Below are 57,671 nucleotides of genomic sequence, written 5' to 3'. Positions count from 1 at the left end.
ATTGGGGCAATTTGCGGTTATATTGCAGATATGTTAATGAAAAACAATGGTTTTGGCTTAATTGTAAACATTATAATTGGTATTGCTGGTAGTTTTGTTGGAGATTGGCTATATGGTAAACTCGGCATACATATTGATGTTGGAAACGCAATTTTAAATCAAATTATTATTGGTGCATCTGGGGCTATTGTTATTTTATTTTTAGTTGGTGTTTTGCGAGGAGCACGTCCTAAAAGGCGATAATTTCGTTACTGTTTACCGTATAAAAGATGCTTTATAAGGCATCTTTTTGTATTTTACACAAATACCAAGGTAAATACAAAAGAATCCTACTACATTTACACCTTATTTAGAAAGAACACTTCAGTTATTTCTTAAACATTATTTATGACATTTAAATCTTTAGGGTTATCTGAACCCTTTTTAAAAGCTGTTGCTGAGAAAGGATACACAAAACCATCACCTATTCAGCAAAAAGCAATTCCACATATTTTAGAAGGAAAAGACGTTTTAGCATCTGCCCAAACAGGCACAGGAAAAACAGCAGGTTTTACTTTACCTGTTTTGCAGTATTTAATTGAAACAAAACATCCAAAATACAGACCATTACGTGCTTTGGTTTTAACTCCTACAAGAGAATTAGCTGCCCAAGTATATGATAATATTAGAGAGTATAGCAAATATGTAAACATAAAATCTACAGTAGTTTTTGGTGGTGTAAAAGCAGCTAGTCAAATTGCAACATTACGCAAAGGGGTTGATATTTTAGTAGCTACTCCTGGCAGATTATTAGATTTACATGAGCAAAAAGCAGTTTCGTTTAAACGTATAGACGTTTTAATTTTAGATGAAGCAGATAGAATGCTGGATATGGGTTTTGTGAGAGACATTAATAAAATTATTAGTTTTATGCCTGCGAAACGCCAAAACTTGATGTTTTCTGCAACATTCTCAAAAGACATTAAAAAGTTGGCCAATGGCATATTGCATAATCCTGTTGAAGTAGAAACTGCGCCACAAAATTCAACTGCTAAAAAAGTTACGCATAAGGTTTTTAAGGTTGATAAAAAAAGAAAAACAGAATTTACCATTCAACTGATTAAAGAAAACAATTGGAATCAAGTTTTAATTTTTACACGAACTAAACATGGTGCAAATCGATTGACAGAAAAATTGATAAAATCAAAAATAGCTGCAGCTGCTATTCATGGTAATAAAAGTCAAGGAGCACGAACAAAAGCCTTGAAAAACTTTAAAGACAATAGCATTCAAGTATTGGTAGCTACAGACATTGCTGCTCGTGGTTTAGACATACCTTTATTACCACATGTAGTGAATTATGAACTACCAAACGTACCTGAAGATTATGTGCATAGAATTGGACGAACTGGTAGAGCTGGTGCTGCAGGAGAAGCTATTTCTTTGGTTTGTAGTGAAGAAACCGAATATCAAAAAGAAATTGAAAAACTTCTTGATGAAAAACTTCATACCGAAATTGTAGCAGGTTTTGAGCCTCAAGATACTGCACCACCAAAAAGAGCGGCTACTCAAAGTAAGGGTTCTTTTGGAAAAAAGAAAAAAGCCGGTAATTCAAATAGAAAGAAGGATGCTGAAACAAGTTCAGCACAGAGAAGGAAACCTCATTTTAAAGGGAATAAACCAAAACCAGCTACTGGAAGAGGCAGAAGTGGCGCTCCTAAAAAGAAGCGTTTTTAGTACTTTTTTTGTTGATGATTTAATTACTACATTTGTTACTTAAATTCAAATTAACATGAAATATCAACAAATAAACTCGACTCTTTTTATAAAAAACCGCAAAAACTTTATGGCACAAATGAAGCCTAATAGTTTAGCGGTTTTTAACTCGAATGATATTTACCCAATAGGTGCAGATAGCACAATGCCTTTTGAGCAACATAGAGATATTTTTTATCTAAGTGGCGTAGACCAAGAAGAAAGTATATTACTACTTTTTCCTGATTGCCCAAATGAGGATTTACGTGAAGTTTTATTTGTAAGAGAAACCAATGCGCATATTGCAGTCTGGGAAGGTGAAAAGTTAACTAAAGAAGCCGCTTTTAAAACTTCTGGTATTAAAACGGTTTATTGGTTGCAAGATCTAGAAAAAGTATTGTTTGAAATGAGTGCTTATGCTGATACTTTTTACATCAACACAAACGAACATTATAGAGCATCCGTAGAAACAGAAACACGCGAAGATCGTTTTACAAAATGGTTGTTGGCTAAATATCCTGCACATTCTGTTGCCAAAAGCAATCCTATTTTACAGCGTTTACGTTCTGTAAAAGACCCTATTGAATTAGATTTAATGCAACAAGCCTGCAACATTACCGAAAAAGGTTTCAGACGTATATTGAATTTTGTAGAACCTGGTGTTTGGGAACATGAAATTGAAGCAGAATTGTTACATGAATTTGTACGCAACAGGTCTAAAGGTTTTGCATATACCCCTATAATTGCCTCAGGAAACAATGCCAATGTTTTGCATTATGTAGAGAATAATCAACAGTGTAAAGACGGCGATTTAATTTTGTTTGATACTGCTGCAGAATATGCGAATTATAAAAGTGATTTGAGTAGAACTATACCCGTAAATGGTAGATTTACAAAAAGACAAAAAGCAGTTTATAATGCTGTAAATCATGTTAAAAAAGAGGCTACAAAACTCTTGGCTCCTGGTACCATTTGGAAAGATTATCATGTAGAAGTTGGTAAAATAATGACATCAGAATTACTAAATCTCGGTTTGCTAGACAAAGCTGATGTGCAAAATGAAGATCCTAAGTGGCCAGCTTATAAAAAGTATTTTATGCATGGCACCAGTCATCATATTGGTTTAGATACTCACGATTATGGGCTTTTACATGAACCTATGCAAGCTAACATGGTTTTTACTGTAGAACCTGGAATTTACATTCCTGATGAAGGTTTTGGAATTCGTTTAGAAGATGATGTTGTGATTCAAGAAACTGGTGCGCCTTTTAACTTAATGCAAAATATACCTATTGAAGCTGATGAAATTGAAGAATTGATGAATCGTTAAGTAACAAAAATTATTTATAATTTTGAATGGCTTTGTGTAGTTTTCCTAAGATACGATTCCTAAAATTCTCTGGTTTTATAATTTCTATCAACTCTCCATATCCCAATATCCTTCTTTCTAATTCAAAATTAATTTGAACGAAGATGTTAAAGATTACTCCATCATCAGTATATTTTATAATTCTTTGAGAGCGATGAAATGGTTTTGTAATTACATAGGGCGCATTCTTTTTTTCGATCCAAAACTGAATCCTTTGAGGTCTTGTATTTGAAACGGTTGCCCCAATTACATCTTTATAATATACATCTCCATCAATTTCATGATCTACATATTCAATAGTATCATTTTGAGTGGTGGCTATAATTCGATCTAAAGCTAATGTATAGTACTTATTTTTGTTTAAACACAATAAAAACCATCTGTTATTAAATTCTTTTAATAATTGAGGATGCACAATCATATCACTTGCATTATGGGCTTTAAAAGATTGATATCTAATTTTTAATACCTTTTTTTGTTGAATAGCATTGTATAACGGATCTATAAATTCCAATCCTTTTAACTGTTCATTTTTATCTAAATGAATAATCGATTTATTATTTTTTTGTGATGAATATACAGAATCTTCCAAACGTTGCAGCACCCCATTCATCTCTTTAAATAATGAAAAATCTTTAAATTGACGTAATAACTGAATAGCATCATTCATCACTTTTACATCATTATCAGTTACAGGAATATTAGTGATGCTATAATTAGGTTCTGCATATTTATAAAAGCGTTTTTCATAAACTTCAATAGGTGCATTGTAGCCTAATTTATCACTTCGCATTAACTGAATATCTAACTGAATAGTACGTTTGCTAACATTGATGTCTTTTCCTTCATATTCGTACAAAGCATCAGAACAAGCTTCAATTAAATCGTCTAAAGTCCATTTTTTAAAGTTATTGCGTAAACAATAATCAATGGTTTTGTATCTGATAAGTGCGTTTTTGTTAGATGCCATTAATTTATAAATTATTAAGAATTGTCAGTTCGAGTGAAATTTGTTTTTCAGAAATTTTGTATCGAAAACTTGTTTAAATATTATAATTATTGATAAAAATAACTATTTATTTTATCTACGCAAAAACATTGCGCATTAGAACAAGATGTTTGTAGTGGAATTGTAAGAATATAGAATTCTTATTGAAGTAATCGCTCCACAAAACGAGGCGTTTGTGGAGCAACCTAATTAAAATTTGAGCTAAAAAAAAACAAAAAAATGGAACATAAAATGAAAATAACAGGAAAAGAAATTATTGCATTGGGTTTTAAATCTGCAAAATGGTTTCCAGAAGCAATTGCACATATCAACGATAATGCTTTATCTAAGGATGAAATGATTGTTTATTTAGAGCAATTTAAAGTGGAAACTATTGGTTTATTAGAAAACCCAGCTGATTTTAAAATCAATATAAAAGCAGAAAACGAGTTAGAAGAGATTAACGTGAATTCTGTTACAAAATCGATGGAAGTTTTGATGAAAACCCCAACAATTGTAGACGGTGCAATTATGCCAGATGCTTGCCCAACAGGTGCTTCTGGAACCATACCTGTTGGTGGAATTGTAGTTGCCAAAAACGCCATTCATCCAGGAATGCATTCTGCAGATATTTGTTGCTCAGTGATGTTAACCGATTTTGGTGATACCAATCCAAAAGCTGTTTTAGATGCTGCACATTCCATTACACATTTTGGTCCTGGAGGTAGAGATCGAAATACACAATTTCGTTTTCCTGCGGATTTATTAGCTGAAATTGAAGCTAACCCGTTTTTGAACAATCAAAAATGTATTTCAGCAGCAAGAAGTCATTTAGGTACACAAGGAGATGGAAATCATTTTTTGTTTGTAGGAAAATCTAAAAAAACAGGAAATACAATGTTAATTACACATCATGGTTCTAGAGGTTTTGGTGCAAATTTATACAGTAGAGGAATGAAAATTGCTGAGCAATTCAGAAAAGAATTGTCGCCTAAAACCTTAAAACAAAATGCTTGGATTCCTTTTGATACTGAAGAAGGTAAAAACTATTGGGAAGCTTTGCAAATCATTAGAAAATGGACAAAGAAAAACCACGAAGTTTTACACGATGCTACTTTACAAAAACTTGGAATTCAGCAAGAAAATAGATTCTGGAACGAACATAATTTTGTGTTTAAAGATGGCGATTTATTTTATCACGCAAAAGGTGCAACTCCTTTAGATGCTAAGTTTATGCCAGATATTACTGGCCCAAGATTGATTCCTTTAAATATGGCTGAACCTGTTTTAATTGTAGAAGGTAACACTACCGAAAACAACTTGGGTTTTGCACCTCATGGAGCAGGTAGAAACGTGAGTAGAACTCAACATAGAAAAAGTAAAACAGGTACAAATGAGGAAATTTTTGCAACCGAAACTAAAGGTTTAGATATCCGATTTTTCTCAAATGAAATTGATATTACAGAGTTGCCAACTGCCTACAAAAATGCAGCAACTGTAAGAAATCAAATGGATGAGTTTGGGTTAGGAGAAGTTATAGATGAAGTATTGCCTTTTGGTTGTATTATGGCTGGTAATTGGCAAAAAAATGCACCTTGGAGAAATAAAAGGAGACAGGATAAAAAGAAATAAAATGAAAGAAATTAAGCAGAAATCTATTGAACTTTTACTAAACATTCTGCCCAAAGATGCTTTTGAGATGATGCTCTATAAAAAAGTTGAAACTGAAGATTTACTTAAAAATGAATTACTTTTTGATTTAGTAAACATCAACTATAGATTGGATAATTATAAAGATTTGATACTAAAAACACTTGATAAGCCTAAAGATAAACGAGTTCATTTAATCTATAAAGTTAATTTATATTGCCAAAAAATCATAAAATCTGATATAGATTCTGATAAAATAAAATGGTTTGAGAAGGCTTTAGATTTATTTTGTTATGATGACGATTACGATTTAATTTGGAATTTTATTGAGTTATCAGACCGATTAGGATTTTTATACATGAAATATGAATCTCAAAAAAATATTTTGGATGATATCTGTTTTTTAAGTTCTGAATTAGTAACTACTTTAAGAGAGGCTTCAACTGTTGAAGAAAAGTATGCTGTATTAGCAAATGGAATTCCAATAAACTATAAAGTAGATAAAAAATGGTATGAATTCTGGAAATAATTTACTTTTCTTTTTCTTTTATCAAACTAAGAATTAAAGCAACAAACCCAAATGCCATAAAGCTATAAGCGCGGCTATTATCCATATCTTTAAAAGGCTCTAATGAATAAATTCCATAACCAAGCAACACAACCGAACTCGCTAAAAAAAATGCTTTAAGTTTTTTATTCATCATTTAAATTTTTACTAAAATTACAAAAAAACCACGCAAGTAGCGTGGTTTTTATAATATATAAAAGCAATTGTGATGCTTACAATTCAAAACCAATATTAACGCCTAATTTTTGAGCTATCAATTTTGTAATTCTAGATTTTACTTCTGGTATTTTTACACTTTCTAAAACCGTATTGGCAAAAGCAAACATTAGTAAACCTCTACCTTCTTTCTGCGGAATCCCACGTTGTTGCATGTAAAATAAAGCATCATCATCTAACTGACCAATAGTACAACCATGAGAACATTTTACATCATCTGCAAAAATTTCTAACTGAGGTTTTGCATTTATAGTAGCTTTATCGCTTACCAAAACATTGTTGTTTTGTTGATAAGCATTGGTTTTCTGAGCTTCTTTATTTACAATTACTTTTCCGTTAAAAACCCCTGTAGAACGCTCGTCATAAATACCTTTATAATCTTGATGCGATTCGCAATTTGGCTCAATATGATGTACTAAGGTGTGATGATCTACATGTTGTTTCCCTTCAATAATCGTAACTCCTTTTAAAATAGAATCGATATGCTCTCCATTTTGATAGAAATTTAGGTTATTTCTGGTAATATTTCCTCCAAAAGAAAAGGTATGTACAGAAGCTACACTATTTGATTTTTGATCAATGTACGTGTTATCTACTAAAGAAGCATTTAAATCATCATTCTGAATTTTATACACATCTACAGTAGCACTTTTAGCTGCAAAAATTTCTGTAACCGCATTTGTTAAAACAGCATTTGATGTTAAACTTTGATGGCGTTCTATAATTTGAACGTGTGCATTTTCTTCAACAATAATTAAGTTACGAGGTTGCACCATTGTTGCTACTTCAGAACCTGTAGTAAAATTGATAATTTGTATTGGTTTTTTAACCTCTGTATTTTTAGGTATGTGTATGTAAGCACCTTCTTTTGCAAACGCAGTATTTAAAGCGGTTAAATTATCTTGTTTGGCAACTTTATTAAAATAGGTATCAATTACTGATTTGTATTTTGGGCTACTTAAAGCAGATGACATTAAACAAACATCATAATGATCATGTGTGGTTTGCGATAAAAATGAACTATACTTTCCGTCAATAAAAACAACTTTGTAAGCGTCTATATCATGAATAAAATACTCTTTTACATCTGCTAATTCAATTGCTTTTTGTCTATCAGGAAAAATACTATAATCTTTTTTTAAGATTGTATTTAAGGAAGTGTATTTCCAAGCTTCTAACTTTTTTGTAGGGAAACCTAATTTTTCGAAATTCTCTAAAGCTTTAGATCTAATTTCGTGTACATCAGAATTCATATCTACTTCATTTTCAAAAGCGACATAAGATGATAATATTTTGTCTTTTAATTCCATTGTTTTTAGTTTTTAAAGTTGAAAGTTTTTAAAGTTTCTAAAGTTCTTTTTTCAAAAATCTTTATTACTTATCCAACTTTTAAACTTTTTTACTTTATAAACTTTTAACTATACTAATTCCTGTTTAATCCAATCATACCCTTTTGCCTCTAACTCTAAAGCTAAAGAAGCATCACCAGTTTTTACAATTTTTCCATCGTGTAAAACGTGCACAAAATCTGGTACTATATAATCTAACAAACGTTGGTAGTGGGTAATAACAATAACAGCATTGTCTTTAGATTTTAATTTATTTACGCCATTTGCAACAATACGCAAAGCATCAATATCTAAACCAGAATCTGTTTCATCTAAAATGGCTAATTTTGGCTCTAACATTGCCATTTGAAAAATTTCATTACGTTTCTTTTCTCCTCCAGAAAAACCTTCGTTTAAAGAACGTGATAAAAATTTACGATCAATTTCTAACAATTCAGATTTCTCACGAATTTTCTTCAACATATCTTTAGCTGGCATATCTTCTAAACCTTTTGCTTTTCTGGTTTCGTTGATAGCAGTTTTGATAAAGTTGGTTACAGAAACTCCAGGAATTTCTACAGGATATTGAAATGATAAAAATACGCCATTATGTGCTCTTTCTTCTGGAGCTAATTCGCTAATATCTTCGCCATCTAATTCTATAATTCCATCTGTAACTTCGTAATCTTCTTTACCAGCAATAATGTTTGCCAAAGTACTTTTACCAGCACCATTAGGTCCCATAATTGCATGAACTTCACCAGCGTTTACTTCTAAATTCAATCCTTTAATAATTGATTTATCTTCAATTGCAGCGTGTAAATTGTTAATTTTTAACATTGTTTCTAAGCTATTTGCTTTAAGCTTTTGGCTCTAAGCTGTTTAATAATTTTTCTAATTTTTGATAATCTGAAGGAGAGTGTTGTATAATAACTTGTGCATTTTTTTCTTTTGCAAAAGCTTCAAAATTCTCCATACTTTTTAATGTTTGTGTAACATCATAATTAAAAGAAGGCACTACTTTATTTTCTCTGTTTTCTTGAAAGTGATATAAATCTCCTGTTAACAAAACAGGTTTTTCTAGGCCTGCTACTTCTACATATAAGGCTTGATGCCCAATTGTATGCCCAGGTGTATATTTAATAACTACAGTTCCGTCTCCAAAAACATCATAATCTCCATTTAGTTTTTTTACTTTGGTAAGTTGCGCCATAGCAGGATTTTTTTGTGCTAACGTATCTGCTAAATTTGCATTGAATTCATTTTCTTGAATTAAAAGTGTAGCATCTTTCATGTAATTTGCGTGTCCTGTATGATCAAAATGAGAGTGAGACATAGCAAAATAATTGAAATCTTTAATCTTAAACCCAATTGATTTTAATTGATTTGCCAAAGAATCTGGTCTTTGAATTCTATAAACTCCACTTGGCTCATTATAAGGTTCAGGGATTACCAATTGTTCTGGCAAGCCTGCATCCCACATTAAATTTCCTTTTGGGTGTGAAATTACATAATAGGCATCAGTAAATTGTTTTTGCTGACCTGTGTAGGTTGTATCTTGAGAAAAAACTTCTAATTTCTTCACCAAAATAGAACCACCTACCAATTGGTACAATTTTACAGCCGGTTTTTCGGATTTTGCAGTTTCTTTCTTCTCAGATTTCTTACATCCAAGAATACTAATTGCAAGAAATAAAAATAGTAGTTTTTTCATTTGATATTTTGTTTATCTGTTTATTCGATTATCTGTTTAAACGCATTAACGTATCAACAAATAAAGAATTTTATCCTACAGAACCTTCTAAAGAAATTTCTAATAATTTTTGTGCTTCTACAGCAAATTCCATTGGAAGTTTGTTTAACACTTCTTTGCTAAAACCGTTTACAATTAAAGCAATGGCTTTTTCTGTATCAATTCCACGTTGGTTACAATAAAACAATTGATCTTCTCCAATTTTACTTGTAGTTGCTTCGTGCTCTATTTGTGCAGATTTATTTTTAGCTTCGATGTATGGAAATGTGTGCGCTCCACAGGCATTACCCATTAATAAAGAATCACATTGTGAAAAGTTACGTGCATTTTCTGCTCTAGAATTTATCTGTACTAATCCTCTATATGAGTTTTGAGATTGCCCAGCAGAAATACCTTTAGAAATAATAGTTGACTTGGTATTTTTACCCAAGTGAATCATTTTTGTACCTGTATCTGCTTGTTGAAAGTGATTAGTTACTGCTATCGAATAAAATTCACCCACAGAATTATTTCCTTTTAAAACACATGAAGGATATTTCCAAGTTACAGCAGATCCTGTTTCTACTTGTGTCCAAGAAATTTTTGCATTGGTTTCACACAATCCTCTTTTGGTTACAAAATTAAAAACCCCACCTTTTCCTTTTTCATCTCCTGGAAACCAGTTTTGTACAGTTGAGTATTTGATTTCTGCATCATCCATCGCAATTAATTCTACAACTGCTGCATGCAATTGGTTTTCATCTCTTTGTGGTGCTGTACAACCTTCTAAATACGAAACATAACTGCCTTTATCTGCAACAACTAAGGTTCTTTCAAATTGGCCAGTTCCGCCTTCATTTATTCTAAAATAAGTTGATAATTCCATTGGACATTTTACCCCTTTTGGAATGTAACAGAAAGATCCATCAGAAAAAACAGCCGAATTTAATGCAGCATAAAAATTATCTGAAGTAGGCACCACTGTTCCTAAATATTTTTTCACCAACTCTGGATGCTCTTGAATAGCTTCTGAAATTGGCATAAAAATAATCCCTTTTTCAGCTAAGGTTTTCTTAAAAGTAGTGGCTACAGAAACAGAATCCATTACAATATCTACAGCAACATTTGCTAATTTCTTTTGTTCATCTATAGAAATTCCTAATTTTTTAAAGGTTTCTAATAAATCAGGATCTACCTCATCTAAAGAATTTAGTTTTGGTTTTTTCTTAGGTGCAGAATAATAAGCAATTTCTTGAAAATTTGGTTTTGGGTATTTTACATTTGCCCATTCTGGTTCTTCCATTTTTTCCCAAACACGATATGCTTCTATACGCCATTCTGTCATCCATTCTGGCTCGTTTTTCTTTTTAGAAATTGCACGTACTACATCTTCATTTAACCCTTTCGCAAAGGTTTCACTCTCTATTTCTGTATAAAAACCATATTCGTACTCTTTGGTTTTTAATTCCTGCTCTAACTGTTCTTCTGTATATTTACTCATAAACTAGTTTATAATGTTAAAAAAGTAGAAAGTTTATAAAGTTGAATGTAGATATTTTAATAAACCACTTATCAACTTCGAAACCTCGTTAATTTTTAACTTTAAATCATTAAACTCATCTTTACTTATGTAATTTATATCAAATGCCAAATATAACTGAGAGCGAACTTCGCCTGCAGAAGCTTTAGCAATGTATAAAAATCGAATAAACTCTTTTGTTGTCTGTCTTTCAAAACCTTCTGCTATGTTGGACGATATTGAAACTGACGCTCTTCTTATTTGATCTTTTAATCCAAAATCCTTATTAAATAAATCATTTGAATTCGTAACTTTATAAATTATCACATTTAATTCTCTTGCTTTTTGCCAAGAAATAATTTCTTCAAAAGAACTAAATTTTGCCATTTACTTTTTGTTTTCAAACAACTTTAAAAACTTTTAAACTTTAAACTTTACCTACAAACTAAAACTCTCTCCACAACCACAAGTTCTATTTGCATTTGGGTTATTAAACACAAAACCTTTTCCGTTTAAGCCCCCTGAATACTCTAAAGTGGTTCCTACTAAATATAAAAAGCTCTTCTTATCTACAATAATCCTTACGTTATTTTCTTCAAAAACTTTATCGTTTTCTTGTTGTTTGTTATCAAAAGTTAAATCGTAAGATAAACCTGAACAACCACCACTTTTTACGCCAACTCTTACAAAGTCTTTAGTTGCGTCAAAGCCATCATCAGTCATTAACTCAATGACTTTTTTCTTTGCTGTGTCTGAAACTTTTATCATAATTTTAAATAGATTAAATCTAAATTGTTCGCAAATATACAATATAACTTGAACAAAGTTGTTAAACTTTCATTAACAAGAATTATGAAACCATTGGTTTTATTGATTAATTTTTGAAGTCTGGATTATTGATAAATTCTAAGTCTGTAAGGGTTAACAAAAAGGCTTTTAAGTCGGCTTTTTCTTGTGCTGATAGCCCTACTCCACCTTGATTTACCTTTTTCATAAGTGGATCTATAGTTGATGAAAATTGCAAACCTTCTGAATAATGATTGATAACTTCATCTATTGTTGTAAAACGCCCATCGTGCATGTAAGGTGCTGTAAACGTTAAATTTCTTAATGATGGTGTTTTAAATTTACCATTATCTGCAGGATCACCTGTAACTGCTCCTAAACCCAAATCTAGAAAAGTAGCATCTAAACCATTGTTGTGAAATTGATTATCGGTCCAAAGTGGATTGTTATTACTTCCATGACAATGAAAACAATCACCTTTTTCTTCATCCATAAAAATGTTAAAACCATTTTGTTCTTGTGTTGTTAATGTGGCCTTCCCTAATAAATAATTGTCGAATTTAGAATTCCCAGAAATTAAGGTTCTTTCAAATTGAGCAATGGCTTTTACCACCAAATTAGAATCAATTTTCGAAGTTCCAAATGCTTGTTGAAATAAGCTTGGATAGGTATCGTGATTGTTTAATCTAGCTTCTATTTTTTTCCAATCTGCATTCATTTCATTAGGATTTGAAACGGGTTCAAACGCCTGATTTTCGAGCGAAAGCGCTTTTCCATCCCAAAAAAACAGTTCGTCAAAATTCCAAGCTAAATTAAATAATGGCATTGAGTTTCTATGACCCAATGTGCCATTTGAACCTTCGCTAAATTGCTGGCTGTGCGAAAATGCTTCTTGCAATCTGTGGCAATGTGCACAAGACTGTGTTTGATTACCTGATAAAATTTTATCTGTAAATAATTTTTTTCCTAAAGCAACGCCTTCTACTGTTAAAGGGTTTTCTGTTGGTAGTATTGGGGCAATAAGTTTATCTGCAAATAATTGCGGTGTTTGTAAATTGTATGGAATTGGGGTATAGATATCTTCTTCTTTTGATGCACAACTAATCAAAAGAAAAAAAGAAAAAATATAATACCAAGTGTTTTTCATTTTAGAGATTTCTACATAGAGTGGAAATGACATCTATTTATTATTCAGTTACATCGCCAACAGAAAACACAGATTTACCATTGGCACTTATTAATTTTTGGGCTTCAGAATTAGGCATTAATACTGTATTGAGCTCGTTTAAATTCCAAGTATTAGGATTTTTAAACCATTCTGCAATATTCATTTTAATTTCTATAGTCGTATCGTTTTCAAAATTAAACGTCCCTAAATCAAACTCAAAAGAAGTATCTGGTAAATTTTCCCAAGGATTGGATTTTGTTCTATCTGCAGCACGAATTGCATGATAATTGAAATTAGCATCTGCATTATTTGCATCTTTATACTTCCCATCAAACTGCATATAATGATAACCACCACCCAACATGAGTGGCACTCCGAAATTTACGGAATTTAAATCTTGATAAATACCATCTAAATTATCGTTATCAGTAAAACCAAAGGTAAATTTTATAAAATTTGAACCTTGAGAAACTTCATTTACAAGAAACTCTAAACCAGAATTTTCGCCAATATTTACCAAATGATGACTGAATTTTTTAGAACCAATATTAATGCCAGAAATAACGTATCTTAATTTTTCTATACTAATAGTTTCGCCATTTTTATTAGTAAATTTAAATTGATTGAAATCGGATGAAGTTACAGGAACACCATCCCAATTATGAGTAAATTTAAACGTAAGATTTACTGGTTCTATATTAACGCAACAATCTAATTCGTCTTTACAAGCATTGAGCGTTAAAAAAAGAACCAGTACTCCAATTATTTTTTTCATTTTTTTTAATTTAAATTTATGATTAACACATCTGAAAAGCCTTTATTTTCTGGAATTTCTTTATCGTTACTCCAAGATTCACCCACAAGAATAATACCATTATTTTCAGTTTCGATAACATCATTTGCTTCATCTAATTCTGAGCCACCAATTGAGTTTTCCGATAATAAGGTTCCGTTTTCATCAATTTTTATGATCCAAACATCTTTATTACCCTCGTTTTTAGTAACATCAAAATCTGCGCTTCTGGAACTGCCCACTATATAAAAACCACCCTGTTTGCTTTTTTTTATATTTTTTGCAATTTCAAAATTAGAACCTCCATAAGTTTTTTCCCAAAGCAACTCGCCATCAGCATTTATTTTGATGAGCCATATATCTGAAGATCCTGCATTTTCGGTAACATTTACATCTGTGCTTCTGGTATTGCCAGCAATTAAAAATTCGTTATTGTTTGTTTTTTCGATAGCAAATGCTTCATCTGGTTGTGAGCCACCAAAGTTTTTTTCCCAGATTTTAGCTCCATTTTTATCAATTTTAACAACCCAAAAATCGTAGCTACCAATGTTATTAGAAATGTCTGTATCTGAGCTATCACTAGAACCAACCAAAATAAAATTGCCATTATCTGTTTCTACTAAATCGTATAAGGAATCTGTAAAAAGCCCTCCATAATATCTAGACCAAATTTTGTTACCATTTGCATCTATTTTTATCAACCAAAAATCGCCACCTGCGTGTTGAGACTTTGCATTTCCTTGTCCACCAGAAGCAGAAACATCTAAAGAGCCTCCTATAAGAAAACCATTGTCTGATGTTTTTTTTAAAGTATACGCTTGATCTGAACCTAAAAAACCAAAACTTTTTTCCCATAAAATAGCTCCTGACTCATTTAGTTTTACCGTCCAAAAATCGTAATTTCCATTATTTGTAGAAACATCACCATCTGAACTTCTGCTAAAACCTGTAATTAAAAAACCATTATCATTGGTTTGCACTAGGTCTCTTCCTCTATCATCATCAGTGCCTCCAAAGGTTTTACTCCACTCTAAAGTATGTTCTGCATCAAATTTAAGAAGCCAATAATCGAAACTTTCATTCGTTTTGTTTTTGATATCAAAATCTGTGCTTTGCGAATGTCCTAAAATTGCATAACCCTTATCATTTGTATTGATAATTTTTTGCGCAACATCATTTTTACTACCTCCAAAAGTGGTTACAAAATTTAAGGTTAATGGGTTGTTTTGGGTTGTTTTAAATACATCATTTTTTGAACATGAAACCAATAATAGCAGCAAAAGAAATGGAAATACTATTTTCAAAACAAACTTATTTTTTCTTGATGATAAATAAACCTTTTTCGATGTCACTCACCACTATTTTACCACTTTTAAAAAAGGGATACACATTCCAAGCTCCATTAAATTCTGGTTCATCATTATCTGGATATGTATCAAAAAAACCAGTTTCTAGCATTGTTCCGTTTGCAATGTTTGAAATGTCATGCATTCTAACTCCTGCTCTATAATTTGCTAAATAAAAAGTATTCTCTTTTACATATCCATTATGATCTATGGCTGTTGTGGGGCCAAAATATTCTGATAACAACTTAGGGTTATCTAAATCTAACAAATCGAAAATAAGAATTCTTGTATTACTTACATTACCATCATATTCATCTAACTCATCACCCACAATAAAATAACGTTGATCTTCTGTAAACCAACCTTGGTGTGTATAGCCTTGTTTTGTATAGCTAATATTTGATACTTTTTTAGGATTTTTTTTATCAGTTACATCTGCTATCACTACTTCATTAATTCCAAAACGTTCTCCATTGCTACCTATTAAAATTTCTTTACCTGCATAATCTAAGTCTGGACCATTATAATTTACAACTTGTGCATCATGTGAATAGCCACCTTCAAAGAAACCACCTTCTAAAACTGGTGATTTTGGATTTTGAATATTGATAAAAATTGGGCCTCCACCAGAAAGGTTTGTACCTACAGCATAAGCATAACCAGAATCTTCATTTATTACAATATTATGGGCATTACCAAAATCTGTAAACTCTGCATCAGCCGTAAAAAAACGAGGCGAATTGTTTGTGTCTCTAAGTTTTGTTAAATCTAACACTTGCATACCATGATTGTTTGCCTCACTAACAATAAAAGCATGATTGTTGTATACTTTTATATCTCGCCAAAGACTGTTAACTGTTCTTGTTTGAAGATTGCCAATATGTACAGGATTGTCTGTATCTGTAATATCTACAAAAGCAACACCGTTATTTAAACCAATTATTGCGTATTCGTTATTTGTAATTGGGTCTGTCCATCCCCAAGAATCATTACCTTCTATATTTAGCGGATTTGATGCTGAAAGATCTAAATCTTCTAAAGAAATGTGCAATAACAAATCGTAATTATCACAAGGATAAACACCTGCAAAACCATTTTCACAAGGTATTTTATTATTAGTGATGATTTCGCAAACATCACCAACACCATTGTTATTGGTATCTTCTTGATTAGGATTGGCAACATCTGGACAATTATCGATACTATTGGCTATACCATCATTATCATCATCTAAAACAGTTTCAGCTGTTTCTGATGTACATACTGAAAAAAGGATGACGAATAAAGATAAAATGGAAAGGTGTTTAAATTTCATAAAAAACGTTTTATCTGAGCAATTTACAGATTTTTTATGGTATTTACGAGTTAAAACAGAGTTCTTATATTTTTATTGTTTTACATTATCAAGTACTTATCTTTGCAAGATGTTAGCAGATAAAAATCCACAAAAAACATCATTAGCTGAACTTGGTGAGTTTGGTTTAATTAATCACATAACACAATATTTTAAAGTTGAACATTCATCTACAGTAAAAGCTGTTGGAGATGATGCTGCTGTTTTAGAAGCCTCAGAAAAACAAACCTTAATTACGACAGATTTATTGGTTGAAGGTGTGCATTTTGATTTAAGTTATATGCCATTAAAACATTTGGGTTATAAAGCTGTAATGGTAAATTTAAGTGATGTGTATGCTATGAATGGAACTGCAGAACAAATTACAGTTTCTATTGCAGTTTCAAATCGTTTTCCACTAGAAGCAATTGAAGAATTGTATGCAGGAATTCAGTTAGCTTGTGATACCTATAAAGTAGATTTAGTTGGTGGAGATACAACCTCTTCTACCAAAGGAATTTTAATTTCTGTAACCGCAATTGGAAAAGCAAATGCAGCAGATATTGTTTATAGAAATGGTGCAAAAGAAACCGATTTAATTGTGGTTTCTGGTGATTTAGGTGCTGCGTATTTAGGTTTACAAGTTTTAGAAAGAGAAAAACAAGTGTTTAAAGTTGACCCAAACAATCAGCCAGATTTAGACAATTACACCTACTTAATTGAACGTCAATTAAAACCTGAAGCACGTAAAGATATTTCTGGTTTACTAAAAGAATTGGGTGTTAAACCAACATCTATGATTGATATTTCTGATGGATTATCGTCTGAATTATTTCATATTTGTACACAAAGTAAAGTAGGTTGTAAAATTTATGAGGATAAATTGCCTTTAGATCCACAAGTAATATCAACTTGTGAAGAGTTCGAGTTAGATTCTACCATGGTTGCTTTAAGTGGTGGCGAAGATTACGAGTTGTTGTTTACGGTGCCTATTGCCGATTTTGAAAACATAAAAGGAAATCCTAATTTTTCAATTATAGGGCATATTACAGCCGAAAACCAAGGGTTACAATTGGTTACTAGAGCCAATCAAGAAATTGAATTGAAGGCTCAGGGTTGGAATTCGATGCAAGAAGATTAATTTGATATCGTTTGCTTTTCTAATATTAAATTATTTAAAATTTTTAAAGATAAATAACCACTAGCTAGCATAGTAAAAGTCCCTATTATTTTTGAATCTGTTAGTTTTTCAAATAAATAACCTACTATAAAGCCTAGGCCAATTCCTAAAATAATAAAAAGAAAAAACTTTATAATTTTTTTCTGAGCTTTTGCAATTTCTTGAGCATTACTTTTAACAAAATCTTTATTTGTATTAAGGTATTGAATGAGGTTGGTGATGAAGTTTTCAAATAAACTTTCAAATGCAATTGGTGTTATTTGGCCATTTCCATCAACAGCATAATCTATTATAAGCTTATCTTCAAATTGTTTAATGATAAGCTTTGATTTCCAATTTAAAGGATTTGTTTTCCAACCATCAAATAAAGACCATTTTTTATAGAAAGTAAACTCGTTGTTGTCAATTTTGTTTTTCTTAAAATCATATAGCTCAAAATAACGAATAAGCTTTTCTTCAAAGTTACTTTTATTTTCTAGAGCGAATTCAAATTTTTTTTGATAAAAATCCATATCTAACTTATTGAATTTTAAAGATTCAATAAAAATAATAAATTAATTGATAAACTTTAATAAAACATCAATTAAATCAAATTTATTTTCAATGGTACTCATATGACCGCCATTTAAAACCACAATTTCAGAACTGGTTTTTTTAGCTTCTTGTAAAGAAGTTTCTACATCTAAAACAGGATCTTTTTCACCAGCAATTATCAACTTTTTAAAATAGTTTTCTAACAAAACTGCATTGCTGTTTTCACGAATTCTCATACCTTCATTGGCGGCAATATAACCTTGTATAGGAGTTTGTAATGCCTCTTGCAAAGCAGCATTTATTTCTGTTTTAAATTTTAGTCTACTTTCTTCGCCAAATAAATTTACAAATGACATTCTAACCATATTGGTAAAGTTATTTTGTATCATTTTATTAGCTCTAAAACGTAGTTTTTTACGTTCTTCAGAATCCTCATTAGAAGTAGAATTTAATAAGCACAAACCCTTTATTTTAGTAGGATTATTTTTGGCAATTTGTAAACAAACATAGCCTCCTAAAGAATGGCCAACCAAAATAAATTTACGAAGTTTTAAATGTTTTAAAACAGCTTCTACAGCTTCTGCAAAAATTTCCATAGAATGTACATAACCTAAACAATCGCTTTTTCCATGACCTAATAAATCAATAGTAATAATTCTATTTCTCTTGCTAAGTTCAGGTTTTATGGTATCCCACATGGTGGAATTTTCTAAAAAACCATGAATTAAAACAACTGTGGATCCTTTTCCTTCGTCAGAAAAAGAAAGGTTTGCGTTTTTAAAAGTGATGTTTTTATTCATTAAAATTTACCATTTAAACCCCAAAAGGGTTTCAAACCCTTTTGGGGTTGAAGTCAAGTATTATATTAGTTATATCTTTAACCATTCATCAATAGATTCAGTATCAATTTTTTGTTGATGTGTATCAATTAAGTTCTGTTTATCATTAAAATAATCAATTACTTTTTTTCTTTCTATGAGTGTTTTTTTCTCTGAAATAATAGAATTATACGAACTCCATTTATAACTCGATAACTTTTCAACAAAGTTATGCTGAATTGGATTGTTATGAATATATAAAATCAAGTTTTTTAAATACTTTTCATTTTTAATTTGTTTTCTTTTAAAAGGAGCTTCAAACAAAGAACCATGTCTATTATATTTTTTATTAATAGCTTGTGCATAGGCATTAAAAAGATTAGAAAACTGTTGAGAAGGTTTCTTTGTAGCTTTGTCGGAATTAATAGAAAAGGTTTTGCAAATTTCTTCTTCATTTTTAATTTTTATCAATAAATGAAAGTGATTTTTTAAAAGACACCAAGCAAAAGTTTCTGCAATTGGATAAATATATTTTTTATATAATTTTAAAAAATGACGATAATTATCTTCCGAATAAAATAAATTTTCGCTATTTATTCCTCTGTTATAAATATGATAATATTGATCTAATTTAATGGTTTCTAATTGCCTCATTTTAGTTAACTAATTTCGAAATATTAAACCCTAAAGGGTTTCGAACCCTTTAGGGGTTGGTTTTATAAAAGTTATTTACCTGAAAATAAATTCTTTCTTCTGTTAAATATACCTAAAATATGTATATTTCAGCTTTAATTACAATGCTACATCATGAAATTTTTAAAAGAATTCTTTTTTGTTTTTTTACTATCAACAATTACTTTATCAGCTCAAATAAAAGAGAAAAAACTAGATAAATTAATACAAGAAACCTTAACAACTTTTGAGGTTCCAGGTATTTCTGTCGGAATTTTAAAAGATGGAAAAATAACATATGCCAAAGGTTTTGGTGTACGTTCTTTAACCAATAAAAAAGACATGAATCCAAATACCTTAGTAGGTGTTGCTTCTAACAGTAAGGGTTTTACGTGTTTTGCTTTGGCGATGATGGTAGATGCTGGCAAACTAAATTGGGATGATAAAGTGCGAAAACACATACCAGAATTTCAATTATATGATGCTTGGGTTACAGAACAATTTACAGTTAGAGATTTGGTAACTCATAGAAGTGGTATTGGTTTAGGAGCTGGAGATTTGATGTTTTTTCCAGAAGGAAATGATTTTACAGTAACAGATGTCATCAACAATGTAAAATACCTAAAACCAGAAAGTTCTTTTAGAAGCAAATTTGCTTACAATAATAACATGTTTATTATTGCTGGCGAAGTTTTAAAACGTGTTAGTGGTCTTTCTTGGGAAGAATTTATTGAACAAAAAATTATGAAACCTTTGGGAATGACCAGCAGTAAAGCCTCATACAACAGAGTTACAGACAAATCTAATATTATAGATGCGCACACCAGAACAGAAGGTAAGGTGGTGCAAATTCCACATGATTGGAGCGAAACTGCAAACGCAGCTGGCGGAATTGTAAGCAACGTAAAAGACATGCTAACTTGGGCTGAATTTTTAATGAATGATGCTGTAACTGCTGAAGGAAAACGTTTGTTGAGTGAAGCACAGTTTCACGAACTTTGGCAATTGCAAACTCCCTTAAAAGTTGGTAAAAACGATTGGTATAATGCCAATTTTAGAGGCTATGGTTTGGGTTGGTTTTTAATGGATGTAAAAGGTGGTTACAAACAAGTGTATCATACAGGTGGTTTGTTGGGTACTGTTACCCAATTTACAATGATTCCAGATTTAGATTTGGCAATTATTGTATTAACTAATCAAATGAATGGAAATGCATTTAATACCATTACAAACACCATAAAAGACAGTTATTTAGGTTATAAAGATAGAAATTGGTTAAAAACCTATGGTGATAGAAATGCCAATTATTTACAATATAATGATAGTATAAAGGCAAGTGTTTACAAAAAAGTAGTGTTGGCTAAAAACGATAAAACTTTACCAAAACCAAGTCAGATTGTAGGAACTTATTCGGATGCTTGGTTTGGTGATATTTCCATTTCTTTTGATGGAAATTCTTATACCATAAAAAGCAAGAGATCTACAGACATTGTAGGTAAATTGTTACCTTACAACCAAACCACTTATGTCGCAAAATGGAACAACAGAAGTTTTGATGCAGATGTTTTTGTAAACTTCACCTTTGATGAGAAAGGCAATGCCACAAATGCAACCATGAAATACATTGCACCTATTACCGATTTTAGTTTCGATTTTCATGATTTAAATCTTAAAAAAGTAAATTAATTTTGAACAAAACAAAAGAAATTTGGATTGGTGGCTTTGCACTGTTCTCGTTATTTTTTGGCGCAGGAAATTTAATTTTACCACCCAATTTAGGCGCTAAAGCTGGTGCAGATTGGTGGATTGTAGTTTTAGGTTTTATAATTACAGGAATAGCAATACCAATTTTAGCCATTTTTGCACACGCAAAATTACAAGGTACTTTATACGATTTTGGTAAAAAAGTTTCGCCACTTTTTAGCACTATTTTTTGTTTTTTAATTTATATCATAGCCTTTGCAATTCCATCTCCAAGAACAGCTGCAGTAACCCATGAAATGGCAATACAGCCATTTTTTGATTCGCCAGCAATTGTTACCAGTATTATTTACTTTGTTTTGGTGTTTTTGTTTGCTATTAATCGTTCTAAAATTATTAGTTTGATAGGTAAATTTTTAACGCCTATTATTGTTTTAATTTTACTAATCATTATAGGCATCGCAATATTTTCATCACCAGGAAATAGTACACCAAGCACATTTAAAACACCTTTTGTAGATGGTATTTTAGAAGGTTATCAAACTTTTGATGCTATTGCAGGTGTGGTTGTTGGTGCTGTAATTATAATTTCATTAAATTACAGCAATCATAACACTTTTGCAGAAAAAAGAAAACTGATTAGAAAAGCGGGTTTTATTGCAGGTACAGGTTTATTACTTATTTATGGTGGCTTAATTTTAAGTGGTACCTTATTTTCATCAACTTTTGCAGAAAATGCTTCTAGAACCGAAGTTTTAACGAGTTTAAGCACACAAACTTTAGGCAATTTAGGCACTACTTTTTTAAGTGTTTTGGTAGCTTTGGCTTGTTTTACAACTGCTGTTGGTATTGTAACTGGTACTGCAGATTACATCAAAGGCATTTGTAAAAACTCACAAAAAGCATACATTATTACAGCTGCAATTGCTTCTGTAATTGGTATTATTGTTGGGAGTTATCAAGTTGATTTTATTATTACTTTGGCAGTGCCTTCATTAATGTTTTTATACCCAATTACTATTGTATTGATTTTACTAAATATTGTACCAGATAAATTTGCATCCAAACTTGTTTTTAAAGGCGTTGTTATAGTGACCTTTATTTTTAGTATTCCAGATTTTTTAGGATTTATACCAGCTTTAGAAAGTTTTGCAGTTGATTTAAAAAATTTAATTCCTTTAGGTAAATTTAGTTTGGGTTGGGTATTGCCAGCTTTTTTGTGTTTTTTAATTGTAAATTACTTTACATTATATTATAAAGTCAAAAAAGCTTAAGTTTTCCTTAAGCTTTTTCACTTTTAAATTTAAAATATAGGGGTTTTAAACGGTAGTTACTACAAATCTATTTTTATTATTTATTTTATAAATTGATGTATGTTAAGAAATAAAAATTAATGGATTGATTTTCTGATTCTACTTAAACTTTCTGTGGTAATGCCCAAATAAGATGCAATATGATAGTTTCTAATAACCTTTACGATCTCTGGGTACGTGTTTATGAATTTCAAATACCTTTCTTTTGCTGGTAAAGACAAGTACTCTAAAATCCTTTGTTGAAAAGCAGCAAAAGCCCTTTCCATTTTTTTTCTAAAAAATATTTCTACTTTAGGCATTTTTTCACAAAGATGATTCATGCTTTCTCTAGAAAACTGATAAACAACAGCATCTTGCAAGCATTCAATGTTCATTACAGCCTTTTCTGAGCTAAAAAATGCAGTATAATCACTAATCCACCAATCTTTTATGGCAAACTGTGTGGTATGATCTTTACCTTCTAAATTTATAAAATACGATCGTAGGCACCCGTTAAAAACATAAAATTGATTTTTAGTATAAGTATTTGGTGTTAAAAGAATATCACCTTTTTTGAAATGCATTTTGGTGAATTTACTGTTGATAAAAGCAATCTCTTTTTCAGAAAAAGAAATGTCTTTAAAAATCTCAAGTACAATTTCGTTTTTTGATTCCATGTTTGTTTTAAAAAAAGAATAATGCAATTTTTTAACCATAAATATAATAAAATTATATAATTAATTATTTTTATTTAAATTATCTTTAAATTAAAGTAAAAACACTACTTGTTAATCAAATTTATTTTAAGTAATTTAAAGTTGCTTTTGTTTGGTTTTTATTGAGGTGGATAATCTTAAAACAAAACCTTAAACTTTTATTTTTGTGCTTGATTATTTAATCAAAAAAAAATGAAAAAAATTACTTTTTTACTTTTACTAGTTCCACTTTTATTAACCGCCCAAATAAACGAAAGTGACACTCTAAACGTAAAAGCTAAACTATCTTTAACTGGCTTTTGGCAAGCAGGAAATGTGGAAACGTTTATTTTTAGAGCCAAAACAGATATAAGCTTTACACCTTTAAAAAATATTGTTTTTAAAACTCAAAATTCTTATGTGTACCAAGCCTTTGGTGGAAACAAAGCTGATGAAGACTTTTTAAGTTTAAACTTTCTATACTTAAATCCACATAAAAAATTGTACCCATTAATTTTAGGGTTTATGAGTACTAATTTTAGAAGAGAAATTGATGCACGTTATCTTTTTGGTGCAGGTATTACATACCAAATTTTAAACAGCGATAAAAACTGGTTAAAAGTATCTTTAACAAGTGAATACGAAAAAACCTACTTTAACAAAACCAATTTTAACCTTGTAGAATACAATGGAAAAGAAACAATAAACACGATGCGTGGAACGATTTGGTTAAATGGAAAATATCATCTTTTAAAGAAAAAAATAATCATAACACACGAAACCTACCTACAACCTTCTTTAAGCAAAAGCAATAATTATAGGTGGCAAGCAGATGTTGGTTTAGAATTACCTGTGTGGAAACACTTAAATTTTAAGGTCAATTATTTACATACCTTTGAAAGCTTAGTGATTGAAAACCAAAAACAACAAGATAAATTTTTAACATTTGGCTTTACTTTAAAGAGTTTTTAGGTTTAATATATAGTAACAGAAAAAATTTACTTTTCTTGTCTAAAAAAAATTCCAAATAAACTGCAAACTCACCTAAAAACTGCTGTTTGATTCAGATACTTTTTTTTAATAACAAGAGAAATTAATAAACCTCATTTTATATTTCATTTCTATCCTTTTGATTATGGGGTTTTATATCGTAAGTTTATTGTTAAGAAAAAGGAAGGCAATACTCATTTCATCAAAAACTAAAGAAAAGGTTTTTTTTTTATCCAAGTCAGAGTAAACTTGTAAAAAACTATTGAAGTATAATTATTTAAAAAAAAGTGCGAACTTTAAGAAATATTGATTGCTCACAAAAATTATGTTGTAAAAAGTAAAGAACTAACCAAAAAGGTTTGGGAAGATAATGGGGTTTTTGTAGGCAGAAGTTTAGATACTTATATTTCTAAATTACGCAAAAAATTACAAGATGATGAGGCCATAAAGTTGATTAATATTCATGGAATAGGCTACAAATTAGAAATAAAGGATTAATTTTTACTTTCTAAGTATCACTTCTTTTATTCTTGTTGATGGTTTAATTTTAGATTCGTCTACAATGTAAGAGTCGAAAAATACACCTTCTAACAAAAAGTGATAATCGCCAACCATAACAACAGTTCTTCCTTCAATTTCACTTCCATGAACTTCACACTCAGGATAGGTTTCTTTAATTTCTTTAAAAGTACTTCCTACCCCAATCCCTTTTTCTGTTTTATATTTAGGTGATAGAATTGCTATAGTGTTAATAGTTTTTGGGTCATAAGGATCCATGTATACCAAAGCAATTTTTTCGTTGTTAGAATTATATAAATCGTAAACATTAAAAAAATCTTCACCATTTTCAATGGCAGCTACTTTCAATTTATTTTTATGCGTTTTATAAGAATCACCAACTTTTACTCTATCTACCTCCACCTCAGTAATTAAATATTTAGCGTCTACCTCAACACCTTGAATGTTAATATTTTCATTGCGAATTACAAGTTGTTTAAACTTTTGCTGTTTGCTTATGCAAAAAGTTAAACTTGCAATAATTAATAACAATATTAGTATTCGTTTTTTCATAATGAGAATCTTTAGGAATTTCAAAATTAAAAAAACCCAGGTTAAAAGCTCTTAAACATTAGTTAATCAGCAGTTTATTTAACACATTATTTAGTGGTACTCTTAATTTGATGTTAAAACAGACTCATTTAATTTTTAATATCTAATAACGAATTGCTAGCAATACTCTTTAAATTCTAAAATTTTTCGGGCACAAAAGTTTGGTAATCCATTGGGGGTCTTACATAAGCTTTATTGTCTGGTAATGGAGGTAAATCTATTGGTTCAATATTCATTTTTTTATATGGAATTTTACTTAAAACATGGCTAATACAGTTTAAACGAGCTTTCTTTTTATTATCAGAGTTTACTACAAACCAAGGCACTTGTTTAGTATCTGTATGTGCAAACATTTTATCTTTAGCTTTTGAATACTCTAACCATCTAGAGCGCGATTCTAAATCCATTGGGCTAAATTTCCAACGCTTTAAAGGATTGTTAATTCTGTTTTTAAAGCGTTTTTCTTGCTCTTCATCACTTACCGAAAACCAGTATTTTAAAACAACAATACCAGAACGAACTAACATTCTTTCAAATTCTGGGCAAGAACGTAAAAACTCATCATACTCATCATCAGTGCAAAACCCCATTACTTTTTCTACACCTGCTCTGTTGTACCAACTTCTATCAAACAATACAATTTCTCCAGCTGCTGGTAAATATTGCACATAACGTTGAAAATACCATTGTGTTTTTTCTCGTTCTGTGGGCACACCTAAAGCAACTACTTTACAAATTCTTGGGTTTAAAGGTTCTGTAAAACGTTTAATAGTTCCACCCTTTCCAGAAGCGTCTCTACCTTCAAAAAGAATTACTACTTTTAACTTTTGGTGTTTTACCCATTCTTGCAGATGTACTAATTCTTCGTGTAGTTTAGCTAGTTCTTTCTCGTAGTTAAAATTTTTCTGTTTTCTGTTTGTTGAGTTTGATTTTTCCATATTGCCAATTTACAAAAAATCAAAAAACAAGATTAATGCTATTTTAGTGAAGCTAATTTAGGGTCTAAAAAACCTCAAAATAAAGAGTTAGCTTTGTATGTCATTAAAATAAGTTATTTTTGTTTGAAATTTTATAAAATACTTTTTTGTTAAACTACTATTTATATCCTCATAAAAAATCTTCAGAGTGGGTTACTTTTGTACATGGTGCAGGAGGTAGTAGTTCTATATGGTTTAAGCAAGTAAGAGATTTTAAAAAACATTTTAATGTATTGATTTTAGATTTAAGAGGGCATGGAAATAGTCAACCCAAGCTAAAAGACACCTTTAAATCTAAATATACTTTTGATTCGATTACCAATGACATCGTTGAAGTTATAGAACATTTAAATATTTCGAAATCGCATTTTATTGGCATTTCATTAGGTACAATTTTAATTCGTAATCTGGCCGAAAAAAGACCAGAATTAGTGAAAAGTATGATTATGGGTGGCGCAATTATTAAACTAAATATTCGTTCTCAAATTTTAATGAGATTAGGAGTAATATTTAAATCTGTTGTGCCTTATATGCTTTTGTATAAGCTTTTTGCGTTTATTATTATGCCTAGAAAAAATCATAAAAAATCTAGATCTTTATTTGTAAACGAAGCCAAGAAACTCTATCAGAAAGAATTTATACGTTGGTTTAAATTAACATCAGAAATAAATCCGCTTTTGCGTTTTTTTAGAACAAAAGATATTAAGATTCCTACTTTGTATGTAATGGGTGCAGAAGACCACTTATTTTTACCTTCTATAAAAAACATAGTAAAACTACATAAAAAAGCATCACTTTTTGTGATCGATAAATGTGGCCATGTTGTAAATGTTGAACAGCCAGAAACATTTAACCTTCAAACGATTGATTTTATCCATTCTTTGAGAATTTCTTAATATAATTACCTTAAATATCTTCTAATTATTAGCTGTAAATCTTTACTTTTACTGTGTAAAAAAGTTTAAGATGAATCAAGTAATTACTTTCGGCGAAGTTTTAATGCGAATATCACCAATTGGAAACAAAAAATTTGTACAATCTAATGCTGCAGAGTTTTATTTTGGTGGTACAGAAGTAAACGTTGGTATTTCAATAGCCAATTTTGGAGGTAAAGTAAAGCATATCTCTTGTATTTCTAATGATTTTATTGGAGATACAGCCATATCTTATTTAAACAAATTTAGCGTTGATACTTCATCAATTGTACGTTCTCAAAGACCTTTAGGAGTGTATTTTTTAGAAGTTGGTGCAGTTATGAGACCAAGTACAATTTCTTATAATCGTTCACATTCTTCTTTTTCTGAAATTGTACCAGCTATGGTAAATTGGGAAAAAGCTTTAGAAAATGGAAAATGGTTTCATTGGACAGGAATTACACCTGCTTTGAATAAAGGAAGCCAGCAAACATTATTAGAAGCTGTTAAGTTAGCTAGAAAAAAAGGAATGACGGTTTCTGCAGACCCAACTTATAGAAGTGGTTTGTGGAATTATGGAGAAAAACCTAAAGATGTTTTGGCTGAATTAATGCAGTATTCAACGGTTTTTATAGGTGGTGTAAATGAAATTAATGAGCTTTTAGAAACTAATTATTCTTTTTCTAATGAAGATTTTATAAAGGCTAGCCAACATTTAATTAAAGAATTCCCAACCATAGAAAAAGTTTTTGATAAAATAAGAACTTCCATAAATTCTTCTTGGCATAAAATGAAGGCAAGAATGTGGAATGGCATTGAGTTTCAAGAAACCGAAGAATTAGATATTACACATATAGTGGATAGAATTGGTACTGGTGATGCTTTTGCTGCTGGTGTAATACATGGTTTACAAAATTTTGATGACTTTAAAGCGATGCAATTTGGTAATGCAGCTTGCGCTATAAAACACACCTATGCTGGAGATATAAATTACGCTAACGAACAAGATGTTATAAGTATTTTAGGTGGTAATACTACTGGAAGATTTCAGCGATAACAATTCTACATACCAATTAGTTTTAAAGTTTGCTTTGGTTGTTGCAGAATAATAAAAAAATTACTCTGATAAAAAGTGAAATCTTTTTTACTGTGTAAGATGTGAATTAAAACTATTTTATCCTTCTTTATAAAATCAGTTTTTCTTTAACATAAATTACTTACAAAACATCTGCCCTGCTTATTATTACAGCTAATTATTTTGAGAGTCTTCGTAAGGTTGCGTTTGTCTTTTATTTTTCTGTCTTATATCCATAAAAAAGAAACTTTTGCAAAAAATATTGTATTAATTTATACAATTTGAAACCCTTGTCTTTTTTAATCGTTTTTAAAAATAGAACCAACCTCTAGAATGTCTAAAGAAATTTATTTTTTAGTAAAACAAAGTAAAAAGCGCAATCAAAAAGCGCAATCAAAAAGCGCAAATGAAATTGTATGATTTGCATTGTGATGCCATGTTTGTAATTTCTTGTCGATATTTTAAAAATAAAGAAGAAGCAAAAGATATGATGCAAGAGGGTTTCTTAAAGGCTTTCTTGAATTTAGAACATTATAAAAATGGAACAAATTTTAGTGCTTGGTTAAAAAAAATCGTCATAAATACCTGTATTGATGCTATTAAGAAACGAAAGTTAGATACGGTTTCTTTAGATGATTATCCTTTAGAAATTTCAAACGATGAGGATTGGAATTTTGACACTAGAATCAGCAAATCATCAATTTTAGAAGCGATAGCAGCATTACCACAAAAATACCAATTGGTTATAAAATTGTATTTGTTAGAAGGGTATGATCATCAAGAAATATCAGAGATTTTAAAGATTCCTGTTAAAACCTCAAGAACGCAATTAAGAAGAGCAAAATTGCTTTTAAAAGACAACTTAAAAACTGAGAATTATGGAACATGATATCAGAAAATTATGGAATACAAAAGAAGATGCTAAAACAGAAATTCCTAAAAACCATAGAGCTGATTTTTTACATAAATTAGAACATCAAAATAAAAAACAAAAAGGATTTCGTGGGAATACTATACTCAAAATTGCTGCTGCTGTTGCAATAGTTTTAGTAAGTGCATTTTTCTATTTAAATGCAAATACTACAATTGAAAAGACACCACTTCAAATTCAATTAGCAGCAATTGAAAACGAGTATTTAACCAATATAGATAAGGAATGGCAAGGTTTTATTGAAGTTGCTAAAGACACTGTTTTAGTAAAAAAATATAAAATAAAAATGCGTGATTTTGATAAAGATTACCAAAAAATAACCAAAGCCTTAGAAAAATCCCCTAATAATATAAATGTGTTAGAAGCATTGATAAACAACTTACAAAGACGTTTGGAGTTGGTTAAAAATATTAAAGAACATATTAAAGAGTTGAACCAAAAAAACACCAGTAATGAAACCATATATTTATAGTATTTTATTTTTTTTAGCCACAAGTATTTCTTTTGCACAAACCAAAAAAGTGTTAATTAACAAAAGCTATACTGTTGATGAAAATACAGTCTTAAATTTAGATTTAGATAATGCAGATGTTCATATTATTACTTCTAAAGACGATAAAATACACTTTAATTATCAAATGACTTTCTATAATTACTCTAAAAGAAAAATAGATATTCTATTAGATAAATCAATAGTAAAAACAACTAAAAAGAAAAATCAAATTTTTTTAAAAGCAAAGAATTCTGCTTTTTTAGGAATTGATATAAAGTATCATTCTAATTTTGACTATAAAAATTTTGATAATCCGATCAATATCGTTTATAAAAATTATGTTCAAAATTTTTTAAAAATTTATAAAGAGAGAAAACATTTATATAAAACTAAAGATTCTTTAATAGCAGAAATTAATTTTAGTATAGGAAATGACTTTGATAATTATATAAAAAAAGATATTGATAATTACCCTCATAAGAAAGCTTCAAAAAGCGATAGAAAAATAGAGAAGAAGTTTGTAATTGAAGTACCAAAAAATGTTAGCTTAAAAATAAAAGCATTGGAATCTGATATTAAATTAGATTATGATGTTGAAACTAATTTTAAAATGGAAAGCTTTAAAGGCTTTTTTAAGTTCAAAAGATTAAATGGTAAGAATAATCAAATAAATTCTTCAAATGGTATTCTAGAAACCTATGGACTAAAAAATTCAACACTCAAGTTTAGAGACATGTCAAAAGTAAATATTGGCGTTATTTCTAATTCAAAAATGAAGCTAGAAACATCTACAATTAATGTTGGTGAAATAGGTAAAAATGTTATTGTTACAGATTTTGATAGTAAAATTCATCTTTACAATTTCAATGAAAACTTCAAAAAATTTAATTTAAAAGGAAATTACACAGAACTCAATTTGTACAAAGTAAAAGAGACTAATTTTTCTATGGATGTTTTTGGGTTGAACACCACTTTAAATATGGATGGCATAAAAACATCTTTTGGTACATCTAAAGAAAAAGATATGTTTAAAATTCTCCAGAAAAAGAGAAAGGAAAACATTCCGTTTTTAGGGAGCATTGAAGCCGAGTTAAAAAATGGAATTTTAAATATTAAATAACAAAAAAACCAACTTTTCTTAATTTTGAAAAGTTGGTTCACAAAGTTGGGGAATAATATCATTTATAAATCGAACTTAATACCTTGTGCCAAAGGCAATTCATCTGAATAATTTATGGTATTGGTTTGTCTACGCATATACACTTTCCAAGCATCAGACCCAGATTCTCGTCCACCACCGGTTTCTTTTTCACCTCCAAAAGCGCCACCAATTTCTGCACCAGAAGTTCCAATATTTACGTTGGCAATTCCACAATCAGAACCAGCGTAAGACAAGAATTTCTCTGCTTCTTTAAGCTCATTGGTCATAATTGCAGAGGATAAACCTTGCGCAACTCCATTTTGTTTTGCAATGGCATTTTCTACTTCGCCAGTATATTTCATCAAATATAAAATGGGCGCAAAAGTTTCGTGTTGCACAATTTCAAAATGATTTTCTGCTTCAATAATTGCTGGTTTTACGTAGCAACCACTTTCATAATTTTCACCTTTTAAAACACCACCATCAACCAAAACAGTTCCACCTTCTATTTTTGCTTTTTCAATAGCAGACAAGTAGGTATTTACAGCAGCTGCATCAATTAAAGGACCAACATGATTGTTTTCATCCAAAGGATTTCCAATTTTAATTTGTTGATAAGCACCCACAATGGCATCGCGTACTTTATCGTAAACAGATTCGTGTATAATTAATCTTCTAGTTGATGTACATCTTTGTCCACAAGTACCCACAGCGCCAAAAACAGCTCCAGGAACTACTACTTTTAAATCTGCAGTTGGTGTAATGATAATGGCATTATTTCCACCTAATTCTAATAATGATTTTCCAAAACGCTGTGCCACAGTTGCACCCACAATTCTACCCATTTTTGTAGAACCTGTTGCAGAAACTAAAGGAATTCTACTATCTGTAGTCATCATTTCGCCTACTTTATAATCTCCTGTAATGATGGATGAAATTCCTTCTGGCAAATTATTTGCTGCCAAAATGGTTGCGATAATATTTTGACAAGCAACAGCACACAATGGCGTTTTTTCTGAAGCTTTCCAAACACAAACATCACCACAAACCCAAGCCAAAGCAGTGTTCCAAGCCCAAACAGCCACAGGAAAATTAAAGGCAGAAATAATACCCACAACTCCTATTGGATGCCATTGCTCTCTCATTACATGACCTGGTCTTTCAGAGGGAATCGTTTGTCCATTTAACTGACGAGATAAACCTACTGCAAAATCACAGATATCTATCATTTCTTGTACTTCTCCATATCCTTCTTGCAAAGATTTACCCATTTCGTAGGAAACCAATTTTCCTAAAGGTTCTTTTAATTCTCTTAATTTATTACCAAACTGACGTACAATTTCTCCTCTTTGAGGAGCTGGTTTCTCTCTCCAACCAATAAATGCTTTTGTAGCTGTATTGATTACTTTTTCGTAATCTTCTTTCGTAGTTGATTTTACTTTACCTATTAATTTTCCATCAACAGGAGAAAAACTTTCAATTATTTCTCCATTAGAAAAGCTATTTGAACCAGTAGAAGTTCCGTTATTTATATCTTTTATACCTAATTGGTTCAAGGCTTCTTGTATTCCAAAATCTGTCATTTTGCTGTGTCGTTTTTGTTGTTTACATTCGAAGAACGAATTTACAAATAATTTCACTAACCAATAAATTTAACAATAATTATTGTTTTTGTTTAATTTTAAACATATAATATGAAGAAACTACTTTTTATAATATCATTTGTACTTATTTCTTATGGTTGTCAAAAAGAAACAGCAACATCAAAAAAAGAAACGCCTAAAAAGAGCAATGATTTTGCGATTATTATTCATGGTGGAGCAGGTACCATTTTAAAGAAAAATATGACTGATGAAAAAGAAGCAGCCTATAAAGCGAAATTGGAAGAAGCGATTAAAGTTGGTCATACCATCTTAAAAAATGGAGGAAAAAGTGGTGAGGCTGTACTTAAAACCATTCAGGTTATGGAAGAATCTCCATTATTTAATGCAGGTAAAGGTGCTGTTTTTACACATGAAGAAACCAATGAGTTAGATGCTTCTTTTATGGATGGGAAAACCCTAAATGCAGGTGCAGTTGCAGGAGTTACAAACGTAAAAAGTCCAATAGCATTGGCGATAAAAGTAATGACAGATTCAGATCATGTGATGTTATCAGGAAAAGGAGCATCCACCTTTGCCAAAGAAAAAGGGTTAGAAATTGTAGACCCAAGTTACTTTTATACAGAAAATCGTTTTAAATCATTGCAAAGAATAAAAAATAGAAATAAGACGCAATTAGATCATGATGATAAAAAAGCTGCTTTTTATGACGCCGATATTAAAAATTCAAAATTTGGAACAGTGGGTTGTGTTGCTTTAGATAAAAATGGAAATATTGCTGCAGGAACATCAACTGGAGGCATGACCAACAAACGTTGGGGAAGAATTGGAGATGCGCCTATTATTGGTTCTGGAACGTATGCCAACAATCTTACATGCGGAGTTTCATCTACAGGTTGGGGAGAATATTTTATAAGAAGTCAGGTTGCTTATGATATTTCTGCACAAATGGAATATCAACAAAAAACATTAAAAGAAGCCACTACTGACGTGATTCAAAATAAATTAACCAAACTTGGTGGAACAGGTGGTGTGATTGCTTTAGATAAAAACGGAAATATGTCTTTTGAATTCAATACAGCAGGAATGTACAGAGCTTCTATGGATGATGCAGGAAATTTAATTGTGAAAATTTACAAAGAATAAGCCAACCATTCTTCTGGTAATGGTTCTAAATTGATAGTTTTAATTTCAGATTTAAGTTTGATACTAAGACCTAACTTTGTGATTATCGGAATCGATAAATTCACGTTATTTCTCTTATTGATGATTTCTAAAACCTCTCTTATTGGTTTTTTTCCACATAACACCAAACTATTCATCATTGCATTAGATTCGATTGATAAATCATACAAATCCACATAATATTTTGGTTGATTATCTTGATAAATAAGATATTGAGAAGATTTTCTTCTCGATAATCCTGTAATTTTCTTTATTCCACTAAACGTTCTATACGTTGTCTCTATGATTTCCATCTTGCATTATTATATTAAATTCTCAACAATCATTTAAACTACACTTTAACTCAAAAAGCCTGTAAATGTAGTCATTCACTTGTTTTTTGTGTTTTGAAATTCGTCTAACTGATACAATTAATCGCTAAGTTGTTATGTATATACGTAAAAAGTAAAGAGATGGTTTTTTAAAATTGATAAATAATACCAGAATAAATACCAAGATTAAAAGGTGCAAAGCCATTTGCATTATCTGTAAAGGTGTTTAGCTGAACTTTAACCATAGGATTTACGTGAAAAGACCATTTTGCAGTAAAACTATAATTGAAATCGAAACCTAAATTTCCACTAAAATTAAGGTTGCTTAAATTAACAGCCTGTAAATTTTCAGAGAAATTACTGGTGTTTAAAACAACCTCATTCTTATTTAAAAATAAAGTGCTAAAACCAGTGACAATAGCAGTATTTATCTTTTTATTTCTCGAAAAATTATATTTAACTTCTAAAGGAATTTCTATATATCCAAAATTTTGATATAAATTCCCTGTATTCGTCACCTTAGTGTTGGCTCCAAAATCGGCGGCTAGCAGTGCGTTTTCATTGGCAACATTTGTATCGAAAGAAAAAACAGCACCATTTGAAAAATTCGTAGCAAAAGGATTGTTACTTGAAGAAGTATGTATTGTAATTTGTGTGTTTGTATACGCCATTTCTTGCAATTGAATACCCGATTGAATAGACCATCTTTCTCCTAATTTATAGGCAATTTGAACACCATAAGCATAACTGTTTTTACCAGAAGTTGAGGATGCTAAACTAGCATTAATAGGAGATGTATCTGTTAAAGAATTAGATTGAAGTACCGCAAAAACAGGTGCAAGAGACCAATTTTTAGATGATTTTTTTGCTATTGATTTTTCATTATTTTTTGTAAAATTAGTAATATCTAACCCTTGATGCTTACTTTTAAGACCTTCTAATTTTTGAGTTGATAAAATAAAATCTTGTTGAAGTGTTTTTAGGTTGATATTTGTAGCGTGATAACTAGAAAGTACAGTTGCAACATTTTTTTTAGGTTGATAAGTATTTTTCTTCTCATTTTTATTAGAAAAAATACTGTTCTTTTTTGGCTCTTCTAAGATATCTACTTTTTTAGAAATCAAAATGTGGTTTAAGCTCTTATGATTCTTTCTTAAAGTGTCAATTTTTGGTTGAACATCATTTTTTTCCTTTGGTATTGTAGTAATAATTTCATTTGAATTTGGCTTATTATTTTGGTTTACATCATCAGAAAAAGGCTTGAAAATAGACACTAAAACCAAAATTGAAGCAACAGCACCAGAAAACCACCAAAAAGGAAATATACTTCTTTTTTTCTTTTTTAGCTGAGTTTCAATATTGTTCCATACCCTTTCGTTTGGAGAAACTTCCAAACTTTTAAGCTGTTCTTGAAACAAATTATCTATTTTTTTAAAGCCCATTAATTCGATGTGTTTTTGGGGTTCATCAACTTTTCTTTTAAAATTTTTCTTGCCCTAGATAAGTTTGATTTCGAGGTTCCCTCAGAAATTTTTAACAGTGTTGCAATTTCTTTATGAGAATACTCATCTAATACATACAAATTAAACACCAAACGATATCTATCTGGCAATTGTTGAATACATTGTAGCAAAACGTTTACACTAAAATCTGAGTTTTCAAAGTCAATTTCTTCCTCCTCTGTGTCATCTGCAACTTCGTTTACAATTTGTAAAGGTGCTTTTTCACGATATTTTTGTAATGCTGTATTAATGGTAATTCGTTTTATCCAACCTTCAAAAGAACCTTTATGATTGTACTGTTTAATTTTTGCAAAAATGGCTAAAAAGCTATCTTGTAAATTGTCTTCAGCATCTTGATAATTTTTGGCGTATTTTAGAGAAACAGCAAAAAGTTTATCCGCAAATAGTTGATAAACTTTAGACTGAGCTTCTAAATTTTGCTCACAACATTTTTGTATAAGTTCTTCGAGTTTGATGGGCCTAATTTACAGGAACTACAACTTCTTCAAAAACTGCATCGCCATTTGCATCTTCTCCTTTATAAAACTTAAAAAGATAATCTTCTTGTTGCGTTGCTGTTACAATTAAATTGTAATCGTATTGTGTAGCATCATCTGCACAAGTTGCATCTAAATCTGTTATGGCTCTAAAGGCTACAATTCTGGTTGTGTCTTGGTACTCGTAATAAATATTGTCAAAATATGAACAATTATTTTTTAAAGAGTATTTTAATTTTATCGTGTCTTTTTGTCCAAAAACAAAACTAACTGGAGCTATATATTCATCAATAGCAACAAAGCTGAATTCTAAATTTGGCCGATCATTATCATCATTTAAACAAGAGTAAAAAACGAAAACACTAGCAAATAATAAGATATGTTTTTTCATAATTAGATATTTAATAGATTAAAACTGGATATTCATTTTGGCAATCGATACTTTTTGGAGGATTAACAACAGCACAATCTGATACAATACTCCATTTTATATTAAATTCTTTTTCAGCATTTGTATAAGTGGCAACTTTCTCTAAAAAATCAGTAACATCGATATTACTGTTATAAGGCAGATAACCTTGAGGACCTCCACAAGCTTTGGCTCCAAAAGCTACAAAAGACCAATCATTTGAATCTGAACAAGGTGTACTATAAGCCAAATTTGAAATTTCTTCAAACAAAGTCATTAAAGCTCTATGCTCTTTTTCTTGTTCAGATAGTTCTCGTTTCACAACAAGTTTTTGTTCTGTTAACTCCACAATCCTCCATCCATAAAAATTAGGAAAACCTTGAGTAGCAATACTAATTAAATCCTCATCTATGGTAAATGAGCCATAAACATTAAAAAAAGTAAGAGGTGGTGTTCCACAAAATCCAGAAGTTCTTTCAATTAACTCTCCATTTTGTTTAAACGTTATCCCATAATCTTCATCTGGTAGAGAATTACCTCTTATAAAAGTTGTTTTTTCTTCATCGTAAACAGGTGACACCCAATTACCCAATAATAAATTATCTGCATCTAAATGCGGTTCTTTGTTACTCTCGCAAGCAAAAAATAGAGTGATAAAAATAACGAAGTATATATTTTTAAATTTCATAATAAACTATTTTAAATAGGTAAATTTTCTGATGTTTTTTCAATTTTAGATATTATTTGAACCAGTGTAGTTTTTATAGATGATGCATCTTGAGGAGGATTTTTGATTTCACTTTCCCTCACAACAAGCTCGTATTCAAAACCTTCTTCATATTCAAAATTGATAATTGAATCATAAAAATAGGTCCAATTTTGAGCATCATTTTCTTTCACTAAAAAGCACTTTTGTGGTGCAACACCAACACAATCTGCCTTTTGAGAGGCAACAATGAGCGTTTTTTCTGCTTGATTTGAATTCTTGTCTTCACAAGAAGTTAAACATAGCGTAACGCATAGAAAGAGTAGATATTTTTTCATTTTATTGATAATGTATTTGAGTGTTCCATCCTTCTAAATTTAAATAAAGTTCCGAAAAATCTTCTTTTAAAGTTGAAATATTGAACGTAAATTCTTTTTCAAAAACAGCCAAACAAGCTTCATTATTTTCTAAAGCAAGCTTTATGTTTCGCTGTACTGGGTACGATTCTAAAATCTCATTAGCATCGATTAAAACAGCATTCCAATCTTCTATACCACAACCACTACTGCTAATTTTAATGCTTAATAAATTATTTTCTAATTTCACATCTGTAATTGAGTAATTATTTGTTACTGTTGATTGATACAACTTATTATTGATAATCACAGATTCATTTTGTAAAATAGCATCATCAATATTGTCATTACAACCTGTAAAACACAAAAAAACAATTGTAATTGTTAGTATTTTGCAAATTATTAATTTTCCCATATCACCTTAATTTTAATAGCATTAGTTTCAAAATATGGACAAGTATTTACGCCTGCAATTCCACCAAATTCACAAATAATGTTACCTTCACAATTGTAAACTGTTGTTAAATTATCAGCACAACCATTACAGATATCAATTAAAAAAACACTTTCATTATTATATTCATATAAAATAATATTCTTTTTAGTTGCAGATGCACTTTGCTCAAAACCTTCTTTTATTTCTTGTAACCAATTTAAATCTTCAAGAGGTACATCAACATTACAAACATTTGTAGGTAACGTGTTGTTTAATGAACAAGAAGTTAAAAAAAACACCGAAAAAACTATAAAAAAAATCTTCATTACTGAGTTTATATCTATAAGATACAAAAAGAATAAAAAGGTTGCGTGGAATAGTGTTATTTTTGTTGATACTTATGCAAAATGCTATTTTTAACATAAAAAACGAACAAGACTTCACAAAAATTACCCTCGAGGTTTTTAAACATCAATTTAAAAATAATAGAGTGTATCGTTCTTTTTGTGATTTGCTATACATACATCCTGCTGATGTTAAAGCGATTGAAGACATTCCGTTTTTACCCATTCAATTTTTTAAGAGTAGAAAAGTAATTTCTTCTTTACAAGAAATTGATGAAATTTTTACCAGTTCTGGAACTACAGGAAGTATTACCAGCAAACATTATGTTAGCGATATTAACTTGTACAAAAAAAGTTATTTAAAAGGATTTGCCCATTTTTATGGAAATATAGAAAATTATGTTGTGCTAGCGTTGTTGCCAAATTATCTTGAACGTAAGGGATCTTCGTTAGTTTTTATGGTTGATGATTTAATTAACAAGACAAAAAATGATGAAAGCGGATTTTATTTAAATAATTTGGATGAATTGGCCACAAAACTCATCAATTTAAATAAAAAAGAACAAAAAGTTTTATTAATAGGTGTTTCTTTTGCGTTGCTAGATTTAATTGAAAAACAAAAATTTAGACTAAACAACACCATAATAATGGAAACTGGTGGCATGAAAGGACGAAGAAAAGAACTGGTTAGAGAAGAATTGCATCAACTTTTACAAAAGGGTTTTGGCGTTACTGAAATTCATTCTGAATACGGAATGACAGAGTTGTTAAGTCAAGCTTATTCTAAAGGCAATGGAATTTTTAAAACACCACCTTGGATGAAAATTTTAACAAGAGATACTGAAGATGCCTTAAGCATTCAGCAAACAGGAAAAACAGGCGGAATTAATGTAATTGACTTAGCCAATTACAACTCATGCAGTTTTATTGCCACACAAGATTTAGGAAAAGTGCATGAAAACGATACTTTCGAAATTATTGGTCGTTTTGATAATGCTGATATCAGAGGTTGTAACTTGATGGTTTTATAATTAAGAAAGATAAAAAAATGAGCTATTTAACCTTAATGTATTTGCATTTAGCAACAGTTGTACCTAGTTTTGTTATTGGTACCCTAGTTTTGTTGATTAAAAAAGGTACGAAAATCCATGTTGTTTTAGGTAGAGTTTATATGATACTAATGCTTATTACAGCAGCTATTACTCTATTTATGCCTGCAGATGTTGGCCCAACAATTTTTAATCATTTTGGTTGGATTTATAGTTTTAGTTTTTTAACCCTCTACACAGTACCTACAGCATATTTAGCCATAAAAAAGGGAAATGTAAAAGCGCATAAACGTAAAATGATCTTACTGTATTTTGGTGCTATTATTATTGCTGGTGGGTTTACATTTACCCCTGGTAGATATTTATACAATCTCTTTTTTTCTTGATAAATTAAAAATATAAATAGCTTAAAATAAAGGTTAGGTAAATAAATATAGCCTCATCGTATATCTTTATAGTAATACATTTTACCTTTAAAAACGGTAGAATCGACGAAATTTCTAGTAATCCAAAAGCAATCAGTAGTATCTTTGAAATGTATTTAAACAACAATTATAAGTTGGGGGATTTATAAATTGTATTAGAGTAAGAGCTGATGTATCAGCTCTTACTTGTTTTATAACTTATATCAATACCTTCAGCCTTGTAAGTTTAAGAACGTTTATCGACCAAAGAAAAAACAAAACTCGATGAAACGTATACTTACCATTATAACAATTGTAATTTCAACTTCTTCTATATTGGCTCAAAATTACAATCTAAAAAAAGGATTTGTAGCAGCTGGTTATGATGTAGTTTCATATTTCCAAAACAAAGCCGAAAAAGGAGATAACAATTTTATAACCAAATTTGATGGTGTAAACTTTAAGTTTTCCTCTAAAGAAAATTTAGAGATTTTTAAAAAGAATCCAAAGAAATATATACCAGCTTATGGTGGATTTTGTGCCTATGCAATTGGTGTTAAAGGTAAAAAAGTAGACATAAACCCAAAAACTTTTGAGATTAGAGATGAAAAATTATATCTCTTTTACAATTCTTGGGGAACAAATACATTGCAGTTATGGAAAGATGAGGGTGCAGCAGTTTTACAAAAAAAAGCAGATAAAAACTGGAAAAAAATAATGCATAACTAATTGGACTTAAATAAAAAATTAAGTGATTTTTTTAATTCTATAATCTAAATAGCAAGAACTGGTTTCCAACTCTTTTTTTATTTATAGTGATTAATAATAATTCTACTATTTTTGGGAATCAACTTTACTTAAGAAACATGAAACATATTATTATCTTCATCTTTGTGTTTTTCACAACTGTCACTTTCTTAGGACAAGAAAAACCTTTTATTAATGATTATTTAGAAAGGTTAGAAAATTCTAAAAAATACACCTTATTGGTTGCAGAAAAAATGCCTGAAAATAAATACAGTTTTAAAGCTGCAGATGGTTCTTTGTCGTTTGCACAAAACTTTTTGCATATTGGTTTTGCAATGAATTGGCATAGTAAAACATTACTAAAAGGTGAAGAAACTTATTCTTGGCAACAAGACACCGTTTTTAAAGTAGCTGGCAAATCAAAAAAAGAAATGATTGCTTTAATTGATAAAACTTTTGATGAAGCCATACAATTTATATGTAATTTTGAAACGAATAATTTAGAGGATACTATAGAATATTTTGGCTTTAAAAGAACAAAAAGACAAATTTTACTATTACTTTCAGATCATATTACACATCATAGAGCACAAATGATTGTTTATTTACGATTGAATGGTATTGTGCCTCCCAGGTATGTACTTTTTCAATAATAGTTAATCCTTACTTAAAAAAATATTTCCTTTTATAGTAGTTACTTTAAACTGATGAGAAGCGTTTTTTGAGGTTCTTTGAAACCCTTTTTCTTGTAAAATACCATCTATTTTTATGTTTCCGCTTTTTGTAGTTAAATGTAAATTGGTGTTTTTGATTGATGCGTATACATTACCAGAATACAATTTTAAAATAGTATTTGCATTAATTTCATTTAGTTTTACAATTCCGTTTTCAATATAAATGGCTAAATTATTTTCAATACTTTTTGAGGCTATATCTACATTTTCACCAAAAATATATACCTTTTTATTTTTAGGAACCTTTACAACTGCATGAGCTCTTTGTAATCTTTTAGTAATAAATTTTCTAAAAATAACTTCTCGAGTTTCAGTGCCTTCAAAATCGAATTTTATGTTTACCAACTTGTCATTATTTTCTATTTTTATCAACTGTTCGTCATAACTTTCGGCATACAAAAAAACCTCAATAAAATTAGTATCTGAATTTTCTATCACCAAATTATCTAAACCCGCTGTGTAGATGTTAACTTCATTTGCAAATGTTTCAAATGTTTTGCTGATGTTCTTTTGCGAAAAAGTTATCATTGAAATCAACATAAAAAAGGATACAAACGCTACTTTCATCAATAATTATTCAAGCAGTATTTTTTGATTTAGCACACCTTTTTCAGTTGTTAAACGCACAATATAAGCTGCTTTTGGTAGGTTTTTGGTCGATATAAAATTGTTGCGTTCTAAATTACTTTTTAGTACTAGTTTCCCTAAAACAGAGAATAATTCTACCTTTATTTTTCCTTCAGGTAGATTTACAAATTGCAATTGATTATTATTTGCTACAACTTTTGTTGATGGTAAAACTGCTTCATGAGTTTGGAGTGTTTCTGATGATGTATGGATAAAAAAGCGACCTGATCCTTGCATTAACGTTGAACTTTTAAATTTATAAACTGCATCTTCTGAATCCATTAAAGTAAAAATTCCTGTTTCTTTATCCTCTAAATACACCTTATTGGTTGTATCAATATTTTTAGCATCAATACTGATTTCAACTTCTTCATTTGCAGGTACAAAAACACCAATAGGTATTACAATTGAAAAATCTTTTGGAATAGATTGAATGGACAAATTCATATCTTTTTCTTCATTCACCAATTTGGTAAAAACTTCAAAATTACTAGAAGTACCTGTGTACAATGAGCTATCATAACCGTTATCAAAACCCTCTGTAGTATTATCGATATAAAAAACATCCGTATACTTCTTTGTTTTCCCATTACTTAAAAACACTCTAATTTCTGGCCTTGTTTGTTTGTTCTTAAAAAATGTATTGCTTTGATGATTTTGCATGGCTGTAGAAAAAGAAATTACTCCTCCTGCTGGTTTTGCATGTACAAAAAAAGCTTGGCCTGGTGCAATAAACTGACTAGAAGAAGCCTGATTTAAAGCAGTATAAAAAGTGCCATTCCAAAGCCAAATGGTTAACTCACTTAGTGCATTGCTATTGTTGCCTAAAAAATCGTTTACTGCGTCTGCACCATTATTTAAAGGAATGTAAGACGTATACACATTGCCTACTAAATTAAACGCGCTATTAGTTCCATTGGTAATATTTTTAGTTGTATTTGAGGTTAATAAATTTCCTGTAAAACTTAAATTTCCAGATGAATTTCTAAGCATTGAATATCCTTTACCTGTAGTAAAGGCATGTGTTTCTCCTGCCTCCATATACTCCCAACTTTCATCATTATTATATGATGCAATTGCTCTTAAATTGGTGTTGGTTGTGCTTGCTACAATAGCATTTGCTGACACCCAATCATCATTATAATTTTCACCAATAACTGGCGCACTTACCAAATGCCAATTATCTGATACAAAACGATTATAGGTAATGTTTCCTGTAGCATCTCCTTCTACAATTAAAGTTCCAGAATTCGAAATGTTGGCATTTATGGTTAACAAACCTTCATTGGTTAAATCTTCTTCAACAGTTAAAGCACCTGAACTGGTGATTGTTAACTCAGCATTATTTTCTATAGAAAGATTGGCAAGCGTTACTGTAGCATTTATCTCTGGTTGATGGTTTGTTGCAGGAATTTTAACATCAATATTGGTAGCAGGAATTCCATTAGACCAATTTGCTGTGTTGGTCCAATCAGTATCTATAGTTCCTGTCCATGTTGTTAAATCGTTTGCTTTAAATTTACCTGTGTACAGTCCTCTACCATACGAACTTGCCAAAATGGTGTAATCTGTAGTTCGTAAGCTAAGAGATGTAACCACAACATTTGACATTCCATTATAAGAATGGTTCCAATTTGGAGCATTGTCTCTAAAATTAGTGGTATTCCAAACACCCAATTCAGTTCCTATAATTACCTCATCTGTATTTAACGGATTCATTAAAATACAACGCACATTAATATCAGGAAAATTACCTTCTTTATTTGCCCAAGTTGTACCTCCATCATCTGTAAACCAAATACTTTCTACCCCAAAATTATAGAATGTAACCATGATTTCATCTTCATTATCGCCAAATTCTATGGATGAAATATTCCCTAAAAATAAGCTTGATGAGATGTCTGTTGCAGTTTGGTTTTCTGTATTGGCATTCTCAATTTTAATTACTTTTCCTTTTCTTGTCCCGATAAAAACTTTGGATGAAGTGGTTGTAAATGGTGATACTTTTATTGCTGAAATTGATGTAGATAAGGTATCTAAAAGATTAGTTCTTTTTGGCGAATTTGTTGTAATATTTGTGAATCGTGCCAAATGATTTCCTCCATTGGTGTACAAAATATCTAAATTGTCATCAAGTGCCATTGCGTTTACAAAATTTCCTGTACTATTATCAGCAGAAATTGTTGTACGAGTTGCTGTATATGGTAAATTATAGCGATAAATATTGTTGTATAAATTTGAAATAATCATATACTCACCATCTTTATCAATATAACATTGTGTACCATCTCCTCTATTTACTTTGGTGGCTGCATTTATACCACTTGTAGCTTCATCAAAAAAGAGATTTCCATTGTCTTGAGTTCCACCTATAATATATTCTGGATCTATGGTTTGCCCAATTGCTGCATTGTAAAACTGAGTTGTATTATAGTTTTTTGTATGTTCAATAATTGCGGTATCACTTGTTGCAGCTGTGGCTAATGAATTTGCGTAAAACACTCCTCCATCACAACCTATAACAGCAATATTGCTATCTGTAGGATGAAAAGCCCAACTATGCTGATCTGAATGTACATAAGATACTGTTATACCAGGCAAACTACCTGTAGGAGAATTTTTAGAAATTTGATTCCAACTAACACCACTATCTGTGGTTCTAAATAAATTAATACCGCCAACATAAGCAATAGCATCATTGGTTGGATCTGTTTCAATGACTAAATTATACCAAGCTTGACTTCTGGTAAAATCATCTGCAGGAATACTACTTGTGGCATCATTTGGTAAGGATAATGCAGTTGGGGAAGTAGTAAACGCATCTGTAGTTTTTAAGATTGATAAAAATGGTGCAACCTCTTTATTAGATTCATTTTCTGTATATACCTCGCCCAAAACATATACTGTATTTGCATTTGTTTTAGAAACTGCAATTTCTGTTCTACGTCCATTTGTAATGGTGTGTTCTAAAGTAAATGAAGCTCCGTCTGTACTTTTATAAATTCTTCCACCACCTTTTAAATAAGCGTTTCTTGTTGTACTCAACCAAAGTGTATTATCAATTCCTAATTCAAAATCATTAGGAGAAACAGGATTTCCATCAACTTCTAAAGTAATTTGCGACCAATTTGCACCTTCATCTGAAGATTTAAAAACTCCGTAATCATCTAATCCTATAAAAGTACTTTTTGGGTTTGAACTGTAAAAACTACCACCAATAGCTGCAAAAACCTCTGAATCGTTGGTTGTAGCTGGGTTACCATCTTTATCTCTAACAACAATATCTGTAGTAAAATAAGTACCTGGTACTTTTATAATTGAAGATGTAGCAGTTGTTCCTCTTATTTGATATACATTATTCCAAGTTGCTCCACCATCCGTAGATTTCCATATTCCGTTTCCTAAAGCTTGTTGCGGATTATACAATTCTCCTGTACCTATATACATAATCTGAGAATTGTTAGGATCCACAGCCATACAGGTTACAGATAAATTGTCGTCTATACCCACTTGTGTCCAAGAAGAATGTACATCTGTAATATCATCATTTACCCAAAGACCACCACTTACACCACCTGCAAAAACACGTTTGTGTGTAGCATCATTGGGGTCGTACATTACCATACGTGTTCTACCACCCACATTATTTGGGCCTCTTTCTACCCATTGATTGTCTATAGCATCTCCAGGAGTTCTGTATTGAATGCGTTGTTTTTCTTTGAGTTCTTGTTGAACTTTATAAATATTCTCTGGATGCGTTCTACCCGTTTTTGGGTTAATTTCTAAAAAATAAAGTTCTTCGAGATATTTATTTGGAGGTATTCCTTTTTCTAAACGTTCTTTTTTAGAAAGTGATAACAATTTTTGAGGTGAAAGATTTTTTATGGCTTTTGACGGCTCTTGTTGAATTGCCCATTTATAATCATTTTTAATAAGCAGAAAACAAGCGACAAAACATAAAAGCAAAACTAGCGTACTTATCTTTTTCATAATTCAAAAATAAGATAATTCTATGATTTAAAAGCATATAAAAAGGCAATCTAAAGTACTGTTACTTTAAATTGCCTTTTTTACGAATTGCCAAACGATTGCTTCGTTATAACTTTATACGAATTATTGTTTTCTTTTTGCCTCGATACTCAAAGTTGCATGAGGTACTAATCTTAAACGTTCTTTTTGAATTAATTTACCAGTAACTCTACACACACCATAGGTTCCGTTTTCAATACGTAACAAGGCATTTTTTAGGTCTCTAATAAACTTTTCTTGACGAATGGCTAACTGCACGTTTGCCTCTTTGCTCATTACTTCTGAACCTTCATCAAAAGATTTAAATGATGATAAGGTATCATCTGTACCATTGTTTGCATCATTTTTATAAGATGCCTCTAACAAAGCCAAATCTTCTTGCGCTCTTGCTATTTTTTTATTGATGATTTCTTTAAACTCTTGTAAATCTTCTTCTGTATATTTTACTTTTACGTCTGACATAATCTTACATTTTTTCTATTAATATTCTACTTTTAATGGTGTCAAATTCAATTTCGGTACCATTTGTTAACTCATCTACAAAAACCAAGTCGTTGGTTAAAGTTTCACTCATTATGTAGTTTTTGTTATCAAGGATAGAAGTCTGTAAATCTTCGAAATTTAAAACAGTTAACCTAATTTTATCTGTAACTTCTAAACCTGAATCTTTACGTGCATTTTGAATTCTATTTACCAATTCTCTTGCAACTCCTTCTTTACGTAAATCTTCAGTAATTGTAACATCTAAAGCCACTGTTAAAGTGCCTTCGTTTGCTACAAGCCAACCTTCTATATCTTTTGATGATATCTCTACATCTGCGCGTTCTAAAGTAATATTTTTTCCATTAACTTGCAGAGAAATGTTACCATCTTTCTCTATTTTGTTAATATCTTCTTGCGTAAAGTTTTTAACCTCGGCAGCTATAAAACGCATGTCTTTGCCAAATTTTGGTCCTAATGCTTTAAAATTTGGTTTTATTTGTTTGATTAAGATATCTGAAGCGTCTTCTAACAACTGAATTTCTTTGATATTTACCTCATGTTTAATCAAATTTGAAACTGCTAAAATTTCTTCCTTTTGTTGAGCATTATCAATAGGAATCATTATTTTTTGTAAGGGCTGACGCACTTTTATCTTTTCTTTAGCTCTTAATGACAATACTAACGAAGATATGGTTTGTGCGTTTTCCATTTTACGCTCTAAACTTTTATCAACAAAACTTTCGTCAAACTTTGGAAATTGAGATAAATGAATACTTTCTGCTGTTTCTTTTTGAGTTACCGCATTTAAATCTTGATATAACCTATCCATAAAAAATGGTGCAATTGGAGCTCCTAATTTTGCAATGGTTAGCATACAAGTATATAAGGTTTGATACGCAGATATTTTATCGGTTTCGTAATCTCCTTTCCAAAAACGTCTTCTACTTAAACGCACATACCAATTACTCAAATATTCTTGAGTAAAATCTGAAATGGCTCTTGCAGCTCTTGTTGGTTCATAATCTGAATAAAATGTATCTACTTTATTGATTAATGTATGTAGTTCAGATAAAATCCACCTGTCTAATTCTGGTCTTTCATTTAAAGCGATATCAGCTTCATCATAAGAAAAACCATCAATATTAGTGTATAAAGAGAAAAATGAATAGGTGTTGTAAAGCGTTCCAAAAAACTTACGTTTTACTTCTTCTATACCTTCTAAATCAAATTTTAAATTATCCCAAGGATTTGCATTCGAAATCATATACCAACGTGTGGCATCTGCACCATATTTGCTTAAAGTGGTAAATGGATCTACTGCATTGCCCAAACGTTTAGACATTTTATGTCCGTTTTTATCTAAAACCAGTCCATTAGAAACTACATTTTTATAAGCCACAGAATCAAAAACCATGGTTGCAATTGCGTGTAAGGTATAAAACCAGCCACGAGTTTGGTCTACTCCTTCTGCAATAAAATCTGCAGGAAAAGATGCGCCTTTTCGCGCAACCTGAACTTGTTTCATGTTCTCATTACCAGATTCTGAATCAAGTTCAGAATTTTGAAAACCGTCAATCATCTCTTGGTTTTCAAAAGGATAATGCCATTGTGCATAAGGCATAGAACCAGAATCGAACCAAACATCGATTAAATCTGACTCACGTTTCATTGGTTGTCCTGTTGATGAAACTAAGATAATTTCATCCACAATATTTTTATGTAGATCAATTTTTGCATAATTTTCATCAGTATAATTTCCAACTTCAAAATCTTCGAAAATGTCTTTTGCTAAAATTCCTGCTTCAACAGCTTTTGCCATTTCTTGTTTTAATTCTTCTACAGAACCAATACAAATTTCTTCTTTACCATCTTCTGTTCTCCAGATTGGTAATGGAATTCCCCAATAGCGAGATCTTGATAAATTCCAATCGTTTGCATTTGCTAACCAATTTCCAAAACGTCCTTCTCCTGTTGATTTTGGTTTCCAATTGATGGTTTTGTTTAGCTCATGCATTCTATCTTTTACATCAGTTACTTTAATAAACCAAGAATCTAGTGGATAGTATAAAATTGGTTTGTCTGTTCGCCAACAATTTGGGTAACTGTGTTTGTATTTTTCTACTTTAAATGCTTTGTTTTCGTTTTTAAGTTTTAAACCCAATCTTTCATCAACAGATAAATATTGTTGTTGATTTTTAATTACAGATTGCATGCGCTCTTGCTGATTTTTTAACTCAGCTCCAAGCTCTTCCTCACTTAAATATTCGGCTTTTACGTGTTCGTTTGCAAAACCGTAAACTTCATCAGAAACTTCTGGTCTAAACTTACCTTGTAAATCTACTAAAGGCACTAAATTATCATTTTCGTCTTTTACTAATAAAGGCGGAATTTCTGGTGATGCTTGTTTAGAAACCAAAGCATCATCTGCTCCAAAAGTTGGTGCTGTGTGTACAATACCTGTACCATCTTCTGTGGTTACAAAATCTCCAGCAATTACTCTAAATGCATCTTGAGGATTGTCATTTGGCAAAGCAAAATCTAACAATTGCTCATATTTTATACCTACTAAAGCTGCACCAACAAATTCTTTTACAACGTAAAAAGGTATTTTTTTATCACCTTTATTATAATCTTTTAATGCTGATGAAGATTCAACTTCAAACGCATTTTTACCACCAAATTGTTTGCCAATCAAATTTTTAGCCAAAACAACTTTTACAGGTTCAAATGTATATTGATTAAAAGTATTTACTAAAACATAGTCAATTTTAGGTCCAACAGTTAAGGCTGTGTTACTTGGCAAGGTCCAAGGTGTGGTTGTCCAAGCAATGAAATGAATATCACCTTCATTCTGTAAAAAATCTGGCAATGTTTCAGTGATGGCTTTAAATTGTGCAACAACTGTTGTATCTGTTACATCTTGATAGGTTCCTGGTTGATTTAATTCATGCGAACTTAAACCTGTACCTGCTTTTGGAGAATATGGCTGAATGGTATAGCCTTTGTAAATTAATTTTTTGTTGTAAATCTGTTTTAACAACCACCAAACAGACTCCATATATTTTGGTTCGTAGGTAATGTATGGATTGTCCATATCTACCCAATAGCCCATTTTTTGAGTTAAATCATTCCAAATATCGGTATAACGCATTACTGCTTTTCTACATGCTGCATTGTAATCTTCTACAGAAATTTTAGTACCAATATCTTCTTTAGTAATTCCTAATTCTTTTTCAACACCTAATTCAATTGGTAAACCATGTGTATCCCAGCCAGCTTTACGCTTTACTTGATAGCCTTTCATGGTTTTATAACGCGGAAAAATATCTTTAATAGCTCTTGCTAAAACATGGTGTACACCAGGTAAACCATTTGCAGATGGTGGTCCTTCAAAAAACACATAAGGCTCAGCACCTTCTCTAGAAGTCACACTCTTTTCAAATATGTTGTTTTCTTGCCAATAATTTAGAATTTCTTCAGCTACTTTTGGCAGGTCAAGTCCTTTATATTCAGTAAATTTCGCTTTCATGATATCTCTTTTCTGATAAGGTTGCGAAATTAAGGAATTTCTATAAAATGAATGGGGTTAAGTATAAAAAAGGAGATGAGAAATTGATTGTTTGTAAGTTCGCTATAATTATTTAAAAAACTATAGTCTTCTTGTATACTTGTAAAAGGCTAAACTTCTGTCTTAATTATTAATTATTGTGAATTAAACAAAATAAAACCTTAACCAAATTTGTTACTTTTAAAATTAAAGATTAACTTTATTCAACTTTTCATTATCCCTCATAATCATAAAACCATGAAAAAATATTTTTTAAAAATATTGTTTCGATTCCAAAATTTTAAAAATAAGATCATCAACAAAACATCTTATTCTTTACATAAAATTGCATATTTTTTTATTTTTATTGCTTTTCAGCTTACTGCTCAACAACATCAAAACTTTATAATAGATAACTCAGCCCCATATCTTATAAATGCAAGTACAACAGGCAGAACATTTAGTGGTGGAGACACGATTTTTGTAGCATCGTCTAGAACCAAAGCGATCAAATTTCAACAACTAGTAGGAATTGCTGAAGCTCCAATTGTTGTCATAAATATAAATGGACAAGTTAAAATTAACGATCCTCAATCTTGGGGAGGTATTACTTTTGAAAACTGCCAGTATATAAAAATATCTGGTGCTGGACATCCTAATTTTAGATATGGTTTTGAACTCGGTGGCTATAATTGTGGATTGGCTTTTTCTGAATTAAGCTCTGATTGTGAGGCAGAACAAATAAAAATAGCGCATGATGGCTTTTTTGGAATTTTTGCAAAAAAAGATTTTGGTGGCAATCCGCCAGTGCCTTATCCTGTATTTAACAACTTAATTATTCATGATTGTTTTATTGAAAATGTAAGTGAAGGCATGTATATAGGCGAAACGAAATCGCCAGGAATGGAATTTAAAAATTTAAAAATTTACGATAATGTAATCCGAAACACCAAAAGGGAATCTATTCAGGTTGCCAATGCTGTTGAAAATGTTGAAATTTACAACAACACCATGATTAATGCTGGATTAGAAAACATCAACTATCAAACAAATAATTTACAAATTGGTGATAATAGTGTTGTGAATGCTTATAACAATATCATTATTCAAGCACCTTCTTTCGGAATTATTTCTCTTGGTAAAGGAGGGTCTAATTTTACTAACAATTATATTGCGAACTCTCAAGGAATGTTTATTGATAACAGAATGTTTACAGACACTCTTAAACCAATTACCATAAGCAGTAATTATTTTAGAGCAATGAATGGTCCACAAGTGGTGAGAAATATGAACGAATTGAATCCAATCTACATAAACAACAATACGTACAACACCAACATTCCTTTTTATAATAATGATTCTGGAAACTTGACTAATTTTAGTCTCGATAACAATTCCTTTTCAGGAATTCATCAAATTACCTTTAAAGATGCATTACATAACAATTATGCACTTTCTGATGATACACCTCTTGAGTTAAAAGGACTTGGTGCAGCCAGTGGCCCAGAATTTTTTGATATCTTACCAACACCACAACAAATTGTAATAGATAGTACTATGCTTACGGATCAAGTAATTGGTGGTAGTGTAGTATCGCCATTATATCTTTTTGATGAACAAGAAACAGATGTCTTATCAAACCAACATCCTGTAAGTACTTCTTGGAAACCTTTTTGGTCTTGGAACCAAGAAACTGCGCCTTATCATGTAGTTATTGATTTAGGTGAAGAATATCATATTACAGAAATCTATCTGCATGATATGCATAATACCTATGAATTTACTGTTGAATATGGTAGCGAAAATAATTGGAACGAATTGTTTGTAGATTCATGTTCTAGTTTTAACACTTGGAAAACCCATATTACTAATGTTGATACAAGATACTTAAGACTATCAATGTACGAAAATGTGTTTGCAGCTGTTAATGAAATCATACTATTTGGTTATTCAAATACAGTAACAGAGATTACTAACGAACAAGAAAACCCAATAGATCCAACAATTCAAGAAGATTCTATAAATGTACCAAATCTACTAGATCAATACGAAATTGATATTTTTGATATTTATGGAAAGAAAGTTGTATCTAACATTTCAAAATTCATTGATAAAAAATCCAATAAAGTTTTTGAAGGTTCTAAATTTAATCTCCTTAAAAAAGGCTGTTATATTGCTTTGTATAAAAATAAAATTGATGGAAGTTCTAAAACAGTAAAATTTTATAAAAAATAAAGTTGATTATTTCAGTGACTAAAAATCTCTTTCATTTTTAATTTTTTCATAAGCATCTTGTATGCTTTGAAACTTTTCTTTAGCACCTTGCAAATGCTCTTCACCCAAATCTCTTAATTTATCTGGGTGATACTTTTTTACTAGTTTTCTGTAAGCAGTTTTTATTTCATCATTAGATGCAGATTTATCGACCTCTAAAATTTTATAAGCATTACCAGAAGCATCATAAAACATTGCTTTTATAGATTCAAAATCATTTTGGTTGATGTACAAATAACCTGCAATTTTTTTGATTTCTTCAATTTCTTTTTGCGATACAAATTCATCTGCTTTAGCAATACCAAATAAAAAATGGAGCAACTGTAAGCGTGAAGCGTGAGACATGTGTTCTCTAATTTGTATACAAACTTGACGCGCAGACACCTCTTTTTTTACAACACCTTTAAATAATTTAAACGCATTATTGGCACGCTCTTTACCATACATACTTAAAAATTGAGAGCGCACAAAGTTCAATTCACGTTGGTCTACTTTTCCATCTGCTTTAATAACGATAGAAGCTAAAACCAGTAAACTCATTTCAAAATCACCAGATTGTGTATTAGATTGTCTTTGAGCAGTTCTTCTTGGCTGCTCTCTATCATAATCTATTTGTTCTTGCTTAAAATCGTCAATTTCAAATTTATCCACAAAACTACCCAAAGCAAAGCCAATAGCTGCACCTATAGGCCCTCCTAACGTAAAGCCTAAACCTGCACCTAACCATTTGGTAAAACTTCCCATAAAAATTTTATATTTAGCCTCAAAGATACACAATCGTTGAGATGTGTTAATTTTTTTAGTTTAAAAAAAATGTTATAAAAGTAATGAAACCTTTAAAAATGACAAGTATTAAAAAAATCATAGCCATTATAAAATCAACAAAACGAATTGCTTTAATTATAATTGTATTATTTTCTTAGGATGCAGAAATAAAAATGATGTTAGGCCCTTTAAACTCAAAAACCTCAATTGCATTTATTAAAATTAAATTGGCAACTGTAGGGTGTTTTTACAAAAAAGAATCATTTCATGCATGCAGTGTCATATCAGTTGCAAAAAACATTAGCGTAGTTGTTAAAATATAGAATTATTATTCTTTATAGTACTATCTAAATTGTTGTTGGTTTGTTATTTAAATTTTATTCTAATTTAATTAAATTTGCACCATTAAAAATCTAAATCATTAGAATTATGTATCCAGAAGAATTAGTAAAACCAATGCGTGACCAATTAATTGACGCTGGTTTCGAAGCATTATATACGAGTGAAGATGTAGAAAAAGCAATGGCAAAAGAAGGGACTACTTTAGTAATGGTAAATTCTGTTTGTGGTTGTGCAGCAGGTACTGCAAGACCAGGAGCAATTGCCTCTTTAGGTGCAGATAAGGTACCTACAAATTTAACTACAGTTTTTGCTGGTGTAGAGAAAGAATCTACCCAAAAAGCAAGAGAATTTATGATTCCTTTTCCACCATCATCGCCTGCAATTGCGTTATTTAAAGATGGTAACTTAGTACATATGTTAGAGCGCCATCATATTGAAGGTAGATCTGCACAAATGATTGCACAAAATTTGGCTGAGGCTTACGAAGAGCATTGTTAGACCCATCCTAAATCCTTTCCAGAGGAAAGGACTTTGAGCAGCATTGTGATTAACTCTCACTTAAAGTTTATAAAAAACTATTAAAATCCACATTTTTTGTGGATTTTGTATTTTTAAAAAAATATTATATTATGGCATCACAATTTTCATCATATACAAAAGAAGAATTGATTAAAAAGCTTAAAAAACAGAAAAGCTATGTAATTATACAAGTTTTTTTGCTATTGTTGATGGTGGTTTTAGCCGTTTTTGCAACCCTAGAAAAAGGCATATCATTCCTTACCTTTTTACCGCTGTTTTTTGCGCCAATGTTGTTTGTGATGCTTTTTGAAATAAAGAAAATTAAAGAAGAATTAGCCTCTAGAGCATAGCATGAATCAAGAAAAAATAATACAAAACACCATAAACTTTGTAAAAGAAACCCTTAAAAATGCAAAAGGTGGCCACGATTGGTTTCATGTAGAACGTGTGTTTAAAAATGCTATTCAAATATCAAAAGAAGAAAAAGTAGATATTTTTGTAGTTTCTTTAGCGGCTTTACTTCACGATATAGCTGATTCAAAATTTTATAATGGTGATGAAAAAATAGGACCCAGAAAAGCAAAACACTTTTTAATAGATCAAAAAGTGCCTAAAAAGATAGGTAAACATGTTGTGAAGATTATTAAAAACATGTCTTTTAAAAATACTTTAGATAAAAATAGAAAACATTTTACATCAAAAGAATTAGAGGTTGTACAAGATGCAGACAGATTAGATGCTATTGGAGCAATAGGTATTGCTCGTTGTTTTAATTATGGCGGATTTAAAAATAGGGATTTATACAACCCTGAAATTTTGCCAAATTTAACGATGACTAAAGAGGAATATAAAAATTCTGAAGCACCAACACTTAATCATTTTTATGAAAAACTGTTGCTTTTAAAAGACAAAATGAATACTGTTTCAGGAAAAAAAATTGCTGAAAACAGACATCAATTTATGGAAGGATTTTTAGAGCAGTTTTATGACGAATGGAATGGAAAGCTATAAACTAGCTTTCTCTTGCCACCTCTAGAGCTGTTATTTTGTACTCTAAAACTGATAATTCTTCCCCGAATTCTACAATTTGTTCTACGGTTAAATCTTTACTAGAGTTTACAAAATCTTTAATTTGTCTACTCTTAAAACTATAGTAATCTATAGCTTTATCAATTTTTGTTTTTACCATTACACTCATAACTATTGTATTAAATTTTTTAATTCGCTTCTATAAATCGAAGCACTTTTACCTGTAAACTCTTTAAATAACTTATTAAAATGAGAAAAATTGTTGAAACCACATTCAAAACTGATGTCTGCGATACTCATATTACTCTCAGCTAATAGTTTTGTTGCATGTACAACCCTGTATTCATTTACTAATTTAGTAAATGTTTTACCTGTAGTTTTCTTAAAATACCTACAAAACGCAGGTACAGTCATACTTGCCAATTCAGAAATTTCATCTAAACTTATATGATCTTTAAAATTTTCGTTAATATGTTTATAAATTACCTCAATCTTATTACTATCTTGATGTACGCTTTCAAAAGCAAAACCATTTGCGTTTAACAATGTATAATCATCAGTAGTAGCCAAATCATTTAAAATTTCTACAAATGATGTTATTCTATGCACCCCTTGTAACTCAATTAACTTTTCAATTTTGGCTCCTATTCTTTGTTTAATTTCTATATTAAATCGAATTCCTTTTTTAGCGCGTTCAAAAAGTGCATCAATAGCAGCCATTTCTGGAACTTTAAAAAAGTCTTTTCCTAAAAAATCTGGTAAAAACTGTATTAAGGTTTCAGAACCATTATTTGTTAAACGATCTAAATAGCCAATATGTGGCAAATTTGAACCTATCAATACTAGTTGACTATTATTAAAGTAACTAATATGATTACCTATATGTCTTTTACCTTTACCTTTATTAACATATACGAGTTCTATTTCTGGATGAAAATGCCAGAATGGTTTGTTCGTTTTTAAAAACTCTACGTGCTTCTTTAATAAAAAAGAACTGCCAAAATCTGGAGTGATTTTTTCGAGAGTTGGTTTTTTCTGTATCATACTGCAAAAATACAACATCTCTAAATGAGTATGTGTATAGAATTATCAATTTTAAATACTATATTAACTTACATATAGCTTAACATTGTTAAAAATGTTAATTTTGCATATAAAATAACTAATTCTGTTGTTTTTATAATCCTATTTCATAGTTAAATTTGTAGTATCATGTTGTTGTGGTATTTTAATATAATACTATTCGTTAAGTTAAGTCTTAACAACTTTAAAAGTAAAAGTATTGTTTATAGTTAATTATCAGATTTATTGGAGATCTGGAAAAGCGAGCCCATTGGGCTCGCTTTTTTTGTATTACATAAAACAATGAACTATATAGAATTATTACTAATGTGTTCTATTTTACCTTTATTGTTTTTTACACCTACAATAACAGTTAATAATGCATATAAATAGACCAATTTTGTTGTTTTTCAGAAAAAACTTCCACTATACTTTTGTAGTGTAAATGATAAAAAATTTATCTTATGAAAACATTTAAAAAAAGAGTAGTATTAGTTGTAGTTTTAATGTTGGGAACATTAGTAAACTACGCAAACAACAAAGAGGTAAATAATAATTTAAATGCAAAAAAAGTAAAAGTAGTATTTAAAGGAACTAAAAAAGGACACCAATTAACAATTAAAGATAATTATGGTTATGTTCTTTATTCTGAAGATATTCAAAGAGAAGGTGATCTTAGAAAGGTTTTCGATTTCTCTAAATTAAGTGATGGTAATTACACTTTAGAACTAGAAAAAGATTATCAAATTGTAGTAAAACCATTAAAAATTGATGGCAACAAAATAACTTTTGATGAAAATTCTAAAAAAGTAATTTTTAAACCTGTTGTTAGAAATGAAGACAATAAATTACTAATCTCAAAAATAACTTTTGACCAAAATCCTTTAAAAGTTGATTTGTATTATAATGATGAGATTATTTACTCTGAAACTTTAAAAGGTGATCAACTAGTAAACCGAGTTTACAAATTAGATAAAGAGTTTAAAGGTGATTACAAAGTTGTAATTCGTAATAACGGAAGAAGGTTTAGTAACGAATTCGAAATTTAATAGTATTGTTTTTAGTTAATTAGCAGATATGTACATCTGTAAAAACGAGCCTTAATTGGCTCGTTTTTTTTATATAACATTATTTACCAAGTGTATAGAATTAGTATTAATGTATACTATTTTAACCTTTAAATAATTTTAAAATATAATTAAAGTTAATAAAACACATAATGTTACCAATTCTGTTGTTTTCAAAACTAAACTTCCACTGTACATTTGTAGTGTAAATCATAAAAAATTTATATTATGAAAACATTTAAAAAAAGATTAGTATTAGTTGTAGTTTTAATGTTGGGAACATTAGTAAACTACGCAAACAACAAAGAAGTAAGTAATAATTTAAATGCAAAAAAAGTAAAAGTAGTATTTAAAGGAACTAAAAAAGGACACCAATTAACAATTAAAGATAATCATGGTTATGTGCTTTATTCTGAAGATATTCGAAAAGAAGGTGATCTTAGAAAAGTTTTCGATTTCTCTAAATTAAGTGATGGTAATTACACTTTAGAACTAGAAAAAGATTATCAAATTGTTGTAAAACCATTAAAAATTGATGGCAACAAAATAACTTTTGATGAAAATTCTAAAAAAGTAATTTTTAAACCTGTTGT

59 protein-coding genes and 1 pseudogene (1 of these 60 only partly in view) are annotated in these 57,671 nt (G+C 30.3%); 26 read left to right on the top strand and 34 right to left on the bottom strand.

What is annotated here, in order from left to right:
• From ACTG3V_RS00645 to ACTG3V_RS00635, 3 genes are all read left to right on the top strand, one after another.
• A protein-coding gene (locus tag ACTG3V_RS00645) for a GlsB/YeaQ/YmgE family stress response membrane protein (protein ID WP_439130183.1) crosses the window boundary here: on the top strand, positions 1 to 243 show its 3' portion. Its footprint begins 24 nt before the window's first position; only the last 243 of its 267 coding nucleotides appear in the window; the start codon falls outside the window, past its left edge; the stop codon is at positions 241 to 243.
• A 144-nt stretch (positions 244 to 387) separates the two neighbouring features.
• Positions 388 to 1,716 carry a DEAD/DEAH box helicase gene (locus ACTG3V_RS00640; protein ID WP_439130182.1) on the top strand — a complete coding sequence of 443 codons (1,329 nt, stop codon included), beginning with the start codon at positions 388 to 390 and terminating at the stop codon, positions 1,714 to 1,716.
• 55 nt (positions 1,717 to 1,771) lie between these two features.
• Positions 1,772 to 3,064, top strand: coding sequence for an aminopeptidase P family protein (locus tag ACTG3V_RS00635; protein ID WP_439130181.1), 1,293 nt, complete (start codon positions 1,772 to 1,774; stop codon positions 3,062 to 3,064).
• A 10-nt stretch (positions 3,065 to 3,074) separates the two neighbouring features.
• On the opposite strand, the gene ACTG3V_RS00630 is transcribed toward ACTG3V_RS00635, so the two are convergent.
• The gene (locus tag ACTG3V_RS00630; protein WP_439130180.1) at positions 3,075 to 4,073 is read right to left on the bottom strand and encodes a helix-turn-helix transcriptional regulator; all 999 of its coding nucleotides are present in this window, start codon (positions 4,071 to 4,073) and stop codon (positions 3,075 to 3,077) included.
• A 270-nt stretch (positions 4,074 to 4,343) separates the two neighbouring features.
• Between ACTG3V_RS00630 and ACTG3V_RS00625 the strand changes: the two genes are divergently transcribed.
• Complete coding sequence (locus ACTG3V_RS00625; RefSeq protein ID WP_439130230.1) at positions 4,344 to 5,723, top strand: RtcB family protein; 1,380 nt, start codon at positions 4,344 to 4,346, stop codon at positions 5,721 to 5,723.
• Between the two features lies 1 nt (position 5,724).
• On the top strand, positions 5,725 to 6,270 hold the full coding sequence (locus ACTG3V_RS00620; RefSeq protein WP_439130179.1) for a hypothetical protein: 546 nt from the start codon (positions 5,725 to 5,727) through the stop codon (positions 6,268 to 6,270).
• Between the two features lies 1 nt (position 6,271).
• On the opposite strand, the gene ACTG3V_RS00615 is transcribed toward ACTG3V_RS00620, so the two are convergent.
• From ACTG3V_RS00615 to ACTG3V_RS00565, 11 genes are all read right to left on the bottom strand, one after another.
• Positions 6,272 to 6,442, bottom strand: coding sequence for a hypothetical protein (locus tag ACTG3V_RS00615; RefSeq protein ID WP_439130178.1), 171 nt, complete (start codon positions 6,440 to 6,442; stop codon positions 6,272 to 6,274).
• A 79-nt stretch (positions 6,443 to 6,521) separates the two neighbouring features.
• Positions 6,522 to 7,835, bottom strand: a complete 1,314-nt coding sequence (gene sufD / locus ACTG3V_RS00610; protein ID WP_439130177.1) for a Fe-S cluster assembly protein SufD — start codon at positions 7,833 to 7,835, stop codon at positions 6,522 to 6,524.
• 108 nt (positions 7,836 to 7,943) lie between these two features.
• Positions 7,944 to 8,693 carry a Fe-S cluster assembly ATPase SufC gene (gene sufC, locus ACTG3V_RS00605; protein WP_439130176.1) on the bottom strand — a complete coding sequence of 250 codons (750 nt, stop codon included), beginning with the start codon at positions 8,691 to 8,693 and terminating at the stop codon, positions 7,944 to 7,946.
• A gap of 19 nt (positions 8,694 to 8,712) precedes the next feature.
• A complete protein-coding gene (locus ACTG3V_RS00600) occupies positions 8,713 to 9,567 on the bottom strand; it encodes an N-acyl homoserine lactonase family protein (protein ID WP_439130175.1) in 855 nt (284 codons plus the stop codon).
• 70 nt (positions 9,568 to 9,637) lie between these two features.
• Positions 9,638 to 11,086 (bottom strand): Fe-S cluster assembly protein SufB, encoded by a 1,449-nt coding sequence (gene sufB, locus ACTG3V_RS00595; RefSeq protein ID WP_439130174.1) that lies wholly within the window; start codon positions 11,084 to 11,086, stop codon positions 9,638 to 9,640.
• A 33-nt stretch (positions 11,087 to 11,119) separates the two neighbouring features.
• Entirely contained in the window at positions 11,120 to 11,491 is a 372-nt protein-coding gene (locus ACTG3V_RS00590; protein ID WP_439130173.1) for a four helix bundle protein, read from the bottom strand.
• A 51-nt stretch (positions 11,492 to 11,542) separates the two neighbouring features.
• Entirely contained in the window at positions 11,543 to 11,872 is a 330-nt protein-coding gene (locus ACTG3V_RS00585) for a HesB/IscA family protein (RefSeq protein WP_439130172.1), read from the bottom strand.
• A gap of 106 nt (positions 11,873 to 11,978) precedes the next feature.
• Complete coding sequence (locus ACTG3V_RS00580; protein WP_439130171.1) at positions 11,979 to 13,070, bottom strand: cytochrome-c peroxidase; 1,092 nt, start codon at positions 13,068 to 13,070, stop codon at positions 11,979 to 11,981.
• A 7-nt stretch (positions 13,071 to 13,077) separates the two neighbouring features.
• Positions 13,078 to 13,833 carry an MbnP family protein gene (locus tag ACTG3V_RS00575; protein WP_439130170.1) on the bottom strand — a complete coding sequence of 252 codons (756 nt, stop codon included), beginning with the start codon at positions 13,831 to 13,833 and terminating at the stop codon, positions 13,078 to 13,080.
• 5 nt (positions 13,834 to 13,838) lie between these two features.
• On the bottom strand, positions 13,839 to 15,155 hold the full coding sequence (locus tag ACTG3V_RS00570) for a hypothetical protein (RefSeq protein WP_439130169.1): 1,317 nt from the start codon (positions 15,153 to 15,155) through the stop codon (positions 13,839 to 13,841).
• Positions 15,156 to 15,162: 7 nt separating this feature from the next.
• Positions 15,163 to 16,512 carry a choice-of-anchor B family protein gene (locus ACTG3V_RS00565; RefSeq protein WP_439130168.1) on the bottom strand — a complete coding sequence of 450 codons (1,350 nt, stop codon included), beginning with the start codon at positions 16,510 to 16,512 and terminating at the stop codon, positions 15,163 to 15,165.
• 109 nt (positions 16,513 to 16,621) lie between these two features.
• Between ACTG3V_RS00565 and thiL the strand changes: the two genes are divergently transcribed.
• Positions 16,622 to 17,671, top strand: a complete 1,050-nt coding sequence (gene thiL / locus ACTG3V_RS00560; RefSeq protein WP_439130167.1) for a thiamine-phosphate kinase — start codon at positions 16,622 to 16,624, stop codon at positions 17,669 to 17,671.
• Here the strand turns inward: thiL and ACTG3V_RS00555 are convergent.
• The 3 genes from ACTG3V_RS00555 to ACTG3V_RS00545 all read right to left on the bottom strand — a co-directional run bounded on the left by ACTG3V_RS00555 (position 17,668) and on the right by ACTG3V_RS00545 (position 19,716).
• Positions 17,668 to 18,222: a hypothetical protein gene (locus tag ACTG3V_RS00555; protein WP_439130166.1), complete on the bottom strand. Its 555-nt coding sequence runs from the start codon at positions 18,220 to 18,222 to the stop codon at positions 17,668 to 17,670. The genes thiL and ACTG3V_RS00555 overlap by 4 nt on opposite strands.
• 42 nt (positions 18,223 to 18,264) lie before the next feature.
• Positions 18,265 to 19,044 (bottom strand): alpha/beta fold hydrolase, encoded by a 780-nt coding sequence (locus ACTG3V_RS00550; protein ID WP_439130165.1) that lies wholly within the window; start codon positions 19,042 to 19,044, stop codon positions 18,265 to 18,267.
• Positions 19,045 to 19,113: 69 nt separating this feature from the next.
• Entirely contained in the window at positions 19,114 to 19,716 is a 603-nt protein-coding gene (locus ACTG3V_RS00545; RefSeq protein WP_439130164.1) for a transposase, read from the bottom strand.
• A 153-nt stretch (positions 19,717 to 19,869) separates the two neighbouring features.
• Between ACTG3V_RS00545 and ACTG3V_RS00540 the strand changes: the two genes are divergently transcribed.
• Positions 19,870 to 21,420 carry a serine hydrolase gene (locus tag ACTG3V_RS00540; protein ID WP_439130163.1) on the top strand — a complete coding sequence of 517 codons (1,551 nt, stop codon included), beginning with the start codon at positions 19,870 to 19,872 and terminating at the stop codon, positions 21,418 to 21,420.
• A gap of 2 nt (positions 21,421 to 21,422) precedes the next feature.
• Positions 21,423 to 22,709, top strand: coding sequence for a branched-chain amino acid transport system II carrier protein (brnQ, locus tag ACTG3V_RS00535; RefSeq protein ID WP_439130162.1), 1,287 nt, complete (start codon positions 21,423 to 21,425; stop codon positions 22,707 to 22,709).
• A gap of 116 nt (positions 22,710 to 22,825) precedes the next feature.
• On the opposite strand, the gene ACTG3V_RS00530 is transcribed toward brnQ, so the two are convergent.
• Positions 22,826 to 23,404 carry a Crp/Fnr family transcriptional regulator gene (locus ACTG3V_RS00530; RefSeq protein ID WP_439130161.1) on the bottom strand — a complete coding sequence of 193 codons (579 nt, stop codon included), beginning with the start codon at positions 23,402 to 23,404 and terminating at the stop codon, positions 22,826 to 22,828.
• Positions 23,405 to 23,635: 231 nt separating this feature from the next.
• Here ACTG3V_RS00530 and ACTG3V_RS00525 point away from each other — a divergent pair, with 231 nt between their 5' ends.
• Together ACTG3V_RS00525 and ACTG3V_RS00520 are read left to right on the top strand one after the other, a co-directional pair.
• Complete coding sequence (locus tag ACTG3V_RS00525) at positions 23,636 to 24,394, top strand: DUF481 domain-containing protein (RefSeq protein WP_439130160.1); 759 nt, start codon at positions 23,636 to 23,638, stop codon at positions 24,392 to 24,394.
• A 324-nt stretch (positions 24,395 to 24,718) separates the two neighbouring features.
• Positions 24,719 to 24,910, top strand: coding sequence for a helix-turn-helix domain-containing protein (locus tag ACTG3V_RS00520; RefSeq protein WP_439130159.1), 192 nt, complete (start codon positions 24,719 to 24,721; stop codon positions 24,908 to 24,910).
• Positions 24,911 to 24,913: 3 nt separating this feature from the next.
• On the opposite strand, the gene ACTG3V_RS00515 is transcribed toward ACTG3V_RS00520, so the two are convergent.
• Positions 24,914 to 25,483 carry a hypothetical protein gene (locus ACTG3V_RS00515; RefSeq protein WP_439130158.1) on the bottom strand — a complete coding sequence of 190 codons (570 nt, stop codon included), beginning with the start codon at positions 25,481 to 25,483 and terminating at the stop codon, positions 24,914 to 24,916.
• 176 nt (positions 25,484 to 25,659) lie between these two features.
• The gene (ppk2, locus tag ACTG3V_RS00510; protein WP_439130157.1) at positions 25,660 to 26,460 is read right to left on the bottom strand and encodes a polyphosphate kinase 2; all 801 of its coding nucleotides are present in this window, start codon (positions 26,458 to 26,460) and stop codon (positions 25,660 to 25,662) included.
• A 146-nt stretch (positions 26,461 to 26,606) separates the two neighbouring features.
• Between ppk2 and ACTG3V_RS00505 the strand changes: the two genes are divergently transcribed.
• From ACTG3V_RS00505 to ACTG3V_RS00485, 5 genes are all read left to right on the top strand, one after another.
• Entirely contained in the window at positions 26,607 to 27,395 is a 789-nt protein-coding gene (locus tag ACTG3V_RS00505; protein WP_439130156.1) for an alpha/beta fold hydrolase, read from the top strand.
• Between the two features lie 70 nt (positions 27,396 to 27,465).
• Positions 27,466 to 28,470, top strand: a complete 1,005-nt coding sequence (locus ACTG3V_RS00500; protein WP_439130155.1) for a sugar kinase — start codon at positions 27,466 to 27,468, stop codon at positions 28,468 to 28,470.
• A 424-nt stretch (positions 28,471 to 28,894) separates the two neighbouring features.
• On the top strand, positions 28,895 to 29,377 hold the full coding sequence (locus ACTG3V_RS00495; protein WP_439130154.1) for an RNA polymerase sigma factor: 483 nt from the start codon (positions 28,895 to 28,897) through the stop codon (positions 29,375 to 29,377).
• Positions 29,367 to 29,891, top strand: a complete 525-nt coding sequence (locus ACTG3V_RS00490; RefSeq protein ID WP_439130153.1) for a hypothetical protein — start codon at positions 29,367 to 29,369, stop codon at positions 29,889 to 29,891. Before ACTG3V_RS00495 ends, ACTG3V_RS00490 begins: the two co-directional genes overlap by 11 nt.
• Positions 29,872 to 31,032, top strand: coding sequence for a hypothetical protein (locus tag ACTG3V_RS00485; protein WP_439130152.1), 1,161 nt, complete (start codon positions 29,872 to 29,874; stop codon positions 31,030 to 31,032). The genes ACTG3V_RS00490 and ACTG3V_RS00485 overlap by 20 nt, the downstream gene beginning before the upstream one ends.
• A gap of 62 nt (positions 31,033 to 31,094) precedes the next feature.
• Here ACTG3V_RS00485 and amaB read toward each other — a convergent pair whose 3' ends face one another.
• Positions 31,095 to 32,636: an L-piperidine-6-carboxylate dehydrogenase gene (gene amaB / locus ACTG3V_RS00480; RefSeq protein ID WP_439130151.1), complete on the bottom strand. Its 1,542-nt coding sequence runs from the start codon at positions 32,634 to 32,636 to the stop codon at positions 31,095 to 31,097.
• Positions 32,637 to 32,747: 111 nt separating this feature from the next.
• Here amaB and ACTG3V_RS00475 point away from each other — a divergent pair, with 111 nt between their 5' ends.
• Positions 32,748 to 33,800: an isoaspartyl peptidase/L-asparaginase family protein gene (locus ACTG3V_RS00475; protein WP_439130150.1), complete on the top strand. Its 1,053-nt coding sequence runs from the start codon at positions 32,748 to 32,750 to the stop codon at positions 33,798 to 33,800.
• On the opposite strand, the gene ACTG3V_RS00470 is transcribed toward ACTG3V_RS00475, so the two are convergent.
• The 8 genes from ACTG3V_RS00470 to ACTG3V_RS00435 all read right to left on the bottom strand — a co-directional run bounded on the left by ACTG3V_RS00470 (position 33,788) and on the right by ACTG3V_RS00435 (position 38,382).
• Positions 33,788 to 34,132: a hypothetical protein gene (locus ACTG3V_RS00470; RefSeq protein WP_439130149.1), complete on the bottom strand. Its 345-nt coding sequence runs from the start codon at positions 34,130 to 34,132 to the stop codon at positions 33,788 to 33,790. The two genes, ACTG3V_RS00475 and ACTG3V_RS00470, sit on opposite strands and share 13 nt — an antisense overlap.
• A gap of 167 nt (positions 34,133 to 34,299) precedes the next feature.
• Positions 34,300 to 35,592: a hypothetical protein gene (locus ACTG3V_RS00465; RefSeq protein ID WP_439130148.1), complete on the bottom strand. Its 1,293-nt coding sequence runs from the start codon at positions 35,590 to 35,592 to the stop codon at positions 34,300 to 34,302.
• Positions 35,592 to 36,128 (bottom strand): RNA polymerase sigma factor, encoded by a 537-nt coding sequence (locus ACTG3V_RS00460; protein ID WP_439130229.1) that lies wholly within the window; start codon positions 36,126 to 36,128, stop codon positions 35,592 to 35,594. The genes ACTG3V_RS00465 and ACTG3V_RS00460 overlap by 1 nt, the downstream gene beginning before the upstream one ends.
• 4 nt (positions 36,129 to 36,132) lie before the next feature.
• Positions 36,133 to 36,540, bottom strand: coding sequence for a hypothetical protein (locus ACTG3V_RS00455; protein ID WP_439130147.1), 408 nt, complete (start codon positions 36,538 to 36,540; stop codon positions 36,133 to 36,135).
• 10 nt (positions 36,541 to 36,550) lie between these two features.
• Complete coding sequence (locus ACTG3V_RS00450; RefSeq protein WP_439130146.1) at positions 36,551 to 37,246, bottom strand: hypothetical protein; 696 nt, start codon at positions 37,244 to 37,246, stop codon at positions 36,551 to 36,553.
• Positions 37,247 to 37,257: 11 nt separating this feature from the next.
• Positions 37,258 to 37,602, bottom strand: coding sequence for a DUF4377 domain-containing protein (locus ACTG3V_RS00445; protein WP_439130145.1), 345 nt, complete (start codon positions 37,600 to 37,602; stop codon positions 37,258 to 37,260).
• Position 37,603: 1 nt separating this feature from the next.
• On the bottom strand, positions 37,604 to 38,035 hold the full coding sequence (locus ACTG3V_RS00440; protein ID WP_439130144.1) for a hypothetical protein: 432 nt from the start codon (positions 38,033 to 38,035) through the stop codon (positions 37,604 to 37,606).
• Positions 38,023 to 38,382 carry a DUF6970 domain-containing protein gene (locus ACTG3V_RS00435; RefSeq protein ID WP_439130143.1) on the bottom strand — a complete coding sequence of 120 codons (360 nt, stop codon included), beginning with the start codon at positions 38,380 to 38,382 and terminating at the stop codon, positions 38,023 to 38,025. The genes ACTG3V_RS00440 and ACTG3V_RS00435 overlap by 13 nt, the downstream gene beginning before the upstream one ends.
• 74 nt (positions 38,383 to 38,456) lie before the next feature.
• Between ACTG3V_RS00435 and ACTG3V_RS00430 the strand changes: the two genes are divergently transcribed.
• From ACTG3V_RS00430 to ACTG3V_RS00415, 4 genes are all read left to right on the top strand, one after another.
• Complete coding sequence (locus ACTG3V_RS00430; RefSeq protein WP_439130142.1) at positions 38,457 to 39,431, top strand: LuxE/PaaK family acyltransferase; 975 nt, start codon at positions 38,457 to 38,459, stop codon at positions 39,429 to 39,431.
• A gap of 17 nt (positions 39,432 to 39,448) precedes the next feature.
• Positions 39,449 to 39,835, top strand: coding sequence for a DUF2306 domain-containing protein (locus ACTG3V_RS00425; RefSeq protein WP_439130141.1), 387 nt, complete (start codon positions 39,449 to 39,451; stop codon positions 39,833 to 39,835).
• A 303-nt stretch (positions 39,836 to 40,138) separates the two neighbouring features.
• Positions 40,139 to 40,582 carry a YHS domain-containing (seleno)protein gene (locus tag ACTG3V_RS00420; protein WP_439130140.1) on the top strand — a complete coding sequence of 148 codons (444 nt, stop codon included), beginning with the start codon at positions 40,139 to 40,141 and terminating at the stop codon, positions 40,580 to 40,582.
• 137 nt (positions 40,583 to 40,719) lie between these two features.
• Entirely contained in the window at positions 40,720 to 41,253 is a 534-nt protein-coding gene (locus ACTG3V_RS00415; protein WP_439130139.1) for a DinB family protein, read from the top strand.
• A 3-nt stretch (positions 41,254 to 41,256) separates the two neighbouring features.
• Here the strand turns inward: ACTG3V_RS00415 and ACTG3V_RS00410 are convergent, their stop codons facing one another.
• The 4 genes from ACTG3V_RS00410 to ileS form a co-directional block, all read right to left on the bottom strand.
• Entirely contained in the window at positions 41,257 to 41,901 is a 645-nt protein-coding gene (locus tag ACTG3V_RS00410; protein ID WP_439130138.1) for a hypothetical protein, read from the bottom strand.
• Between the two features lie 6 nt (positions 41,902 to 41,907).
• On the bottom strand, positions 41,908 to 45,951 hold the full coding sequence (locus tag ACTG3V_RS00405; protein WP_439130137.1) for a T9SS type A sorting domain-containing protein: 4,044 nt from the start codon (positions 45,949 to 45,951) through the stop codon (positions 41,908 to 41,910).
• 123 nt (positions 45,952 to 46,074) lie between these two features.
• Complete coding sequence (locus ACTG3V_RS00400) at positions 46,075 to 46,452, bottom strand: TraR/DksA family transcriptional regulator (protein WP_439130136.1); 378 nt, start codon at positions 46,450 to 46,452, stop codon at positions 46,075 to 46,077.
• A gap of 4 nt (positions 46,453 to 46,456) precedes the next feature.
• Positions 46,457 to 50,002: an isoleucine--tRNA ligase gene (gene ileS, locus ACTG3V_RS00395; protein WP_439130135.1), complete on the bottom strand. Its 3,546-nt coding sequence runs from the start codon at positions 50,000 to 50,002 to the stop codon at positions 46,457 to 46,459.
• Positions 50,003 to 50,278: 276 nt separating this feature from the next.
• Here ileS and ACTG3V_RS00390 point away from each other — a divergent pair, with 276 nt between their 5' ends.
• On the top strand, positions 50,279 to 52,255 hold the full coding sequence (locus ACTG3V_RS00390) for a discoidin domain-containing protein (RefSeq protein WP_439130134.1): 1,977 nt from the start codon (positions 50,279 to 50,281) through the stop codon (positions 52,253 to 52,255).
• 18 nt (positions 52,256 to 52,273) lie between these two features.
• Here ACTG3V_RS00390 and ACTG3V_RS00385 read toward each other — a convergent pair whose 3' ends face one another.
• A complete protein-coding gene (locus ACTG3V_RS00385) occupies positions 52,274 to 53,038 on the bottom strand; it encodes a TerB family tellurite resistance protein (RefSeq protein WP_439130133.1) in 765 nt (254 codons plus the stop codon).
• Positions 53,039 to 53,488: 450 nt separating this feature from the next.
• Here ACTG3V_RS00385 and ACTG3V_RS00380 point away from each other — a divergent pair, with 450 nt between their 5' ends.
• The 3 genes from ACTG3V_RS00380 (at position 53,489) to ACTG3V_RS00370 (ending at position 54,931) form a co-directional block, all read left to right on the top strand.
• Positions 53,489 to 53,899 carry a BrxA/BrxB family bacilliredoxin gene (locus tag ACTG3V_RS00380; protein WP_439130132.1) on the top strand — a complete coding sequence of 137 codons (411 nt, stop codon included), beginning with the start codon at positions 53,489 to 53,491 and terminating at the stop codon, positions 53,897 to 53,899.
• Between the two features lie 131 nt (positions 53,900 to 54,030).
• Complete coding sequence (locus ACTG3V_RS00375) at positions 54,031 to 54,270, top strand: hypothetical protein (RefSeq protein WP_439130131.1); 240 nt, start codon at positions 54,031 to 54,033, stop codon at positions 54,268 to 54,270.
• A gap of 1 nt (position 54,271) precedes the next feature.
• Complete coding sequence (locus ACTG3V_RS00370) at positions 54,272 to 54,931, top strand: HD domain-containing protein (protein ID WP_439130130.1); 660 nt, start codon at positions 54,272 to 54,274, stop codon at positions 54,929 to 54,931.
• A gap of 1 nt (position 54,932) precedes the next feature.
• Here the strand turns inward: ACTG3V_RS00370 and ACTG3V_RS00365 are convergent, their stop codons facing one another.
• Positions 54,933 to 55,118: a hypothetical protein gene (locus tag ACTG3V_RS00365; RefSeq protein ID WP_397444784.1), complete on the bottom strand. Its 186-nt coding sequence runs from the start codon at positions 55,116 to 55,118 to the stop codon at positions 54,933 to 54,935.
• Between the two features lie 2 nt (positions 55,119 to 55,120).
• Positions 55,121 to 55,993 carry an AraC family transcriptional regulator gene (locus ACTG3V_RS00360; protein WP_439130129.1) on the bottom strand — a complete coding sequence of 291 codons (873 nt, stop codon included), beginning with the start codon at positions 55,991 to 55,993 and terminating at the stop codon, positions 55,121 to 55,123.
• Between the two features lie 482 nt (positions 55,994 to 56,475).
• Here ACTG3V_RS00360 and ACTG3V_RS00355 point away from each other — a divergent pair, with 482 nt between their 5' ends.
• Together ACTG3V_RS00355 and ACTG3V_RS00350 are read left to right on the top strand one after the other, a co-directional pair.
• Positions 56,476 to 57,060: a hypothetical protein gene (locus tag ACTG3V_RS00355; RefSeq protein WP_439130128.1), complete on the top strand. Its 585-nt coding sequence runs from the start codon at positions 56,476 to 56,478 to the stop codon at positions 57,058 to 57,060.
• 246 nt (positions 57,061 to 57,306) lie between these two features.
• A pseudogene (locus tag ACTG3V_RS00350) lies at positions 57,307 to 57,671 on the top strand (hypothetical protein); the annotation flags it as partial.

This window comes from Polaribacter sp. (genome assembly GCF_965660385.1).
Taxonomy (GTDB): domain Bacteria; phylum Bacteroidota; class Bacteroidia; order Flavobacteriales; family Flavobacteriaceae; genus Polaribacter.
This window is presented reverse-complemented; position numbering and strand designations above follow the sequence as displayed.

Bases quoted from the DNA above. Each gene is read 5' to 3' on its own strand.
- ACTG3V_RS00600 (WP_439130175.1), bottom strand. From the start codon at position 9,567: ATGAAAAAACTACTATTTTTATTTCTTGCAATTAGTATTCTTGGATGT.
- ACTG3V_RS00425 (WP_439130141.1), top strand. From the start codon at position 39,449: ATGAGCTATTTAACCTTAATGTATTTGCATTTAGCAACAGTTGTACCT.
- sufB (WP_439130174.1), bottom strand. From the start codon at position 11,086: ATGAGTAAATATACAGAAGAACAGTTAGAGCAGGAATTAAAAACCAAA.
- ACTG3V_RS00550 (WP_439130165.1), bottom strand. From the start codon at position 19,044: ATGAATAAAAACATCACTTTTAAAAACGCAAACCTTTCTTTTTCTGAC.
- ACTG3V_RS00455 (WP_439130147.1), bottom strand. From the start codon at position 36,540: ATGAAAAAACATATCTTATTATTTGCTAGTGTTTTCGTTTTTTACTCT.
- ACTG3V_RS00390 (WP_439130134.1), top strand. From the start codon at position 50,279: ATGAAAAAATATTTTTTAAAAATATTGTTTCGATTCCAAAATTTTAAA.
- ACTG3V_RS00440 (WP_439130144.1), bottom strand. From the start codon at position 38,035: ATGGGAAAATTAATAATTTGCAAAATACTAACAATTACAATTGTTTTT.
- ACTG3V_RS00465 (WP_439130148.1), bottom strand. From the start codon at position 35,592: ATGGGCTTTAAAAAAATAGATAATTTGTTTCAAGAACAGCTTAAAAGT.
- ACTG3V_RS00370 (WP_439130130.1), top strand. From the start codon at position 54,272: ATGAATCAAGAAAAAATAATACAAAACACCATAAACTTTGTAAAAGAA.
- ACTG3V_RS00625 (WP_439130230.1), top strand. From the start codon at position 4,344: ATGAAAATAACAGGAAAAGAAATTATTGCATTGGGTTTTAAATCTGCA.
- ACTG3V_RS00355 (WP_439130128.1), top strand. From the start codon at position 56,476: ATGAAAACATTTAAAAAAAGAGTAGTATTAGTTGTAGTTTTAATGTTG.
- ACTG3V_RS00630 (WP_439130180.1), bottom strand. From the start codon at position 4,073: ATGGCATCTAACAAAAACGCACTTATCAGATACAAAACCATTGATTAT.
- ACTG3V_RS00360 (WP_439130129.1), bottom strand. From the start codon at position 55,993: ATGATACAGAAAAAACCAACTCTCGAAAAAATCACTCCAGATTTTGGC.
- sufC (WP_439130176.1), bottom strand. From the start codon at position 8,693: ATGTTAAAAATTAACAATTTACACGCTGCAATTGAAGATAAATCAATT.
- ACTG3V_RS00500 (WP_439130155.1), top strand. From the start codon at position 27,466: ATGAATCAAGTAATTACTTTCGGCGAAGTTTTAATGCGAATATCACCA.
- ACTG3V_RS00575 (WP_439130170.1), bottom strand. From the start codon at position 13,833: ATGAAAAAAATAATTGGAGTACTGGTTCTTTTTTTAACGCTCAATGCT.
- ACTG3V_RS00540 (WP_439130163.1), top strand. From the start codon at position 19,870: ATGAAATTTTTAAAAGAATTCTTTTTTGTTTTTTTACTATCAACAATT.
- ACTG3V_RS00565 (WP_439130168.1), bottom strand. From the start codon at position 16,512: ATGAAATTTAAACACCTTTCCATTTTATCTTTATTCGTCATCCTTTTT.
- ACTG3V_RS00495 (WP_439130154.1), top strand. From the start codon at position 28,895: ATGAAATTGTATGATTTGCATTGTGATGCCATGTTTGTAATTTCTTGT.
- ACTG3V_RS00635 (WP_439130181.1), top strand. From the start codon at position 1,772: ATGAAATATCAACAAATAAACTCGACTCTTTTTATAAAAAACCGCAAA.
- ACTG3V_RS00410 (WP_439130138.1), bottom strand. From the start codon at position 41,901: ATGAAAGTAGCGTTTGTATCCTTTTTTATGTTGATTTCAATGATAACT.
- ACTG3V_RS00640 (WP_439130182.1), top strand. From the start codon at position 388: ATGACATTTAAATCTTTAGGGTTATCTGAACCCTTTTTAAAAGCTGTT.
- ACTG3V_RS00385 (WP_439130133.1), bottom strand. From the start codon at position 53,038: ATGGGAAGTTTTACCAAATGGTTAGGTGCAGGTTTAGGCTTTACGTTA.
- ACTG3V_RS00430 (WP_439130142.1), top strand. From the start codon at position 38,457: ATGCAAAATGCTATTTTTAACATAAAAAACGAACAAGACTTCACAAAA.
- ACTG3V_RS00545 (WP_439130164.1), bottom strand. From the start codon at position 19,716: ATGAGGCAATTAGAAACCATTAAATTAGATCAATATTATCATATTTAT.
- ACTG3V_RS00530 (WP_439130161.1), bottom strand. From the start codon at position 23,404: ATGGAATCAAAAAACGAAATTGTACTTGAGATTTTTAAAGACATTTCT.
- ACTG3V_RS00620 (WP_439130179.1), top strand. From the start codon at position 5,725: ATGAAAGAAATTAAGCAGAAATCTATTGAACTTTTACTAAACATTCTG.
- ACTG3V_RS00490 (WP_439130153.1), top strand. From the start codon at position 29,367: ATGGAACATGATATCAGAAAATTATGGAATACAAAAGAAGATGCTAAA.
- ACTG3V_RS00475 (WP_439130150.1), top strand. From the start codon at position 32,748: ATGAAGAAACTACTTTTTATAATATCATTTGTACTTATTTCTTATGGT.
- ACTG3V_RS00420 (WP_439130140.1), top strand. From the start codon at position 40,139: ATGAAACGTATACTTACCATTATAACAATTGTAATTTCAACTTCTTCT.
- ACTG3V_RS00615 (WP_439130178.1), bottom strand. From the start codon at position 6,442: ATGAATAAAAAACTTAAAGCATTTTTTTTAGCGAGTTCGGTTGTGTTG.
- ACTG3V_RS00585 (WP_439130172.1), bottom strand. From the start codon at position 11,872: ATGATAAAAGTTTCAGACACAGCAAAGAAAAAAGTCATTGAGTTAATG.
- ACTG3V_RS00525 (WP_439130160.1), top strand. From the start codon at position 23,636: ATGAAAAAAATTACTTTTTTACTTTTACTAGTTCCACTTTTATTAACC.
- ACTG3V_RS00375 (WP_439130131.1), top strand. From the start codon at position 54,031: ATGGCATCACAATTTTCATCATATACAAAAGAAGAATTGATTAAAAAG.
- ppk2 (WP_439130157.1), bottom strand. From the start codon at position 26,460: ATGGAAAAATCAAACTCAACAAACAGAAAACAGAAAAATTTTAACTAC.
- ACTG3V_RS00365 (WP_397444784.1), bottom strand. From the start codon at position 55,118: ATGAGTGTAATGGTAAAAACAAAAATTGATAAAGCTATAGATTACTAT.
- sufD (WP_439130177.1), bottom strand. From the start codon at position 7,835: ATGGAATTAAAAGACAAAATATTATCATCTTATGTCGCTTTTGAAAAT.
- ACTG3V_RS00470 (WP_439130149.1), bottom strand. From the start codon at position 34,132: ATGGAAATCATAGAGACAACGTATAGAACGTTTAGTGGAATAAAGAAA.
- ACTG3V_RS00380 (WP_439130132.1), top strand. From the start codon at position 53,489: ATGTATCCAGAAGAATTAGTAAAACCAATGCGTGACCAATTAATTGAC.
- amaB (WP_439130151.1), bottom strand. From the start codon at position 32,636: ATGACAGATTTTGGAATACAAGAAGCCTTGAACCAATTAGGTATAAAA.
- ACTG3V_RS00400 (WP_439130136.1), bottom strand. From the start codon at position 46,452: ATGTCAGACGTAAAAGTAAAATATACAGAAGAAGATTTACAAGAGTTT.
- ACTG3V_RS00555 (WP_439130166.1), bottom strand. From the start codon at position 18,222: ATGGATTTTTATCAAAAAAAATTTGAATTCGCTCTAGAAAATAAAAGT.
- ACTG3V_RS00580 (WP_439130171.1), bottom strand. From the start codon at position 13,070: ATGTCATTTCCACTCTATGTAGAAATCTCTAAAATGAAAAACACTTGG.
- ACTG3V_RS00445 (WP_439130145.1), bottom strand. From the start codon at position 37,602: ATGAAAAAATATCTACTCTTTCTATGCGTTACGCTATGTTTAACTTCT.
- ACTG3V_RS00515 (WP_439130158.1), bottom strand. From the start codon at position 25,483: ATGAAAAAACGAATACTAATATTGTTATTAATTATTGCAAGTTTAACT.
- thiL (WP_439130167.1), top strand. From the start codon at position 16,622: ATGTTAGCAGATAAAAATCCACAAAAAACATCATTAGCTGAACTTGGT.
- ACTG3V_RS00450 (WP_439130146.1), bottom strand. From the start codon at position 37,246: ATGAAATTTAAAAATATATACTTCGTTATTTTTATCACTCTATTTTTT.
- ACTG3V_RS00485 (WP_439130152.1), top strand. From the start codon at position 29,872: ATGAAACCATATATTTATAGTATTTTATTTTTTTTAGCCACAAGTATT.
- ACTG3V_RS00405 (WP_439130137.1), bottom strand. From the start codon at position 45,951: ATGAAAAAGATAAGTACGCTAGTTTTGCTTTTATGTTTTGTCGCTTGT.
- ACTG3V_RS00590 (WP_439130173.1), bottom strand. From the start codon at position 11,491: ATGGCAAAATTTAGTTCTTTTGAAGAAATTATTTCTTGGCAAAAAGCA.
- ACTG3V_RS00415 (WP_439130139.1), top strand. From the start codon at position 40,720: ATGAAACATATTATTATCTTCATCTTTGTGTTTTTCACAACTGTCACT.
- ileS (WP_439130135.1), bottom strand. From the start codon at position 50,002: ATGAAAGCGAAATTTACTGAATATAAAGGACTTGACCTGCCAAAAGTA.
- ACTG3V_RS00435 (WP_439130143.1), bottom strand. From the start codon at position 38,382: ATGAAGATTTTTTTTATAGTTTTTTCGGTGTTTTTTTTAACTTCTTGT.